Below are 52,696 nucleotides of genomic sequence, written 5' to 3' on the forward strand. Positions count from 1 at the left end.
CGCCGGCCGCGCCGCTTCTGCGCGTTCTGATCGAGGTTGTGGACGGCCGCCTCCTGGAAGACCGTCTGCGCCTGCGCCTGGGTGGTCATCGGACCGTGACCGGGTGGCGGACCGTCGAGGTCGCCGCCGTCTGAGCATGACGCCGTCCCATGTCACTCCTTCGTGTACGTGGTGCCGCTCCGTCGGGGGGGCGGAATCCTAGGTTCGTTGTCGAACCGCTTCGATTTCGAACCGCTTCGATTGAAGATTAGGCGCGAGCACGCCATTCGTCAAATGTCTTCCCGTAACGCCGAGGTAACGATCGCCGGCTCGCCCGGCGCGGCGACCACCGCCTGGAAAGCGCCTACCATGGTCGCAGCGGACGCGCGGGGGCGCTCGCCCCCGGTCAGGCGCCGGGTGAGAGGGACGGAACAGGCGAGATGAAGCGAGTCGGCATCCGCGATGTCGCCGAGCGCGCCGGCGTCTCGATCAGCACCGTCTCGAACGCGCTCAACCGTCCCCACATGGTCAGCGAGCGGCTGATCCATCGCGTCCGGTCGGCGGCCGACCAGCTCGGCTACGTGCCTCTGCAAGCCGCTCAGCAGCTGCGCGCGGGTCGATCGGGCCTCCTCGGCATGACGGTCATCAACATCGCCAACCCGTTCTTCGCCGACATGGTCGCCGGCGCCGAGGACGCCGCCTCGGCCGCCGGACTGCGAGTGCTCGTCGGCAACTCCGGCGACGACGCCGCCAAGGAGCGCGATCACCTCGAGCTGTTCGAGCGCGTGCAGGTCGAGGGCGCCCTGGTGAGCCCGTTCGGTCCGCTCGCGCCGTGGCTGGAGCGACTGCGCGGCCGCGGCATCCCCGTCGTCATGGTCGATGCCGTCGACGACACCGGCGAGTTGCCCTCGGTCTCCTTCGACGACATCGCCGGCGGCCGGCTCGCCGCCCAGCACCTGCTCGACGCCGGCCGCCGCCGGCTCGCCTTCGTGGGCGCCCGCGAAGAGGTTCGCCAGGTGCGCGAGCGCCTGCAGGGTGCGCGGCTCGCCGTGACGGCGCACCCCGGCGCATCGCTCGAGCCGATCTGGACGGCGCGCACCACGTCCGCGGCCGGCCTCGCATACGGCGCGGAGCTCGCGACCCGCTCCCCCGCCGACCGGCCCGACGGGATCGTCACGTCGAACGACCACCTCGCGATCGGCCTCGTGCACGGTCTCATCTCGCACGGCGTGCGGGTACCCGAGGACGTCGCCGTCGTGGGCTACGACGACATCGAGTTCGCCGCGATCGCCGCCGTGCCGCTCACCTCCGTGCGCCAGCCCGCGCGGGAGATGGGCCGCACCGCGGCCGAGATCCTCCTGGCCCGCATCGGCGGCACGGCGGGCGCCGACCTCGGCAACGTGGTCTACCAGCCGGAACTCGTCGTCCGCGCATCGACCGGCGGCTGAGCCGTCAGCTGACGAGCTGCGAGCCCTTGGCCGGCCCATCGCCGTCCCGCCGCTCGATGGCGCGCAGCGATCGGCCCACGTAGGCCGCGATCCGGCGCGCCCCCTCCTCACGGAAGTGCGTGTCGTCGGCGAGCCCGTCCGGCCACAGCGGATGCTCGCCCGGCGCGAAGTGCGACAGCAGAGCAGCGGATGCCTCGGCCCCGAGCTCCTCGTAGAGCCACGTGGTGAACACCGTCAGGTCGATGAGCGGCACGTCGAGGTCGTGCGCCAGGTCTCGGACGGCGTTGGGATAGTCGCCGTGCGTGGGAGTCACCCGGTCGCCGTCGAACCAGCGCCGCTCGACGGACGTGCACAGCACGGCGTTCGCGCCCCGGCTGCGAACGTCGTCGACCATGCCGCGCAGGTTCGCGGTGTAGCCGCCGCGCGAGGCGAGCTCGGGCAGCTTCTGGTCGTTGTGCCCGAACTGGATGACGACGGTGTCGCCGGGCTCGACGCCGTCGAGCAGGCGCGCCCACGAGCCGTCGGCGAGGAAGGACGCGGTGGTCGCCCCGCCGTAGGCGAGGTTCCGCACCGGCGCCTCGACGACGGGTGCGATATACGAGCCCCACCCCGTCATGGGCAGCTCGTCGGGCTTCGCGGGTGCGACCGTCGAGTCGCCTGCCAGGTGGTACGTCATCTTGTGCCCTTCCGGGTGCGGGTCGCGGCATCCTCGATACCATTGCATCATGACGCAGAAAGCGTTTACCGGCGCCATCCGCACGATCTCCATCGCCCAGGGCCCCCGTCCCGGACGATCGGTGCTGCGCCTGCTCGCGCGTCGTCCCGCCCGCATGGCGATCGCGATGCTCGCGTTCGCCTGCAAGGAGATCCCGCTGTGGTTCCTGCCGGTGGTGACGGCGCAGATCATCGACCTCGTCGCGACCGGCGGCGACGTGTCGACGGTGCTGATCTGGTTCAGCGTGGCGGCGGCGCTTCTCGTCCAGAACTACCCCATGCACATCGTCTACACGCGCAACTTCATGACGGTGGTGCGCGACACCGGCGCCGACCTCCGCAACGCCCTCGCCGCGCGGCTGCAGAGCCTGTCGATCGGGTACCACACGCGGGTGAGCTCCTCGATCGTGCAGACCAAGGTCGTGCGCGACGTCGAGAACGTCGAGCTCATGCTGCAGCAGGTGACGCACCCGCTGCTGTCGGCGACCATGGTGCTGATCGGCGCGATCGTCATGACGGCGATCGCCGTGCCGCAGTTCCTGCCCGTCTACGCCCTCGCGGTGCCCATCGCCCTGGGGCTGCGCGCCGCCCTCAGCCGCCGTTCGCGGGCGCGCAACGAGGTGTTCCGCCGCGAGGTCGAGGGCTTCGCGGCGCGCGTCGGTGAGATGGCCTCGCTCATCCCGGTGACCCGTGCGCACGGCCTCGAGCGCACCGCCGTCTCGCGGGTTCAGGCCGGCGCCGACGGCGTCCGCCGCGCAGGCCTCGACCTCGACATGCTCAACGGCCACGTCGCGTCGATCTCGTGGGTCGCGATGCAGCTGCTGGGACTCGGATGCCTCGTGCTCGCGGCGATCTTCGCGCTCACCGGCATCCTCCCGATCACCCCCGGCGAAGTCGTGCTGCTGTCGTCGTACTTCACGCTGCTCACGTCGGGATTGACGGCGCTGCTGATGCTCATCCCGGTCGGCGCGCGCGGGCTCGAGTCGATGCGGTCGATCTCGGAGGTGCTGCAGGAGCCCGACCTCGAGCAGAACGAGGGCAAGAGCGCGGTCGCGCAGGTGGGCGGCCACCTCGAGCTGCGACACGTGTCCCACCGCTACGACGGTGCCGACCGGGATGCCGTCCACGACGTCTCGCTCGACATCCCGCCGGGCGAGACCGTGGCGTTCGTGGGCTCGTCGGGCTCGGGCAAGTCGACGATGCTCAACCTGGTGCTCGGCTTCGTGCGCCCGACGTCCGGCCACATCCTGCTGGACGGCGCCGACATGCAGGACCTCGACCTCCGCACCGTGCGCCAGTCGGTGTCGGTGGTGCCGCAGGAGTCGGTGATGTTCGAGGGCACGATCCGCGAGAACATCGCGTACGGCCTCGACGACGTGTCGGACGAGAGGCTCCGCGCGGCGCTGCGCGACGCCAACGCCGCGGAGTTCGTCGATCGTCTGCCCGAGAACTGGGACACCGTCGTCGGCGAGCGCGGCGCGCGCCTGTCGGGCGGGCAGCGGCAGCGGCTCGCGATCGCCCGGGCACTCGTCCGCGATCCGCGGATCCTCCTCCTCGACGAGGCGACCTCGGCCCTCGACCCCGAGTCGGAGGAGCTCGTCAAAGAGGCGCTCAACCGCCTGATGAGGGGCCGCACGACCCTCGTCGTGGCGCACCGCCTGTCGACGATCCGCCAGGCCGACCGCATCGTCGTGCTCGAGCACGGCGAGGTCGTCGAGATCGGCGCCCACGACGAGCTGCTCGCGGCGCGCGGCCGCTACGCCCACCTCCACGCGACGCAGTCCGGCCTCCCTCGCTGAGTCTCGCCGCCGCGCACCCGAAGACCCACGCGCACAGTCGCCGCCGACCTGCGCGCCGGTCGCCGCCGCCCCACGCGCACGGTCGTCGCCGCCCCGCGTGCCGAGTCGCCGCCGCCCCGCGCGCCGAGATCAGGTGATTTCACCGAGGTAGGACGATCTGACGCGAAACGTCCTACGCTCGCGAAATCACCTGATGCGGCGACGATGTCGCGCGAGGGGTGCGCGTTGCACGCCGGGATAGCGCTTTCCGGCTATACCGCCTACCCTGGAGATACGGATGCCGCGGGCCGCGGCATCCGTTCCCCACCCGTCGAAGGAGCCACTGTGACCGACACCCTCCGCTGCGCCATCGTCGGAACGGGAGCGATCGCACACGCCCACGGTCAGGCAATCGCGGCGTACCCGAACGCGCAGCTCGTCGCGGTCACCGATCTCTCCCGCGATTCCGCGTCGGCATTCGCGGACGAGTTCGGCGGCCCCAAGGTGTACGAGGACCTCGACACCCTGCTCCAGGCTGAGCGTCCCGACGTCGTGCACATCTGCACTCCCCCGGTGGCGCACCGTGACCAGGCGGTCACAGCGTCGACCGCCGGCGCGCACGTCATCGTCGAGAAGCCGCCGGCACCGAGCCTCGAGGAGCTGGACGACATGCGCGCCGCTGCGTCCTCGGCGGGGCGCGAGCTCGTCGTGGTGTTCCAGCAGCGCACCGGCACCGCCGCGGCGCATGTGAAGCGCCTGCTCGACGACGGCGCGTTCGGGCGCCCGCTCATCGCGCAGTGCCAGACGCTGTGGTTCCGCGACCCCGCTTACTTCGCGGTGCCGTGGCGCGGCAAGTGGGAGACGGAGGGCGGAGGCCCGACCCTCGGACATGCGATCCATCAGATCGATCTGCTGGCCTTCCTCCTCGGAGAGTGGGAGAGCGTGCAGGCGCGGCTCTGGCGCCTCGATCGAGAGACGCAGACCGAGGATGCCTCGACCGCGACCGTCGCGTTCGCGAACGGCGCGATCGCCTCGGTCGTCACGAGCGCCGTGTCACCCCGCGAGACCAGCTCGATCCGCATCGACACGCAGCGCGCGACGATCACCGTCGACCACCTGTACGGACACGGGCACGAGAACTGGCGCATCACGCCTGCCCCCGGCTTCGAGGACCAGGCCGGCGACTGGGCACTCCCCGACTCCGAGGAGCCCAGCAGCCACGACGTGCTCATCCGCGACGTCTTCGACGCGCTGCGCAGCGGCGGGCCCCTTCCCGCGGTCGGGGATCAGCCCGCGCGGTCGTTCGAACTCGTGGCGGCGATCTACGCCTCAGCCGCCGGCGACGGCACGGTCGTGACCCCGGACGCGCTCGCCGCTCACCCCACACACCGGCGCGGCTTCGCCAGTCCGGTCGCCGATCGCCGAGGATCGGCACCGACCGGATGACCGCTGCCCGGCGAGGATGACCGCGGCCGGGCAAGGCTGACCGCGGCCGGGCGGCGATCGCCCCACTTACCCGTGGTGGGCGAAGACCGCCACCTGAACCGTGAATCCGCTACGAGCGCTCGGGTAGACGGTCGCCGATCAGGGCGAGGTTCTGGATGGCGGCGAGGCCGTACTGCGCCACGTCGTTGGTGCCGACGCTCGGCGCTTCGTCCACCGGGTTCAGCACCGCAGGACCGTCGATGCGGCTGAGCACGAAATCGCGCCTGTGCACCAGCCACTCTCCGATGCCCTCGAACGCCTGCCAGGCGGCATCCGCCATCTTCTCGTCACCCGTGCTCGCCGCGGCGTAGGCCGTCAGACGGCTGTGCGCCTGCTCGAGATGGATGCCGGTGAGCCGCTCTCCGACGACCGCCACCTGCTCCTCGGGCGAGGCGAGGTAGAGACGGCAGTACTCGAGCCACGCCTCGCGGAATCCCGGGACGTCGACCAGGTCGATGAGCTCGCTGCACACCTCGACGAGGCCGAACACGGCGCTGAGGTGCGACACCGCGACGCGGTCGCGTGTCGTGTCGAAGCGGCCTGTCTCGATGTCGTATAGCGCTTCGCCGGTGAGGAAGCCCTTCGGCAGCGCGCCGATGTCGGCCATCGTGCCCAGCAGGCGGTCGCGCGAGCGTTCGTTGCCGGTGCGCTCCCAGTCGGCGAGCCACGTCGCGGCGAGCGCTCCCCAGTCCGTGCCGAGCCCGACCGCGAGTGCACCGCGATCGGGGCGATAGGTCGCGGCATCCGTGCGCACCTTGCGCGTGGGGTCGGTGTCCACGAAGCGCTCGTCGCTGTCGCGCAGCTCGGTGAGCAGGTCGCCGACCCGCTCGTCGGCGGTGAGGAAGTAGAAGATGCGCCGATAGATCGGGCTCGAGATGCGCAGCTGCTTCGCGCTGCAGCCCCAGTGCTGCACGTTGTGGCGCGAGCCCAGGCCCTGCCAGCGGCCGAGGTGATAGACGTCGACCTCGCCGGTGTGCCGTGTCATCGCCTCCGCGAGGCGGAACACATCGGCACGCCCGGTGCGCAGGTACGAGTACCAGAGCCAGAGATCGGGAGACAGCTCGCTGTTGTCCCACGCGTAGCCGCCGACGTCGTAGCGCCACACATGCCGGTCCAGGTCGTAGGCGTGCATGACGTCACCGAAGTTCCAGAAACCGTACCAGCGGCGCTGGTCGATCTGACCGAGATAGAACTCCAGGAGGAAGTCGATGCTGTCCTCGATCTCAGCGCGCGCACTGGTCGAGCGATCGACCGGCGCCCAGTCCCCGAAGACGCCCACCGCGTGCAGGTGCGCAGGAGTGGGCTGCAGCAGCGGCGGGCGCTGCACCGCTGCGACGGCAGCGGCCGCGTCCTCGATCGCGGGGGTCGCGGCGTACGCGAAGAGCGTCAGCTCGTGGGTGCGGGCCACGCCGTGGGCATCGCCGAAGCCCGGCTCGTAGTCCTCATAGGTGATCTCGAGCCCTTCGAGCTGGGTGGCGAAATCGTCCTGTCCGAGCCCGTCGTGGTAGAACCGCACGTCCATCGGCTGCGCCTCCGGCGCATACAGCCACGCGGTGAGCTCCGCGCGGTCCTCGGTCGCGCGCCGGAGGTCGAGCTGGCCCGGATGCGACTGCCAGAACGAGCGGATGCCGATCCCGAACCCGCCCGTGGGGTCGCTGATCGCGACGTAGCCTTCCGCGCGGGTGCCGGCGCCGGCGTCGATCCACGCGTGCCCGGGCGCGGTGCGCTTGCGGATGCCGAACCCGTCGGCGCTGAGCTGCGTGAGGGTTAGATCGCCCCATGCCGGGATGAGCTCGAGACGCTCGGACACCTGCGGGTTCCACTGCGCGAGCGGCGGGGTGGCCACACCCCGGACCTGCGCGGCGCGCACCTCGGTGCCCGGGTCACGGCGAAGGCCCGTGAGGCCGCGGACGGCCTCGGCGAAGAAGCCGCCGTCCGCGCCGGCGAGCCGCACATGACGATCGTGCAGCGGTGCCCGCAGCGGAACATCCGCGCGTACGCCGAGCCCCGCGAGGAAGTCGTGTTCGGCGTCGCCGTTCCACACGAGGCTGTGGACCAGTCGCACCTCGGCCGCTCCCGCCATGACCACGAAGCGGACCGTGAACGGCAGCCATGCGCGCTCGGCGTCTTCCTGCTGGTGGACGCCCTCGACGCGCACGACAGCGCGCACGGGACCGTCCTGCTCGACCTCGACCGTCGTGACCCGCGATCGGAAGCGGCGCCGGGGGGCCGACCCGCCGTCTTCGCGCACCTCGTCCTGCAGCAGGCTCACGAGGCGGACGTCCTCCGAGACCGTGCGCCCGTCGCGCACGAGCCGCCGCGCGATCGTGTCGACGGGACCGTGCTCGGGCCGCGCGAAGGCGATCTCGATTGTCCCGTTGGCCACGACGACTTCGGCATCGTCGTGGCGGACCGTGACGCGAGGTGCGGACGAGTCCTGCCCGCTCGCCCGCTCGCCGGCCGACAAGGACGCCGCGGCCCCCGAGACGACCTCGTATTCGACCGGCGCCTGCATGGCGCCGATCGCGACGCCCGCCCACTTGACCGAGCCGTCGGGCCACGTCGCGAGCGGCCAGAACTGCGCGGCCACCTCGGCGCCTCGGCCTGAGTCCTCTGCCCCTGCATCCGCCCCGGAGCCTGTCGGGGGCCCTGCGATCTCGCGCAGCCTCAGCCGCGCGACGGAGTCGACCGCGCCCCGAGGCAGCGGCACCCCCCAGGTCGCGCCGCCGGAGAGCCGGTCGGGCGGAGCGTCGTCGAGCCAGCGAAGGGGGACACGGACAGCGGAGCCGGTCACAGCGAGTGAACCTCCAGGTTGCGATAGCGGGCGACGAGGGGAGACATCTGGCGGAAGCCGATCCGTCCCTCGCGGATGCGTGGACCGGTCGACTCGTCGTCGGTCCAGGAGAAGAGCGGCAGCCCGTCGATCGAGAACGCGACGCTCTCGGCGTCCTTGACGACCTCGATGCGGTAGAACGCGTCACGCGCGTCGACCACGGGCGGCAGCGGGTCTGCGCCCTGGCACACCAGATGGAACCCGGGCGATTTCCGCAGGTTGCACGTGTGGAAGGCCCGTTCGTCCTCCCACCGGCGCCGGAAGTACGACACGTGCAGCGTCCGCACGTCGCTCGAGTGGTACTGCGGGTATGCGCCCGAGCGCGCCGCGACGCCTTCGTCGAAGATGCTGCCGCCGTCGACCGCCGTCGCACCGAAGAACAGCATCGCGAGCCCCGGCTCCTCACGGGGCGAGAACTCCCACGTGATGCGGATCCGGTCGCCGAACACCTCCGGGCACCACAGCGTCCAGTGGTCGTCGAAGCCGCCCGAGCTCGACAGGCTCACCCCGCCGTCGTCCGCTCGGACGGCGACCGGTCCCTCTGCCACCCATCCCTGCAGATGGGATGCCGCGGCGAGCGGATTGCGGTAGAGCAGCGTCATCCCTTCACCGATCCGATGAGCATCCCCTTCGCGAAGTGCTTCTGCAGGAAGGGGTAGAAGAGCACGATCGGCAGCGTCGCGACGATGATGACCGCGAACTTGATGCCCTGCGCGGGCGGCAGCTGCGTCGGATCCTGCTCCACGACTGACAGGTCGGTCGCGACGGTCACCTGACGCAGGAACATCTGCAGCGTCCACATCGAGTTGTCGTTGAGGTAGAGCAGCGGCGACATGAAGTCGTTCCAGATCCCGACCGCGTAGAACAGCGCGAACGTCGCGAGGACCGGCTTCGACAGCGGCAGCACGATGTTCCACAGCGTCTGCAGCTCGTTCGCGCCGTCGATCTTCGCGGACTCCTCCAGTTCGGCGGGAAGCTGCTGGAAGAAGTTCTTGATGATGATGAGGCTGAACGGGTTGATCGCCATCGGGAGGATCAGCGCCCAGTAGTTGTTGAGCAGGCCGAGGTCCTTCACCACCAGGAACGTCGGGATCATGCCGCCCCCGAACACCATGGTGAAGACGATGAGTGAGAGGATCACACGGCCGCCCGGCAGGTTGGCCTTGCTCAGCGGATAGGCCATCGTCGCGGTCAGCGCCAACTGGACCGCGGTGCCCACGGCCGTCACCGCGATCGTCGTGATGAGTGCCCGGATGAAGGCGGGGCTCGTGAAGATCGCCTCGTACGCGTCGAGCGAGAACGTCTCCGGCCACAGGAAGAAGGAGCGCGTCGCCAGTTCGGCCTCCGTCGCGAACGACCCTGCGAGGACGTAGACGAAGGGCACGAGCGCGACGATGCCGATCCCGATCAGGAGCACGACGTTGAACACGTCGAACACGCGGCCGGCGGGAGTGTTGAACCGGTACTTCTCGCGAGCCATCAGAAGATCCCTACCTGGTTGAAGCGCTTGGCGACCCAGTTCGCCCCGAAGATGAGCACGACCCCGACGACCGCCTTGAACAGGCCGACGGCGGTGCTGTAGCTGTAGGAGCCCTGCGTGATGCCCATGAAGTAGACGTAGGTGTCGAAGACGTCGGCCACCGAACGGTTGAGCGAGTTGGTCATCAGGTAGATCTGCTCGAACCCGGTGTTGAGGATCTGCCCCATCTGCAGCACGAGCATGACGATGATCGTGGGCATGATCGAGGGGATCGTGATGTGCCATACCCGCTGGAAGCGGCCCGCGCCGTCGATGATCGCGGCCTCGTACTGCGCCTGGTCGACGCCCGCGAGGGCCGCCAGGAAGATGATGGTCCCCCACCCGGTGTTCTTCCAGATGTCCTGCAGGACGATGATCGGCCGGAACCAGGCCGGATCGGCCAGGAAGTTGATGTCGGTGCCGAGAATGCCGTTGACCAGCTGGAACAGCGGGCCGATGTCGAGAGCGAACAGCAGGTAGGTCAATGACGCGACCACGGTCCACGACAGGAAGTGCGGCACGTAGATGAGCGTCTGCGTCGTGCGCTTGAGGATCGTCACGCGCATCTCGTTGAGCAGCAGCGCCACGATGATCGTCAGCGGAAACGCGATCAGCAGCGACAGCAGGGCGAGGATGATCGTGTTCCCGAGCAGACGCGGGAAGTCAGGGCTCGCGAAGAAGTCCTCGAAGTGCGCGAATCCGACCCAGGGGCTGTCGGCGATCCCGAGGAAGGGGACGTAGTCCTTGAAGGCGATGATCGCGCCGTACATCGGCCAGTACCGGAACAGCAGGAAGTAGACGATGCCGGGTAGGAGCAGAAGGTAGAGCCACTTGAACTGCGTGAAGTGCACGCGCACGCCGCGACGGCGCCGGCTCTGCTTCTGGACGGTCAGCGTCTCGGTCGCCGTGACGGCGGTGTCGAGCATTGCCATGGGTGGGGCCTCTCGGTCAGCGCCGGGGATGACGGGCGCGCAGGCGCCCGCCATCCCCGGCCCGGCGATCAGGAGTCGGCGTTGGCCAGCTCGTTGATCTCGGCGATGATGTCGTCGCCGCCGCTGGAGCGCCACAGTTCGATGGCGTCCTCGAGCCCGTCGAGGTCGATCTGACCGGCGATGTACTGGATGCGCGCATCGGCGACGATGGTGTCCAGCTGCGCGCCCTTCGAGACGTATGTCGGCGACACGTACGGCGCTGCCGGGTCGAACTGCGCCGATTCGAGGTCGGACGCCTCGATCTGCTTGCGCTTGTCGTACATCTCCTGCTCGTAGTCCGACGGCTGCTTGGGCAGATACCCCTGGAAGCCGTTGACGTTCATGCCGAGCTGGGCGTAGGCGCCGACGGTGTCCTTCAGCGCCTGCGGCACGTCGTCCACCGCGACGGCGAGATCGCCGTCGAGGGTGTAGGTGACGTCTTCGATGCCGTTGTTGAGGATCGGCCCCGCCTCTGCCGAGTTGAGCTCGTTCAGCACCTCGAGCACGCCCCGCAGCTCCTCCTCGGTGCGCACCTGAGCCTTGGGGACCGCGAGGAAGCCGCTGTAGCCCGAAGTGGGCAGTGCGTACAGCTCGCCGTCAGGCCCGGTCAGGTTGCCCGTGACGTCGACGAAGTTCTCGAAGTTCTCGGGGTCCGACTGCTTGACCAGGCTGATCAGCTGGCCGACACGCGAGTGGACGTCGATGATGATGCCGCCCTTGCCGGTGAGGAACGGCTCGTTCCACTTCGCCGAGTCGAACGTCGCGTAGTCGGGGTTCACGACACCCTCCTCGACCAGCTGCCGCTCGAACTGCACGGCCTCGAGCCACTCGTCGGTCGTGAAGTTCGGCACGAGCTCGTCGTCGCGCTCGGTCCAGCGGGTGCCTGCGCCGTACCAGGTCTCGATCGCATCCCACGGGCTGTTGGTGCCGATGGTGCCGGGCCACTTCGGGATGATGAGACCGTAGGTGTCGTCCGCGCCGTTGCCGTCGGGGTCGTCCTCGGTGAAGGCCTTCGCGATCTCGTAGAGGTCCTCGGTCGTCTCGGGCAGCTCGAGTCCTACGTTCTCGAGCCAGTCCTTGCGGATGATGACGGCTTCGCGCATGACATCGCGCGCGCGGAAGATTCCGTAGACCTTGCCGTTCACGCTCGACGCCCGCTGCACCTCGGGGAAGGTGGTCTTGAGGTTCTCGTAGTCGTCGAGATATTCGGTCAGATCCCAGAACGCGCCCGCCTCCGCGTTGCGGACGAACCCGGGGTCCTTGCCCTGGATCACCATGACCTGAGGAAGATCGTCGCCGGCGAGCGTGATGTTGACCTTGTCGCCGTAGGAGGCGTTCGGCACCCACGTCATGTCCAGGTCGACGCCGATGACATCCTCGAGGGCGGTCTCGATCTCGTTCTCCTCCTCGGGGGCGTTGGTGCTGAGGAACGGCGCCATGATCGACAGGCTCTCGAGCTTCGCGGCATCCGTGCTGGTCGCATCATCGTCGCCGGTGCTGCTTCCGGAGCAGCCGGTGAGGGCGAGGGCGGCGACGACGGCGATGCCGACGCCGACGAGCGGCTTGCTGTGGTTCATTGCAGGAACTCCTTCGTTCGGGGTGGGGGTTTTTCTCTGGGGGAGGTGGGCGGAGAGGATCAGGAAGAGGGGGATGCCGCGACGGCACGGTCGGCGACGGCGCGGTCGTTGGCGGTGAAGAACGAGATGCACAGGACTGTGCTGAGGGTCAGCCACGCCCCCACCGTCAGGAAGGGGACCACGCCGGGAAGGATGCTGGCGACCGCCGCGATCGCGACGACGCCCAGCAGGAGCAGCACCACGTGGAGAAGGTTGCGCATCGCCCAGCGGCTGGCGGTGAGGAGGTAGGCGCCGAGCGGCAGTTCGTAGTGCACGTACAGCGGGACCGAGACAGCCGTGATCACGAAGGCTGCGGCCAGGGCGACGACGGTCGAGATACCGAGCACCGAGCCGAGGGCCCCGGCTGCGAGCTGCCCGGCGACGCCGACCGCCAGCATCCCGGTCACGAGGAATCCGACACCGAGCGCGACGTTCGACTTCCGCAGGTCGCCCCGCCATGCGGCGGCGAAGGTCCGTGCCACCGGGAACACCTCGCCGCGCAGGCGGCGCCGTGTGACGTGGGCGGCGGCGGTGCTCGAGGGCACGATGCCGAACACGATTCCTCCGGCGAAGGCGAACACCCACCACAGTGCGTTGACGTACGCCATCCACCACACCCAGTCGAAGACGGCGTGAGCACGCACGGCCCACGTCGGCACGGCAGGCGCAGACTCCGTCATCACATCTCCATCGTTGTGGGCGAGGGCGCTGGCCATGGAATACGTTTTCCCGGGCCAAGCCACGAGTACCGTAAACCGCCGCCGCGAGCGGAGTCAACTCCATGCACCTCCAGAAGTGAAACGTCTCATGCAAATCTCAGAAACGTTTCGTGGCCTCCGCACCGGCCGGATCCCGTGGCGCAGCTCGGGCGGCGGGCCGGGGACTGGGACCGTGCACGGCCCCGCCGGCAAAGGCCGGGTACGCCGTTACTGAATCGTTCTAATTTCTCGGGATGATGGCTTGCGAAACGTTTTTAGACGAGGTACCGTAGCGGGCAAGCGCTTTCCAGCACCGCATGATCCGCACCCGGATGCGCCCACACCGCACTCACAGACGACGAACGTCTCCCGCGGACAGCGAACGCAGACGTTCACAAGGAGGACAAGGATGTTCAGCAAGAAGCGGGCACTCGCCGTAGCCGCGATCGCGGCCGGCGCAGCCCTGGTGCTGGCCGGCTGCGCCGGCGGCAGCGAAGAAGCCCCCGACGCGGCCCCCACGTTCGACCCGAACGAGGAGGTCACCCTCGACCTCGCGTTCTGGGGCAACGACGTGCGCGCCGACCTCTACAACCAGGCGATCGACGCGTTCAACGAGGAATACCCCAGCATCACGGTCAACGCCACGTTCCTGACCTTCCCCGAGTTCTGGGAGAAGCGGCAGACCGAGGCGGCCGGCGGGAACCTCCCCGACGTGATGCAGTTCGACTACTCGTACCTGCGTCAGTACTCCGAGAACAACCTGCTGCTCGATCTCGACCCCTACCTCGGCAACATCATCGAGACCGACCCGCTGCCGGAGAACATCCTCGACATCGGCGTCGTCAACGACACGACCTACGGCATCACCACCTCCACCAACGCGTGGGGCCTCTTCACCAACCCGGTCCTCCTCGAGAAGGCCGGCGTCGCGGAGTTCGAAGGCGGCAGCTGGGAGGACTACGCCGAGTGGATGGGCGAGGTCACCGACGGCGGCGGCGGCGAGTTCTGGGGTGGTGCCGACTTCACCGGCCGCATCCAGAACTTCGAGCTGCAGCTGCGCTCCGAGGGCGAGAACCTCTTCAACGAGGACGGCACGCCCGGCTTCGACGAGGAGCGCCTGACGGAGTTCTGGGAGTCCGGCCAGGACATCCGGGACGGCATCGGCATCCCGCAGCAGCGTGTCGAGGAGGTCGCCCCGAAGGGCGCCTTCGACAGCGCGCTGACCGCCAGCGAGCTGACGTGGGACAACTTCGGCGCCGGCTACCTCGCGGGCCTCGGCGCGGACTACACCGAGCTCGGCCTGATCGCTCCTCCGGTGACGGAGGAAGGCGCGAAGGACCTCTACCTGAAGCCCTCGATGCTCCACACCATCTCGGCCAGCACGGAGCACCCGGAGGCGGCGGCGACGCTCGTCAACTTCCTCGTGAACTCTCCCGAGTCGGGCGAGATCTTCGGCACCAACCGCGGCCTGCCGGCCTCGGAGACCGCCCTCGACGCCGCGGAGCTCGACCCGCTGAGCCAGCAGGTCAAGGAATACGAGGCCTCGATCGCCGACCGCCTGGGCGACGCCCCGCCGGTGCCGATCGTCGGCTACGGCACCCTGGAGGAGAAGTTCCGCCAGCTGGGCACCGAGCTCAGCTTCGGCACGGTCACGGTGGATGACGCGGTCTCGCAGTTCTTCGCCGAGATGGACGTCGTCCTCAACCAGTGACACCGTTCGGGTCCGGGCGTACGATGCGCCCGGACCCGGAACACCACTCCATGAATCTGTATCGGAGAGTCTCGTGAGCACCACAGCGACCAGAGTCATCGTGACCGGTGAGAAGTCCTCGCGTCGGTCCTTGTTCCGCAGGTCCCGGCCGGAGCGGGTGGATCGTCCGGGCATGCGACAGCGTGCCGTGAAAGAGACGGTCGCCGGTTACGGGTTCCTCGTGCCGTGGCTGGTGGGATTCTTCGGGCTCACGCTGATCCCGATGGCGTACTCGCTGTACCTGTCGTTCACGAGCTACAACATCTTCTCGCCGCCGAAGTGGATCGGCTTCGACAACTACATCCGCATGTTCACGTCGGACCCGGCGTTCATCCAGTCCGCGCAGATCACCCTGATCTACGTGGTCGTCGGCACCCCGATCACCCTCGCCGCGGCTCTCGCCGTTGCGATGCTGCTGAACTACCGCGACAAGGGCGCCGGGTTCTTCCGCTCCGCGTTCTACGCCCCGTCGCTGATCGGCGGATCGGTCAGCGTCGCGATCGTGTGGCGGGCGATGTTCGCCTCCGATGGCCCGGTCGACACCTCGCTGTCGGCGATCGGGATCGACCTGGGCGGCTGGATCGGCAACCCGGCTCTGGTGCTGCCCGCGATGATCCTGCTGGCGATCTGGCAGTTCGGCGCCACGATGGTCATCTTCCTCGCCGGCCTGAAGCAGATCCCTAAAGAGCTCTACGAGGCGGCAGAGATGGACGGCGCCGGGCCCTGGCACCGGTTCCGCGCCGTCACCCTGCCGATGCTCAGCCCCGTGATCTTCTTCAACCTGCTGCTCGGCCTGATCGGCGCCTTCCAGGTGTTCGCATCGGCCTACATCATCTCGAACGGCACCGGCGGCCCCGCCGGCATGACCAACTTCATCACCCTGTACCTCTACAAGCGCGGCTTCAGTGACGGCCAGATGGGCTACGCCGCCGCCATCGCCTGGGTGCTGCTGATCGTCGTCGCCGTCATCGCCTTCATCCTCTTCCGCACCCAGCGCAGCTGGGTCCACTACGCCGGAGACAACCGATGAGCACCACAAGTTTCGGCGAGCCCGCCATCGCGACCCTCGAGAACCAACTCGACGCGACACCCCGCGCCCCCCGCCGCAAAGTCAAGCGCAAGACCTGGCAGACCGCGATCTGGTTCATCGTGCTCATCGCGGTGACCGCGGTCGTGCTCTACCCGCTGGTGTGGCTGCTGTTCTCCACGTTCAAGCCGAACAGCGAGTTCGGCTCGAACATGGGCCTCCTCCCGAACGCGCCCACCATCGACAACTACACGAAGGTGTTCGAAGGCATCGCCGGAGTGCCGATGTGGCGGTTCTTCCTGAACTCGTTCATCATCGCCGCCGGCTCCGTGATCGGCGTGCTGCTGTCCTCGTCGTTGGCCGCCTACGCGTTCGCCCGCATCCAGTTCAAGGGCCTCAGCGTCCTGTTCGCCGCGATGATCGGCACCCTGCTGCTGCCGTTCCACGTCGTGATCATCCCGCAGTACATCATCTTCAACAATCTCGACATGATCGACACGTTCTGGCCGCTGCTGCTGCCGAAGTTCCTCGCCACCGAGGCGTTCTTCGTGTTCCTGCTCGTCCAGTTCATCCGCCAGATGCCCCGCGACATGGACGAGGCGGCCCGCATCGACGGCGCCGGCCATGTCCGCATCTTCTGGTCGATCATCCTGCCGCTGATCAAGCCGGCCCTGATCACGTGCTCGATCTTCGCGTTCATCTGGGCGTGGAACGACTTCCTCGGACCGCTGCTTTACCTCACCAGCCCCGAGAACTATCCGCTTCCCATCGCGCTGCGCCTCTACAACGACCAGACCTCGGTCAGCGATTACGGCGCCACGGTCACCGCGTCCTTCATCGCGCTCATCCCCGTCCTCCTCTTCTTCCTGGTGTTCCAGCGCTTCCTCGTCGACGGCGTCGCCACCCAGGGCCTGAAGGGCTGACGGGCGGCAAGCGCCCACCGCCGTTTCGCACGACTCACCACACGCACGAGAAGGGATGCCGCAGCTCATGGACCGCAAGACACTCCGCGCCGCACGCCGGGCCGACGCGTCCGGCAGCGGGCCCACGCTCGAAGAGCGCGACCCTGCCCGCTACCCGGGTGCGAAGGGGGCCTTCGCGCTGTTCGGCGAGGTGCTGCTCACCGGCCTGCTCGTCACCGTCGCGGGTCTGCTGGTCGTGACCCTGCCTGCGGCACTGGCCGCCGGCATCCGTCATCTGCGTCGCTATGCCGGCGCGGAGCAGTCGCACGTCCGCACGTTCTGGCAGGACTGGCGCAGGGCGCTGCCCGGTGGGGTCGTGGTCGGAGTCGTCGGCGTGGCGCTCGCCGTGCTGCTGCTGCTCGACATCGACCTCGCGAACTCCGGCGCACTCCCCGGCGGCCCCCTCATCGCCGTGATCGGCTGGGCCGGACTGCTGACAGCGGCGGTCTCACTGCTGCTGGCAGCGGGAGCCTGGACCCCCGAACGCGGCTGGCGACCGGCGGTCCGCGGCATCCCGTCGTCGATCGCACGGGACCCGATCGGAGCCACGTATCTCGCCGCCGCGGCGGTGCTGGTCGTCGTCATGACCTGGATGCTCGCCCCGCTCATCGTCGCGGGCCTGGGCTGCGCCGCCTTCGCCGTCATGGCGGTCCCCGCCCGGCGCGGCCGCCGCTGAACCCCACCGACCGAATCACCTGTCACCGAAGCCAGAAGAAGGAGCTCGACGTGCTGTACGGCGCCGACTACAACCCCGACCAGTGGCCGGAGGAGGTGTGGGACGAGGACGTCCGCCTCATGCAGCAGGCCGGCGTCAACATCGTCAGCCTCGGCATCTTCGCGTGGTCGCGCATCCAGCCCTCCGAGGACGTGTGGGACTTCGCCTGGCTCGACACCGTCATCGGCAAGCTGCACGCGGGCGGCATCGCTGTCAACCTCGCGACGGCGACCGCCTCTCCCCCGCCGTGGGTGAGCGCGACGTACCCCGAGACCCTCCCGGCCGACGAGTCGGGCGCCTCCTACTGGCCCGGCAGCCGACAGCACTTCGCGCCGTCGTCGCCCACCTACCGGCGCCTGGCCGGCGAACTGGTGCGCCGCCTCGCCGAGCGCTATGCGGAGCACCCGGCCGTGGTGATGTGGCACGTCGGCAACGAGTTCGGCTGCCACCTCTGGATGGACTTCTCGGATGCCGCGCGCGACGCGTACCGCGGGTGGCTCGAGAAGCGGTACGCCACCATCGACGCACTGAACGATGCGTGGGGCACGAGCTTCTGGTCGCAGCGCTACGGCGGCTTCGACGAGATCTTCCCGCCGCGCCTCGCCCCGTACAGCCACAACCCGTCGTCGATGCTCGACTGGCGCCGCTTCACGAGCGACATGCTGCTCGAGTGCTACCTGATGGAGCGCGAGATCCTGCTGGCGGCCGGCGCGACGCAGCCGATCACGACGAACTTCATGGGTCCGTTCAAGCCCGCCGACTACCGCAAGTGGGCGCCGCACATGGACGTCATCGCCGACGACTGCTACCCCGATCCGGCGAACCCGCATCGCGTGCGCGACGCCGCGTTCCAGCGGGATCTGATCCGCTCGCTCAAGCCCGGCGTGCCGTGGCTGCTCTGGGAGCAGGCGACGGATGCCGTCAACTGGCGTCCCGCGAATGCCGGCAAGCAGCCGGGGGCGCTGATGGCCGAGACGGCGCAGTCCGTGGCACGCGGCGCCGACGGCATCATGTTCTTCCAGTGGCGGCAGTCCCGCGCCGGAAGCGAGAAGTTCCACTCGGCGATGCTTCCGCACGCGGGCACCGAGACCCGGACCTGGAACGCGGTCACCGACCTCGGCGCTCGCCTGGGTGCTCTCCCTGAGCTGCCCGCACCGGGCCGTGACGCCCAGGTCGCCCTGGTGTTCGACTGGGAGAACTGGTGGGCCGTCGAGGAGCGCGACCACCCGACGCAGATCGACTACCTCGCGCTGATCCTGGAGTGGTACGGCGCGTTCCACGCGCGCAACATCCAGGTCGACATCGTGGGACCCGAAGAGGTGGACCGCGCCTACGACCTGGTCGTCGCACCGGCGCTCTACCTGCTGCGCGATGAGGGCGCCGCGGCGCTGACCCGGTTCGTCGAGGACGGCGGCACGCTGCTCACCGGCCCCTTCACCGACATCGTCGACGCGCACGACCAGTTCCGCGACGGCGGGTTCCTGACCCAGCTGGGCCCCGTGCTCGGTCTGCGCTTCGAGGACTTCGGCGCGCTCGCCGGCGCTGCCGTGAGCGCCAGCGGCGTGGGCGGCCTCAAGGCCGAAACCGCCGCGGTACCGGGCGCCGGAGCCGTGGCCGGTGCCGAGGCGACGTTCCGGCTCGGGGGCGCCGCGCAGTCCGGCCGGCTCGTCGCCGAGTCCGTGCACGCGACCGGTGCGTCGGTCGTGGCGGCGTTCGACTCCGGGCTCCAGGCCGGCGCGCCGGCACTGACCCGCCACCGGTTCGGCGCCGGCGAGGCCTGGTACGTCGCGACCCAGCCCGTCGGCAACTCGCCTTCAGCCGCCGGGACCGCCCCCGACGCGCTCGACGCCGTCGTCGCGGCCGTGGTCGAGGCATCCGGTGTCCGCCCCGTCGTCGAGGGCCTGCCCGCCGGCGTCGAGGCCGCTCGTCGCGGCGATCTCGTCACGCTCATCAACCACGGCGACGCCCGCGTCGAGATCGCGATCGAGTGCACGGATGCCGAGACCGGCCGTGCCGTCGAGCGCGTGGCGCTCGACGCCCAAGGCGTCGCCTTCCTCCTCGCACCCGCCGCTGTCCCGCCCGCCCTCGCCACGCCCGCCGCCGAACCCTCGGCGCGCGAGTCCGTGCCGAGCTTCTGACCTCCCCCACTTCCCTTCGAGACTGGAGACCTCCATGCCCGCACCCCGTCTGCTCGCAGCAGCCGCCCTCACCGCGAGCGCCGCGCTCGTCCTCGCCGGCTGCGCCGGCGGCGCGTCCGACGACGCCGCCGACGCGTTCGACCCCGACGAGGAGGTCACGCTCGACTTCGCGTTCTGGGGCAACGACGACCGCGCCACCCGTTACAACGACCTGATCGCGGCGTTCAACGAGGAGTACCCGAACATCACGATCAACACCTCGTTCACCGACTTCCCGAGCTTCTGGGAGAAGCGGCAGACCGAGGCCGCGGGCGGTGGGCTCCCCGACGTCTTCCAGTTCTCCGACAGCTACCTGCGCCAGTACGGCGAGTCCGGCAATCTGCTCGACCTCGCCGAGGTGTCGGACCAGATCGACACGACGACGTTCGAGGAGTCGCTCCTCGGCACCGGTGCGCTCGACGGCGTGCAGTACTCGCTCCCCACCGGTTACAGCCTGTGGGCCAACTTCGTCAACGACGACCTCGTCGCCCAGGCGGGCGTCGAGACGCCCGAGGCCGGCACGAGCTTCGCCGACTTCGACGAGTGGATGGCCTCGGTCACCGACGCCACCGGCGGCACCGTGTACGGCGGCACCGACTACACCCAGCGCATCCAGGTGTTCGAGCTCGTGCTCCGCGCCGACGGCGGCAACCTCTACACCGACGACGGCGAGCTCGGCTTCACCGAGGACGAGCTCCGCGAGTTCTGGGAATCGGGTGCAGAGATCCGCGACGGCGTCACCGTGCCGCAGCAGAAGCTCGAGGAGCTCTCGCCCAAGTCGGGCTTCGGCGCCGCGATCACGGCGAGCGAGATGAGCTGGAGCAACTTCCTGGGCGGCTACCTCGCCGATTCGGGCGCTTCGTCGATCTCGATCGTCGCTCCCCCGACCGCGAAGGAGGGCTCGCAGGACCTCTACCGACAGGCCGGCCTGCAGGTCGCGATCGCGAAGAACACCGAGCACCCCGAGGCCGCTGCCCTGTTCCTCGACTTCGTCGTGAACAGCCCCGAGGCCGGCGAGATCTTCGGCACCACGCTCGGGTTCCCGGCCTCGTCGTCGAAGCTCGAGGGCGCGACCCTCGAAGGCCCCGACAAGCAGGTGGCCGACTACATCGAGTCGGCGGCCGACCGCATCGGCGATGCCCCGCCGGTTCCGGTCGTCGGCTACGGCTCGCTCGAGCAGACCTTCTGGGACCTCGGCAAGTCGATCGGTCTCGGCGCCCTCTCGGTCGACGACGCCGTGACGCAGTTCTTCGCAGAGGCCGACGCCATCCTCGGCTGAGACTCTCGAAGCCTGAGCCTGACCGATTCGACGGATGCCGCGGCACGGCCTCGTGCCGCGGCATCCGTGTCTCCCACCCCCCATCCCGAGAGGATCCCCGTGACCGACGCGTCCGCCCGCCTCGACCCGCACTACGAGATCGCCGACATCGACCGCCGCGTGTTCGGCGGGTTCGTCGAGCACCTGGGCCGTCACATCTACGACGGGATCTTCGAGCCCGGGCATCCGTCGGCCGATGACGAGGGCTTCCGCACCGACGTGATCGACCTCGTGAAGGAGCTCGGCGTCTCGACCATCCGCTACCCCGGCGGCAACTTCGTCTCGGGCTACCGGTGGGAGGACGGCATCGGGCCGAAGGCCGAGCGGCCGCGCCGGCTTGATCTCGCGTGGCACTCGACCGAGACGAACGAGGTCGGGCTCCACGAGTTCCAGGCGTGGCTCGACCGGGTCGGGAGCGACCTGATGCTGGCCGTGAACCTCGGCACGCGCGGCACGCAGGAGGCGCTCGACCTGCTCGAGTACGCCAACGCCGACGCGCAGACCGCGTGGACCGACCGGCGCGCCGCGAACGGACGCGAGACGCCGTTCGGCGTGAAGATGTGGTGCCTCGGCAACGAGATGGACGGACCGTGGCAGCTGGGGCACCGCAACGCCGACGACTACGGCAAGCTCGCGTCGCAGACGGCGAAGGGCATGCGGATGCTCGACCCCGCCGTCGAGCTCGTCGTGTGCGGCTCGTCGGCGCGGGCGATGCCCACCTTCGGCTCGTGGGAGCGCACCGTGCTCGAGCACACCTTCGACGATGTGGACTTCATCTCGTGCCACTCCTACTACCAGGAGCACGACGGCGACGCGCAGGAGTTCCTCGCGTCGGGAGTCGACATGGCGAAGTTCATCGAGGCGGTCGTCGCGATCGCCGACACCGTCGCCGCCACGAAGAAGAGCGAGAAGCGCATCATGATCTCGTTCGACGAGTGGAACATCTGGTACCTGCACGACGACGAGGGCGGCCAGAACGACAAGCCGGAGGAGAAGGGCTGGCCGGTCGCGCCGCGCCTGCTCGAGGACAAGTACAGCGCGCTCGACGCCGTCGTCTTCGGCGACCTCATGATCACGCTGCTGCAGCACGCCGACCGCGTGCGCTCTGCGTCGCTGGCCCAGCTCGTCAACGTCATCGCCCCGATCATGACCGAGCCGGGCGGACCGGCGTGGCGGCAGACGACGTTCTTCCCCTTCTCGATCACATCGCGGCTCGCGCAGGGGCGCGCGGTGCGCGTGCCGGTCGCGTCGAGCACGTTCGCGAGCGAGAAGCTCGGCGAGGTCCCCACCCTGAACGCGGTCGCGACCATCGACGACGACGGCGTGTCGCTCTTCGTCGTGAACCGTTCGGCGACGGATGCCGCGAACCTGCGTGTCGACCTCGCCCCGCTGGTGCGGACCCTCGGGCGCGAGGTCGCCGTCGTCGAGTCGCACCTGCTGCACGAAGACGACGTGTACGCGGCCAATACCCTCGACGATCCCGAGCGCGTCGGCGTGCGCGCGGCCGAGGCATCCGTCGACGGCGAATCGCTCTCGGTGACCCTCCCCGCCGTGTCGTGGGCCGCGGTGCGGCTCGCATGAGCAGCGCTCACGGCACGCGGGCAGTCGCGGGCTCGACCGCGCTCGCCGCGCCGCTGCGGCTCGACGCGACCGGCGACGCTCGCGCCGAGAGGCGCCCGCGCATGGCCAACGCCGAGGATGCGCGCGCCGGGCTCGGCCTGACCAGCCGCGCGCTGATCCGTGACGGACGTCCGTGGCTGCCCGTGTCGGGCGAGCTGCACTACACGCGCGTTCCGCGCGAGCGGTGGACCCCGCGGCTGCGGCTCATGCGGGCGGGAGGCATCTCCGTCGTGTCGACGTACGTGCCGTGGCTCCACCATGAACCGGTCCGGGGCGAGGTGCGCTTCGACGGGCGCTTCGACGTCGCGGCGTTCGTCGACGCGGTGCGCGCGGAAGGGCTCGAGATCGTGCTGCGGATCGGTCCGTGGGCGCACGGCGAGATGCGCAACGGCGGATTCCCCGACTGGGTGCAGCACGCGCCGGTGCAGCACCGCACCGACGACCCGGCGTATCTCGATCTCGTGCGGGAGTGGTTCGGGCACCTCGCCCGCGCCCTCGACGGGCGCTGCCGCCCCGACACGGTGCTCGCGATCCAGCTCGAGAACGAGCTGTACGACCAGCCGGGCCACCTCGTCACGCTCAAGCGGCTCGCGCGCGAGGCAGGACTGTCGGCACCGCTGTGGACCGCGACCGCGTGGGGCGGCGCCGAACTTCCCGATCCCGAGGTGCTGCCGCTGTGGGGCGGCTACGGCGACGGGTTCTGGGTCGACCCCGGCGAGCCGTGGGATCCGACCTTCCGGGCGCACTACTTCTTCTCCGACACGTGGGACGACCCCGGCATCGGCGCCGATGTGCGCGGTGCGGAGGCGACCGGCGGGTCCGCCGAACTGTCGCCGTGGTTCCCGGCCGCCACCTGCGAGCTCGGCGGGGGCATGGCGACGGCATACCACCGGCGGCCTCGGCCCGACGCCCTCGACATCGCCGCCGTCGCGCACGCCAAGCTCGGCAGCGGATCGGCGTGGCAGGGCTTCTACATGTACGCGGGCGGGACGAACCCGGGGCCGGGGCTCGAGGAGACGCAGGCCACGGGGTACCCCAACGACATGACCCGCCTGAGCTACGACTTCCACGCGGCGATCGGCGAGGCCGGCCGCACCGCCCCGAGTCACGCCGCGCTGCGCCTGCAGCACGCGTTCATCGAGGCGTTCGGGGAAAGCCTCGCGCCGATGCCGTCGCACCTTCCCGCGGAGCGCCCGGCCGGCGTCGAGGACGCCGAGACGCTGCGCTGGGCCGTCCGCGCCGACGACGGCGCGGGCTTCGTGTTCATCGGATGGCATCAGCCGCACGTGCCGCTGTCGACGTACCGCGGCGCGCAGTTCCAGATCGAGACAGCGGACGGTGTCGTCACGCTGCCGAGCACGCCCGTCGACGTCCCTCCCGGCACCCTCGCCCGGTGGCCCCTCGGTCTCGAGGTGGGCGGCGTCAGGGTCGAGTGGGCGACCGCGTCGGCGGTCACGGTGCTGCCCGGCATCCCGGCATCCGGCTCCGTTCCGACCCTCGTGCTGATCGAAGACGCGGGCATCCCGGTCGAGATCGCGCACGACGGCCTCGCCCATCGCGTGACACCCGGGCCGTCGCCGCTGCACATCGAGGAGCCCCATGGTGCGGCGCTCGATGTGCTCGTCCTTCCCGCCGACGAGGCGGCGCAGATCTGGGTGGTCGACGCGGCCGCCGGTGGACGACGGCTGTTCGTCGGGTCCGACGAGCTGACGTGGGATGCCGCAGGGACGGTGTCGGTGCGCGCGAGCGGGTCGGCACCCGACATGCGGGAGTACGCCGGAGGCGTCTGGCGCGAGCTCGCGTGGGACCACGCCGGCGGCGCTGCGGTCACCGAGAGCGTCGCGGTCGAGACGGTGCGCTCGGCGTCGATGCCGTCCGGCCGCTACGGGTCGCGCGATGGCCGGCCGTCCGCGCCGGATGACGCGGTGCTCGAGGCGCACGCCGCGGTGTATCGCCTCGACATCCCCGAGTGGGTCGACGAAGACGCCGTGCTGCGGGTGCGCTGGGCGGGCGATCTCGCGCAGCTGCGCGTCGACGGAGTGACGGCGACCGACCGGTTCTGGGACGGCTCCGAGTTCGTCGCGAACCTGCGCGACATCGGCGCTTCGCCCTCCACGCGCGTGGAGCTGCACGTGCTGCCGCTCCGGCGCGACAGCGGCGTGCACCTGCCCGCCGACGCCGCCGCGCGCCTCGCGGCATCGGTCGACGCAGTCTGCACGTTCGACGCCGCCGAGATCGACCAGCGGGCCCTCTGGTACGAGGCGCTTGCATGACGCCCGATCGCGTGTCACACTATTGGAAAGCGTTTACCCACTCCGCACTCCGCGGTGCCGGGTACCCCACAGCCTTCAGAGCAGAAAGCAGGACCCCATGACCGACACGACACTCGCTCCGGCCTCGGCCGAGGCATCCGCTCGTCCGCAGGTGCGCGAGATCGGCATCATCATGAACGGCGTCTCGGGCCGCATGGGCTACCGCCAGCACCTGGTGCGCTCGATCCTCGCGATCCGCGACCAGGGCGGCATCGAGCTGCCCGACGGCACCAAGGTCACCGTCAAGCCGCTGCTCGTCGGACGCAGCGAGGCCAAGCTGGCCGACCTCGCCGCCAAGCATGGCATCGAGGACTACACGACCGACCTCGACGCCGCCCTCGCCGACCCGCGCTGGGAGATCTACGCCGACTTCCTCGTCACGAAGGCGCGCGCCTCTGCACTGCGCAAGGCCATCGCCGCCGGCAAGACGATCTACACCGAGAAGCCCACGGCCGAGACCGTCGACGAGGCGCTCGAGCTCGCGAAGCTCGCGCAGGAGGCCGGCGTCAAGACCGGCGTCGTGCACGACAAGCTCTACCTCCCGGGCCTGCAGAAGCTGAAGCGCCTCATCGACTCCGGCTTCTTCGGCCGCATCCTCTCGGTGCGCGGTGAGTTCGGCTACTGGGTCTTCGAGGGCGACTGGCAGCCCGCCCAGCGCCCGAGCTGGAACTACCGCGCCGAGGACGGCGGCGGCATCATCGTCGACATGTTCCCGCACTGGAACTACGTGCTGGAGAACCTGTTCGGCGAGGTCAAGTCCGTCTACGCCCAGGCCGCCGTGCACATCGCCGACCGCTGGGACGAGAAGGGCGAGCACTACACCGCGACCGCCGAGGACGCCGCCTACGGCATCTTCGAGCTCGAGGGCGACATCGTCGCGCAGATCAATTCGTCGTGGACCGTTCGCGTGAACCGCGACGAGCTCGTCGAGTTCCACGTCGACGGCACGCACGGCTCGGCCGTCGTGGGTCTGTTCGGCGCCAAGATCCAGCACCGCAACGCCACCCCGAAGCCGGTGTGGAACCCCGACCTCGCCGACGACCACGACTACGACGCCGACTGGGCCGAGGTGCCGACGAACGACGTGTTCCAGAACGGCTTCCGCCAGCAGTGGGAGGAGTTCCTCGAGTCGTACGTGCTCGGCACAGAGTACGAGTTCGACCTGCTCTCGGGCGCGCGCGGCGTGCTGCTCGCCGAGGCGGGCCTGCAGTCGAGCCGCGAGGGCCGCAAGGTCGAGCTGCCGACCCTGTCGCTCGACTGACCGGCCCGAACCACCGAACGGAACTGTCGGATGCCGAAACTCACCCTCCTCTCCGACGCCGGGGCTCTCTCGGCGGTCGAGCTGAGCGAGTCGCCGGGCTACACCAAGCCCGCCGACCCGCTCCGCAGCCGGGTCGCCTACGCCGCCGCACACGTCGTGCCTCAGACCTGGGCAGACAACACCCCCGGCCGGCCGGCTGAGGTCGACTGGGACGCCACGCTCGACTTCCGTCGCGCGGTGTACTCCTGGGGTCTCGGCGTCGCCGACGCCATGGACACGGCCCAGCGCAACATGGGCCTGGACGCGGCCGCGACGCGCGAGCTCATCGCCCGGTCGGCGCAGGTCGCCCGCGAGGAGGGCGGCTCGGTCGTCGTCGGTGTCAATACCGACCACGTCGAGGCAGAGCGGATCTCGGTCGACGAGGTCATCGACGCCTACAAGCAGCAGCTCCACTTCACCGAGGAGCAGGGCGCGGGGCCTGTGCTGATGGCATCGCGCCACCTCGCCCGCGCCGCCGAGTCGGCGGACGACTACCGCCGGGTGTACCGCGAGGTGCTCGGCTCGGCGACGACCCCCGTCGTGCTGCACTGGCTCGGCACCGCGTTCGACCCGGTGCTCGAGGGCTACTTCGGCTCTCCCGACTGGCGCGAGGCGTCGGCGGTGCTGCTCGAGATCATCGAGGAGAACGTCGAGAAGGTCGCGGGCGTGAAGATGAGCCTGCTGGATGCCGCGTCCGAGGTGTCGGTGCGCGAGCGCCTCCCCGAGGGTGTGCGCATGTTCACCGGCGACGACTTCAACTACGTCGGACTCATCGGCGGCGCCGACGTGCCCGACGCCCGGCAGCCGGAGCGCGACGCGAACAGCCCGCGCCAGCACTCCGACGCCCTGCTCGGCGCGTTCGCCGCGATCACGCCGGTCGCCTCGGCGGCCATCCAGGCGCTCGACGCCGGCGACCCCGCGCGGTACCTCGAGATCCTCGAGCCGACCGAGGAGCTCAGCCGCCAGGTGTTCGCCGCGCCGACGTTCTACTACAAGACCGGTGTCGCCTTCCTCTCCTGGCTCAACGGCCACCAGCCGGCGTTCCAGATGGTGGGCGGACTGCACTCGGCACGGAGCCTCCCCCACCTGTCGAGCATCGTCGAGCTGGCGAACTCCTCGCTCGCGCTCGAGCGGCCGGAGCTCGCGATGATCCGCTGGCACGGCATGCTGCGCCACAACGGCATCGACGTACCAGGCGTGCTCGCATGACCGCCACCGAGGCATCCGTGTCCCGAAATCTCGCCCTCGTGTCCCGATTTCAGTTGGTCGGCGGCATTGTGAGCGAGCGAAATCGGGACATGAGGGAAGGGAACGCGCGATGACCGCTGTCGATCCGCGCCTGTCGATCAACCAGGCCACCATCAAGCACGCCGATCTCGCGACCGCACTGCGCGTGACGGCTGAGGCGGGTGTCGAGGCGATCGGCCTCTGGCGCGAGCCTGTGCAGGAGGTCGGCCTCGCGACCGCCGCGAAGATGCTCGCCGACTCGGGCCTGCGCTTCACGACGCACTGCCGCTCCGGCTTCTTCACGATGCCCGAGGGCCCGGCGCGCCGCGCGTCGATCGACGACAACCGCGTCGCGATCGAAGAGGCAGCGACCCTCGCCGCTGCGGGCGCCGAGGGGTCGACCGCGATCCTCGTGCTCGTCGCGGGAGGCCTGCCCGAAGGGTCTCGCGACCTGGTCGGCGCTCGTGAGCGGGTGCGCGACGCGATCGGCGAACTGGTTCCGGATGCCGCGGCCGCCGGTGTCACGCTCGCCATCGAGCCGTTGCATCCGATGTACGCGTCCGACCGCTGCGTCGTCTCGACGCTCGGGCAGGCGCTCGACATCGCCGCGGACTTCGACCCGGCCGTCGTCGGCGCCACCGTCGACACCTTCCACATCTGGTGGGACCCCGACGTCCTGGCCTCCATCGAGCGCGCGGGCCGCGAGGGCCGCATCGCGACGTATCAGGTGTGCGACTGGAAGACGCCGCTCGCGGCCGATGTGCTGCTCAGCCGTCACTACCCCGGCGACGGCGTCATCGACTTCGGCTCGCTCACCCGTGCGGTCGAGGCGACGGGCTACGACCGCGACATCGAGGTCGAGATCTTCAACGAGGAGATCTGGGCCACCGACCCGCTCGTCGCCGTGCAGCGCACGGCCGCCGGGTTCGCGGCATCCGTCTCGCCCCACCTCCGCGCCCGCGTCGCGAGCTGAACGCTCGGGCATGAGCACGGGAGCGCTCGCGGGATACGCCGACTGGCCGGCGTACTTCGCGGGCGCTTCGGCGTTCGTGCCGGTCGGTCTCGACGGACGCCGGAACGCCGGCGCCGGCGAGGACGGCACCGCTTCGCCAGGGAACGACGGCGCGACCGGCACGGTCGCCGACGCCCGCCGCGCCCTCGTCGACGTGCTGGGCGTGCGCGCGGCGACCGCCGCCGACCTGAGGGTCGACCGCGAGTGGGTCGCCGACGGCGTGCGCGGCCGCGAGCTGAGCTGGTGGCTCGGCTTCGGCCCGCGGACGCGGGCCTACGTGCTCGAACCCGCCGACCACGACGGCGATCTCCCCGGCGTGCTCGCCCTCCACGCGCACGGCGGCGTGCGTTCGACCGGGGCCGAACAGCTCGTCGACACGGGGCGCGCGCCCAGCCCCTCGGCGGCCCGCATGCGCGCCCGCTGCTACGCGGGACGCACTCCCGCCAACGACCTCGCCCGCGACGGCTTCGTGGTGCTGGTGCCCGACGCGTTCTCGTGGGCCAGTCGCGCGTTCGACCTGTCGTCGCCGCCGGAGGTGCTGGCGCGCCTGGGTGCGGCGCTCGACGCCCTGCACCGCGAACGCCACGAGACGCTCTCTGCCGATGAGCGCTTCGATGAGCTGTCGTCGCTGCACGAGTACGGCATCGCGAAGGCGGCGGGCGCGCTCGGCACGACCTTCGCCGGCGCCGTCGCGACCGACGATCTGGCGGCGCTGGACGTGCTGGCGGACTGGCCGGGCGTCGATGCCGGACGCCTCGGAGCGATGGGATTCTCGGGCGGCGGCGGCCGGGCGCTGTTCGTGGGGGCGCTCGACGGCCGGGTCGCGGCATCCGTCGTCGCGGGCATGATGGCGGCCTCTGCGTCGCTCGTGCCCGACTACCTCGACACCCACTCGTGGCTGCTGCACAGCCCAGGCCTCGCGGCGCGCTTCGACCTGCCCGACGTCGCGGCGCTGGGCCGCCGGGTGCTCGTGCAGTACGGCGAGCGCGACGAGCTCTTCCCTCGGCAGGGGATGACGGATGCCGACACCCGGCTCCGCACCCTGCTCGGTGCCCGCTACACCGGCGCCTGGCACGACGCCGCGCACGAGTTCACCGCCGCGATGCAGGACGAGGCCCGGGCGTTCCTGACGCAGGCGCTCATCCGACCCGCGCACGGCGATACCGCAGCGTGACGATCTCGAAGGGGCGGAGTTCGAACGCGACGGACGAGGGCTCCGACGCTCCGACCGGAGGGTCCAGCGGGCGCTCGAGCAGGTCGGTGCGCTGCACGCCCGCGACGGGGAACGAGGCGCGGACCGTCGCCCGCCGTCGACCCCCGGACGCCTCGTAGAGACGCACGACGACGTCTCCGCTGCGATCATCGGCGAGCTTCACCGCCTCGATGAGCACATGCGGGTCGGTGCAGGTGACGAGCGCCTCGGCCGGCCGGGATGACCGCACCGGACGCAGCGGATGAGCGAGGCGCAGGCCCTCCTCGCACGCGTCGGCGATATTGGCCGTCGGGCGCAGCGAGAACCGCACCCGATGCCTTCCGCGGTCGGCATCGGGATCCGGAAAGCGGGGGCCTCTGATGACCGACATCCCGATCATCGTCGTCGTGCCGCCGTCCGTCCTCGTCCGCCGCTGCACCGAATGCCCGTGCGTGGAGTCATTGGCGATGGCGACGCCGTAACCCGGCTCGCCGACGTGGATCCAGCGCTGTCCGGAGACCTCGAACCGCGCGGCATCCCACGAGGTGTTCGCGTGAGTGGGCCGCGCAAGGTGACCGAACTGGGTTTCGCTCCGGGTCTCCTCGGCATGGACGTCCAGCGGGAACATCAGCTTCAGCAGGCGCCCGCGGTGCTGCCAGTCCACGTCGAGGGCGATGTCGACTGCCGCCCGTCCGGGTGCCAGTGTCAGCTCCTCCGTGACGGAGGAGGACCCGAATCGCCTGACGCATCTCACCACGACCGCGCCGTCCTCCGTGACGACGCCGAGCTGCTCGAGCTCGGTGAGGTCGACGGCGTGACGGAGGTCGTCGCGCTCGATGTCCCAGGCGTCCCACTTGCCAGGCGCATCCCGGTGCAGCCTCAGCAGGGCGGCCGCCTCGCCGGCGGGGATCGCCTCGCGCCCGTCCGGCCCCTGCAGCGACACCAGCAGTCCCCGCCTGTCGACCACCGCCCGGACGATGCCGTTCGTGAGCACCCACCCGTCGGCGGTCTCCTCGAACCGTGCGGCTCCGGCCGGGTCAGCTGGTGCGGCTACCGCGTGCGGGGGCACACCGGCGAGCCACACCGCAGTGGCATTCGCGTACAGCAGCGGCCCGTCCTCACCGGCGACGCGCAGAGCATCGAGGCTCACCGCGACCATGCCCTCGAGCTCTCGCACGATGGCCGTGTGGTCGGCCTCGGCTTCACGATGCACCCACGAGATCGAACTGCCGGGCAGGATGTCGTGGAACTGCAGCATCAGCACCCGCTTCCACAGGCGGTCGAGCGCGTCGTAGGGATAGCCGGTCCCCGCCTGAACGGCGGCGGTGGTCGCCCACAGCTCCGCCTCATGGAGCAGCTCCTCGCATCGGCGGTTGCCCTGCTTCGTGCGCAACTGACTCGTCAGGGTGCCGCGGTGGAGCTCGAGGTACATCTCGCCGCGCCAGACCGGGAGCTCGTCCACCTCCTGAATAGCAGCGGTGTAGAAGTCGCCGGGACTTCCGAGGCGCACGCGGGGAGAGCCCTCCAGGTCCGCCTGCCGGCGGGCAGCCGCGAGCATCTCGCGTGTGGGCCCACCGCCACCGTCGCCCCAGCCGAACGGCGCGAGCGAGACCGTGCCCGCGTCGTGGTCACGATAAGTGCGCTCGGCGTGTGCCAGTTCCGCCGCGGACAGCTCGGCGTTGTAGGTCTCGATCGGCGGGAAGTGCGCGAAGATCCGAGTGCCGTCGATGCCCTCCCAGGCGAGGGTGTGGTGCGGCATGGCGTTGGTCTGGTTCCACGAGATCTTCTGCGTCATGAACCAGTCGACGCCGGCGAGCTTCATGATCTGCGGGAGCGCTGCCGAGTAGCCGAACGTGTCGGGCAGCCATACCTCACGCGTCTCGAGGCCGAACTCCTCGAGGAAGAAGCGCTTGCCGTGCACGAGCTGCCGCACCGTGGCTTCGCTTCCGGGCATGTTCGTGTCGGGCTCGACCCACTGGCTGCCGACAGGCACGAACTGCCCCGACGCCACCTTCTCGCGAATGCGTGCGAACAGCCCCGGGTACGACTCCTTGACCCACGCGAGCTGCTGCGCCGAAGAGCACGCGAAGCGGAAGTCCGGATGCTCGTCCATCAGTGCGAGCGCGTTCGAGAACGTTCTCGCGCATTTGCGGACGGTCTCGCGCACCGGCCACAGCCACGCGGTGTCGATGTGCGCATGACCGGTCGCGAGCACCGTGTGGGCGCTGGCCGCGGCCGGGGCCGCCAGCGCCGGCGCGAGGGCGCGTCGGGCGACGAGCACGGTGCCGCTCACGTCATCCGGATCGATCGCGTCCATCATCCGGTCGAGCGCGCTCCACAGCTGGAGGGCGCGCGGACCGTCCGCCGGCAGCTGCTCCGCGAGCCCGCGGACGACCTCGATGTCCTGCAGAAGCTCCCACACGCCGACGTCGACGAGCGCGATCTCCAGCCGGCGGAGCCGGTACAGCGGCTCGACGCCGGCCGTCGCCCTGTCGCCGAGGCGCGTCGATCGCCAGTGCGATTCCGGCGGGATGCCGGGGTTCCCCGCGAGCTCGAGGAAGTAGTCGATCTCTGCACCCACGACCGGCAGATGCGAGTTCCGGGGGGACACCGCCTTCACGACGGTGCCGTCGGGCCGGAAGGCGAGACCCTCCGCCTGGAACCCCGGCATGAGCCCGTCGAAGCCCAGATCGACGACGACCTCGGGGCGATGCCGGGCGTCCCGTGGCCACTCGCCCGGCAGGGTGCCACGCACGCGCAGCCACAGGGTGCTCCATGGTCGCCCCCACGGCTCCCCGACCGCGAACGGTGCGTACCGCTGACACGCCGCGTCGGCGAACGGGACGGGCTCTCCCGGCGCCTCCCACGCGAGGATCTCGAGCGGCGCGGTCCGCGTGTGGACGGCCGCCGTCAACGACTCGCCGACCAGCCTGTCGAGCCGATCGGCCACGCGGTCCGGCTCCGTCCGCCACCCCCCACGCCTCATCGCGTGACCGCAGCCGGCACGACGACGCGGTGGCCGAACGCGAAGAGCGGATCCACGGTGTCATGCGGCACGTCTTCGCGCGATCGACGCACCGCCTCCATCGAGCGCGGAATCTCGAACGGCAGGCTGCCCCGAGGGTGGATGACGCCGGTGAGCGCCGCGACGAACGCCTCGTCGCCGGTGCCGAAGCTCGCCGTGAGAACGCGTGCGATCCGGGCCAGGGGCTCGAGGATCGCCGGGCGCTCCAGCGACACGTCGATCACCAGGGGCACCTCGGCGGCGATGGCGGCGAGTCGCGCGACCAGTCCCGGGCGGAACTCCAGCGACCCTTGATGGAACAGCGATTCGAACAGCAGATCGTCGCGCGGCTCGTACGGTGCGGCAAGTCGCACCACAGCGATGTCGGCATCCCCCGGATGGTCGACGACGGTTCCGAGCGCCGCCGCCGCCGAGTGCGACAACCCCTCGACATAGACGCGCGCGTCCGCCGAGAGGGGCAGCATCCACCCTTCGTCCTGAAGGACGGCGAGCGATTCGCCCTGCGCCCGGAATCCGAGCGCGCGGAAGTCGGCGTTGCCGACGATCCGCTCGGCCTCGTCTTCGTCCACGAAGGGATCGTCGAACAGCCCGAGGCGGAACTTGAGCTCGAGGATCCGACGGGCAGACTCATCGATGCGCGCCTCCGGCACGCGACCGTCGCGGACGAGCTCGCACAGGATCTCGACGCATTCCTCGCCGCCGAACTGGTCGCATCCGGCATCCAGGATCGCCAGCATCCGCTCGGCCGGGCTGAGATGCTCGACGCCCCACGCCTTCGCGGGCAGCACCTGCCCGTGGGCGACGTTGTCGTTGACCAGCTCCCAGTCGGTCACCACAAGACCGTCGAACCCGAGCTGCTCGCGCAGCAGACCGGTGACGATGCGACGGTTGAAGCCGAAGCCGACCGCCGGCACCGGCCGGCCGTCGAGCTCGAGACCGACCGGCATGCCGTAGTACGGCATCATTCCCGCGGTGCCGCACGCCACGGCCGCGCGGAAGGGCGCGAGGTGCAGGTCGAACGCACCGCCGGGGTAGACCTGCTCCCGTCCGTAGGGGAAGTGCGCGTCCTCGCCGTCCTGCTGGGGGCCCGCTCCGGGAAAGTGCTTGGTCACGCATGCCACAGATGACTCACTGATCTCGGTCCCCTGGAACCCCTCGATGTAGGCGCTGAGCGCCCGCGTGGTCCGTTCCGGATCGGCCCCGAACGTGTGCAGCTGTCGCCCCCAGCGCGGCTCGGTGGCGAGATCAACCTGCGGATGAAGCGCCATCCGGATGCCGACGGCGAGGTACTCCCGGCGTGCGATGTCGGCGAACGCCCGGATGTCGTCGTCGTCGAGTCCGGCGAGACCGAGCGGCTCCGGCCACTGGGAGAAGGCGCCGGCGGTGAAGGACGTGCCGGCATTCTCGACGAACGCGTGACGCGGGTCGGTGCTGATCGTGATCGGGATGCCGTGGGGCGTCTGCTCCGCGAGCCGCTGGAGGGCGTTCGCCCACCGTGCGGCATCCCGGCCCGCTCCCAGGGCGTGGACGTTGAAATGGTTGAGATGCTTCTCAAGCACGACGGTGCGCGTCGAGGACTTGCTCAATGCGCCCGGGGCATCCAGGAGCGTCCCGTTCGGTCCGCTCTCGATGACCGTGTGGAACATCAGTCCCACCTTCTCCTCGATCGAGAGACGGCCGAGGAGGTCGGCCGTCCGTGCGACCGGATCGAGCCGAGGGTCTTCGTACGGATCCAGCACGCCGTTTCCGTTGAGGTCTCGCCAGGGGGTCGCTGCGGGGATCGGGGTGGTCGTGGGGACGGGCGCGGGCACGGGCACGGAGGTCCTTTCTGCGGGTGCGAGGGGCAGCACGGGCCTCAGCCCTTGAGACCGGTGAAGCCGATCCCCCGGACGATGGACCGCTGGAAGATCAGGAAGATGATGATGGGCGGGATGCTGGCGATGAGCAGCCCGGAGATCAGATACGCGGGGTTCGTCGCCTGCGCCAAGCGAGGCAGCGCGACCGCCAAGGGCTGGGTTTCGGGATCCGTCAGGACGATCAGCGGCCAGAGGAACTCCTTCCATGCCGACATGATCGACAACAGCGAGACCACGGCGATGATCGGCCGTGACATCGGCAGGACGATGCGCCAGAAGACGGTGAACCAGCCGGCGCCGTCGATCTGCGCGGCCTCGAAGAGCTCCCGCGGGATCTCCTCGAAGAACTGCTTGACGAGAAGGATCGTGAACGCGTTCGCTCCTGCGGGGAGCCAGACCGCCCAGGGTGTATCGGTGATGCCGAAGCCGAGGAGCGGGAGGTCGAGCACCGTCAGGTACAGCGCGATGAGCGTGACGGTGGCCGGCACGAACAGGGTGACCAGGAAGGCGCCGTAGACGAACCGGCCGTACCAGGGCCGGATCACCGCGAGGGCGAACCCGGCGGTGGTCGACACGACGAGCTGGACGACCCACGAGCCGAGCACGAGCACCACGGTGTTGCCGAGGTACTGGCCGATGTCGAGCAGGTTCCATGCCGTGGGGATGTTCTCCCACAGCGCCGGCTCGGGAATGAGGCTCAGCGGCCGATTCACCAGGTCGCTGGTCGTGGAGATCGCCGCGCGCAGCATCCACACCAGCGGGATCGCCCCGAAGCCGATCAGCCCGGCGAACAAGAGGATGTGCACCAGTCGCCATCCGGTCCCGACTGCGGGGCGGCGCCAGTCATGGGCTGAGAGGATGCCGCGGTCGCTGGGCTCGGCGCGTTGCCGGCGCCGGCGGGCGGTGAGGGTCGGCGCGGTCATCGGGTGCTCCAGGATCGGGTGAGGCGAAGGTAGAGGGCCGACACGAGCACCAGGACGATCGCCAGCAGGACGCTCAATGCGGTCGCGACGCCGTAATTGCCGAACAGGAACGCGTAGCGGTAGATCATGAGCATCACCGTCACGGTGGCGTTCGCCGGTCCGCCGTCGGTCATGACGTAGGGCTCCGTGAACACCTGGATGGCGCCGATGATCTGCAGCAGAAGCAGGATCAGGATGACGCCGCGCATCTGCGGCAGGGTGACGTGCCAGACCCGCCGCCATACCGATGCGCCGTCGAGCTCCGCAGCTTCGTAGAGCTCGGTGCTCACGCCGGTGAGGGCGGCGAGATAGATGAGGATGGCGGTGCCGGCGCCCGACCACGTCGCGACGATGACCAGGCTCGGCATCGCAAGTTCGGCGGATTGCAGCCACGGCAGCGGCCCGAGTCCGACCACCGCGAGGAGGCTGTTGGCGACGCCCGACTCTCCGGGTGCGAAGAACACCTTGAACAACAACACGGCCACGACCGGCGGGATGACGACGGGAAGGTAGGCCAGCACGCGCGCCACCGTGCCGCCACGGCGCAGCTCCGACATGAGCACGGCGCAGAGGAGCGGGATCGGCAGCCCGATCGCCAGCGAGAGCACGGTGAACCACAGGGTGTTCAGCGCAGCCTTGGGCAGAAGAGGGTCGGCGAACAGGGCCTCGAAGTTGCGCCAGCCGACCCACTCGGCGGGGGTGACGAGATTGGTCTGCTGGAATGCCAGCAGCACGCTCTGCGCTATCGGCCACCACGCGAAGTAGGCGAACACGACGAGCGCCGGCAGCAGGAAGATCAGCCCGGCCCAGGCTGCGCGGTGACGCATGGACATCGTGCGGCGCGGTGGCCGGCGCGCCGGGCGGCCCGCCTGGGCGGCACGGTGCGTGACCGTGCCGCCCAGGCGCTCGGGAGCGACCGTCATTGCGCGTGCTGGGCGAGGATCGTCTCGACCCGGCTCTCAGCGTCGGAGAGAAGGGCGTCGATGTCCGCGTTCGGATCCGTGAGGACCGCCTGGACCACCGGGTCGAGCGCCGCGTAGATCTCCTGCGACGCCACCACCGGCTCGGGAACGTACTCGAACTCCGAGAGCGACGCGACGTACGGTGCGAAGTTCTCGACGGGGACATTCACGAACTCATCGATCGCGTCCCGATAGGCCGCATAGGTCTCGTCACTGAAGATCGGCAGCACGGGTACGCCGACGGGCAACCCGTCGGCAGCCGACGCCTCTGCGGTCTCGGCGGCCACATCGAAGTCGTAGTTCGGGCGGAGTGCCCGGAACACGATCCACTTCACAGCGGCCTCCTTCTCAGCCTGGGTCGCGGTGGCGCTCACCATGAGCACCGTGGCACCGGCGAGAGTGGCATCCGCGCCGCCCTGCGGCATGGGCCCGGCTCCGAACGCGTCCGGATCCCCGCCCTGCGCGATGTAGTTGGGGTACACGTCCGGCGGCGCGGACACCCACATGCCGACGTTCCCCGCCGTGAAGTCGGCGACGAGATCCTCCTGCTTGCCCAGGACGTTGTCTCCGAGCGAGTCATCCTGCCACCGCATCTGCTTCCACTGCTCCAGCACGTCGCGTGCGGGATCGTCATCGAAAGACGCCGACCACGTGCCATCCGCGGCCTGCTCGATCATCGAGCCGCCGTTGGTGTACGTGTAGCCAGTCAGGTGCCAGCCCCCGCTGTTGTTGGTGCTGATCTCGCCGAAGCCGGTCTTGCCGGTCTTCTCAGAGATCTGCGCGGCGTACTCGCGCACTTCGTCCCACGTGGTCGGCGGGGAATCCGGGTCCAGTCCCGCCTGCTCGAAGAGATCACGGTTGTAGACGAGGCCGAACGCATAGCTCTTCTCGGGGATGCCGTAGACGGCGCCGTCCCGCTCGAGGAACTGCATCACCCGGGGGTTCAGCTCGTCGAAGCCCTCGATCTCGTCGGTGACGTCTGCCAGATCCGCGACCTGCCCGCGTTCGATGAGCGCGGGGGGCTCGGTGAGGGGCACACGAAGCAGCGTCGGCGCACTGCCGCCCGCGAGCCGTGTGGCGAAGGTCTTCGCATCCCACGGCACATCGGACGCTTCGATGGTGATGTGCGGGTTCGCCTCTTGGAACTCCTCGACCTGGCGCTCGAAGAGCGCGAGCGCCGCGGTGTTCGTCGCCGCCGGCTTGCCCATGATCGTGATCGTCACGTCTTCGGGCTCACCGGCCGTGGTCGGATCGGGGTTGCCGCCCGACGTGCTGCTGCAGGCCGCTGTGCCTGCGAGCAGCGGAACAGTGATGAGCGCGGCGAGGAGCCGGCGCGTTCGCTGGTGCATGTTTCCTCCGATAGGGACAGGTGCGGCGGTGCCGCGGTTTCGCGGACGGCGGGATCAGAGGATCCGGTCACACTCCGTCGTGCGTCGTGGCCAGTATGTGGGCTGACTTTGCGTTACGCAAGCATTTTTTACATTTTCTTAACTCGAACTTTATAACTTGTGAAGTATGGGCCGATTGTGATGTGATCTCGGCATGGCACCGATGTCCCCCAGCCGCCCCGCAGCGCTCGTTGCGATGGGCGCCTCCGCATTCGCGGACCTTTTCGACGCCCCGCGGCTGGCGGCGCTGCGCGAGCTCTCGCGGATCGACGACCCTGTCCGCGTCGACGACCTGACATCGTCGGACGTGCTCGCCCGCCTGCGCGACGTCGAAGTGCTCATCACCGGGTGGGGCGGGCCCCGACTCGGACCGATGCTGCTGGCGACCGCTCCGCACCTCCGCGCGGTCCTGCACGCCGGAGGATCCGTGAAGGGTCAAATCAGCCAGGCCATCTGGGACGCCGGCGTGCTGGTCACCAGCGCTGCGGACGCGAATGCGATACCGGTGGCGGAGTACACGGTGGCGACGATCCTGCTGGAGGCCAAGCGGGTTCCGGCATACATCGACGGCTATGCCCGCACGCGCGATGTCGCGGGTGCGTGGCGACATGACCTTCCACCCGCCCTGGGCTTCGGAGGCACGGTCGGCATCGTGGGGCTCTCGCGCGTGGGACGGCGCGTGGCCGAGCTGCTGCGCCCCTTCGATTTCCGGGTGCTCGCCGCAGACCCCCTGCAAGATGCGCGGGGTGCCGCGCTCGTGGGCGCGCAGCTCATCGGGCTGGACGATCTCATGGCGCAGAGCGACATCGTGACGATCCACGCACCCGAGCTCCCCGAGACGCGGCACCTCATCGATGCACGGCGTCTGGCCCTGCTGCGGCACGACAGCGTCCTCATCAACACGGCGCGCGGCTCCCTCGTCGACGCGGAGGCGCTCATGGCCCGCTGTCGGGAGGGCACGCTGCGTGCCATCCTCGACGTCACCGAGCCGGAGCCGCTCCCTGCCGACTCGCCGCTCTTCACGACCCCCGGCGTCGTGCTCACGCCGCACATCGCGGGCGCCATGCATGCCGAGACCCACCGGCTCGCCGATGCCGTGCTGGAGGAGCTGCGGCGGATCAACGAATCCCAGCCACCGCTTCACCGTGTCGACCGACGGAGCCTCAGCCACATCGCATGATCGATCTTGAGCGATCTCGAGAATCCTGTGAGTTCTCGTGAGGAACGTTAGTCTGAGCGTGGCTATGGCGACGGGAGGGGCGACATGCTCGCAGCGGAACGACGCGCGCGCATCCTCGAGCTCGCGCAACAGGACGGCGCCGTCAGCATCTCGCGGCTGACGGCGGACCTCGGCGTCTCGCACGTGACGGTGCGGCGGGATCTCGACACCCTCGTCGCCGAAAAGGCCCTCGACAAAGTGCGTGGCGGAGCGATGCTCCCGGCCGGACATGCCACACCGCCCCGCACATCGTCGGTGACGATCGGCGTCGTCGTCCCGACGTCGTACTACTACCGCTATGTCGTCGACGGCATCGGCGATGCTCTCGAAGGGGTCGGCGAGTTCAAGCTGGTGATCTCGGAGTACGACCTCGAGGTCGAGTATCGGCTGATCGAGGAACTGGTGGAGGCAGGCGTCGACGGGCTGCTGTGGGTTCCGACGGTGTCGGAGCTCGAGGAAGCTCCGGAGTTCGCCGCCTTCACGTCCGCGCTGAGCGTCCCCGTCGTGTTCGTCGAACGCGAGACTCCGGGCGGCGGGCTCGCGATCGTCTCCTCGGTCCGTTCGGCGCACGAGCGCGGCGTCGTCAGCGCGCTCCGGCACCTGTGCGAACTCGGCCATCGCCGGCTCGTCATGGTCAGCCGCGGCAGTTCGCAGAGCGCCGAGTTCGTGAGACGCGGCTGGCGCGATGCGGTCGAGCGACTGGGGTTCGATCCTGAGAGCGTCATCCTCGGACCGCGGGAGCTGGGAGCCGGCCCGACGTGGGAGCGTGGGAGCGCGGATGTGGTGCTCGACACGGTGGAGAGGCTCGGCGCCACCGCGGTGTTCAGCCACGGCGACGAGAATTCGCTCTTCGGGCTGGTGCAGAATGCCCGCAGCCGCGGACTCTCCGTGCCCGAGAAGCTGTCGATCGTCGCTTACGACGACGACGTGTCGGCGCACGCCGACCCTCCAATCACCGCTGTCGCGCCGGACCGACGCCGGGTGGGGGCACACGCGGTGCGCATGCTGCTGGATCTGATCGACCATGGCACGGCCGAGCCGCCTTTGCAGCTTCAGGTCGATCCCCGGCTGATCGTGCGCGCGTCGACGGCGCCGCCGGCCTGACGCGGCGCCCGCGTGACGGTGCCGGGTTCGCGTCCGCCGTGCTGCCGGACTGACCCCCGGGGAGACGTGGGTGCGGACGCGCTCCGGCCTGCGGTCCGCACCCAGACGGCTCACTCGCCGTCGACCCGGATCACCAGCACCTCGCTGCGCGTCGCACCGGCGGGGTTCGAGAACTCGACGACGTAGCGGTGCTCGCCGGCCGCGCGTCCCTCGAGGGGCACCTCGACACGTTGAGCAGCCGGGCTGGCCGGCACGAGGGACCCGGAGGCGACCTCGACGTCTTTCTCGAACAGGCGCCATGCGCTCGCGTTGGTGCCCCACCACAAGTTCGCGGTGACGGTGAAGGTGCCATCGCCGTCACGGTTGGCGGCCGAGAGACGCGGGACGCCGGGTGCGGCATCCGTCACCTTCACGGTGACCGGCGAGGGACTGGTCACGCCCTGCGAGTTGATCGCTTCGGCGGTGTAGACGTACTCCCCGTTCCCCCGTCCCGCGACGGGCACCACGACGGACTGCGCCGCCGGTCCGGCGGCGGCCAGGTCTGCCGTGTGGATCAGCGCGCCGTTCTCGTAGACCTTGAGCCGAGCCGCGTTCGAGCCCCACCACATGTTCCACCGGAGTTCGAAGTTCCCGTCATGCAGCCCGTGCGCCCATCCGCTCGTCGACGACAGCACGCCGGGAGCCGGCGGAGCCGTCTCGGTGTCGGGCGGGAGCGGGGGTTCCTGGGTCAGGCATTCCTCGTACTCGTCCGGCGTGGGCGACCAGCGGAACCAGTCGAACGCTCCCGTGATCTCCGCGGCGGCGGTCGACCCGCGGAAGGCGAACGGCCCGACGTGCGTGAAGGGCGCATCAGCCACCAGGATCGGACGACCGAACGCCGAGAAGGCTGCGCCGTCGTACGACACCGACGCCGTGATCTGCGTGCCGTCGCTCGTCAGACGCAGCCAGATCTTGGTCGCGCCCGCCACCGCGGGCGGGGAGGAGTCCTGGCGGTTGGATCCGTTGCGGTGGTACACGAACTCGACCGTGCGGCCGGGCGTTGCTCGTCCGAGATCGAACTTGGCGTAGTGGGTGTCGGTCGCGTACAGCAGCAGGCCGGCCTGCTGGAACGGCTGGGTGGGGTCGATCTCGACGGGGGCAGTGAGCTGCCACGGACCTTCCGGAAGCTCCTGCTGGAGCAACGGCGCCGCGGCCACCCCGCCGGCGTACGTCGGGATGACGAGCTTTCCGTCCTCCACCGCGTGACGCGCCGACTGCTCCCTGACGACGCGGTCCCACACATCTCCGATGCCGTCCTTGAACTCATCCGAGCCATCCGCCGCGCACGCCTCGAACACCGGGTTCTCGGGATCGACCGGGAACTCCCCGGGGATCTCCACGACCGGCTCGGCGCCGTCCTTGGCCCACGCGATCGTCGCGCCCAGACGGTCACCCGACTCGTAGAACAAGTACGTCTCGTCCTGATGGGTCACGATCTCGGGCGACGCCACGCGGCCCACATCTGCGCCGAGGCCGCTCGCCTGGTGAAGGATGATCGGCACCTCGCCGACCTCCCGGAGCGTCTTGTCGATCGTGCGCGCGTAGCTCTTGCCGCTCGACGCGTGGTAGACCACGTACAGCTGACCGTTCCACTCCCAGAGATTGCCCGCCGAGACGTTCTGGCCCTCTTCGGCGCCGGGGGCTACGACGTAGTCGGGATCAACGGTCCAGGTGATCCCGTCGACGGACTCGGCGAGGCGGATGCGCCGGATGTTGTCGCGCTCGTTGCCCATGTAGAACATGCCGTACGCGAAGCCCGAGGCGGGGTCGGGGTGCTCGAAGACCCTGGCGTAGCTCGTCTCGGTGACGTTCGGTCCGCCCATGGCATTCGACACCACGATGTCGCCGTACTCGAAATGGATGCCGTCGTCCGACGTCGCGTAGCGGGTGACCGAGTTCTCGCCGTGGAAGTACATGAACATGTTCCCGGCCTCCTCGTTCCAGATCGCGTCCGGACTGGAGGTGTGGCTGACGTCGTAGTGAGGCAGCCACTCGCTCGCGATGATCGGGTTCGACCCGTATTCGATCCACGGGCCCTCGAGGCTGTCGGCGTACATCAGGAGCACACCCGCGGGCGAATCGTGGGGTGCCGTGTACAGGTACCACTCGCCGAGGGGGTTCTCGAAGTGCGCTCCGGCGTGGAAGACGCTCGGGAAGATGTATTCGTTCGTCGGGTTGTAGTCCATCTGGGACTTGTCGGTAATGACGCCCTGGTAGCCGAATGTCGGCCAGCCCTCGGGCGGCGGCGCCAGGGCCGTCGGCGCCACCCCGGTCGCGGCCGCAGGTGCGCTCGGTCCCGCCGGTGCCGCATGCGCGGACGGGGCCACCAGTGCCCCGACCACGAGGGCTGCCGTCGCCGTCGCCAGCGCGGCGACGACGCTCGAGCGGCGTCTCGCGGTTGTTCTCATCCGTATCTCCTTTGATGCGTGTCCCGCTGTCGCCCGTGCCCGCTTTGACACGTCCCTGCGGTCTGTGCGTATACTCGGCGGCATCTGCTAATGCGCATTACCACCGCCGATTCGCTATGCTAATGCGTATAACCCACTTCGGCTAGAGGATTTCTCGCACCGAAGGGCCCAGCAGGTACGGCGAGGACGCCGTCTCACCAGAGGAAGATCGATGACGACACCACCGAGCGCGCATGGGCGCATCACCCAGCGCCGCATCGCCGAGCTCGCCGGCGTCAGCCAGGCGACGGTATCGCTCGTACTGAACGGGAAGGCGGATGCGTCGACGCGCATCCCGGAAGAGACGCGCCGTCGCGTGCTGGACGTCATCAACAGCACGACCTATGTCCCCGATCCCGCCGCCCGGCGGCTGGCCGGCGTAGGGAACAAGATCATCGGAGTGTTCACCTACGAGCCGGCGTTTCCGAGCGCCAGCCTCGACTTCTACGCGGCTCTGCTCACGGGGATCGAGTCCGAGGCCGAGGTGCTCGGCTGCGACCTGCTGCTGTTCACGAGCGCACCGGTCGAGGGTTCCCGGCGTCGCCTGTTCCATGAGAACAACCGTCTGCGACTGGCCGACGGGTGCCTTCTGCTCGGGCAGGAGATGGACACCGAAGAGCTCGAGCGGCTCGTCGCGAGCGGATTCCCCTTCGTGGCCATCGGCCGTCGCGAGGCGGAGGGCGTGCCCTATGTCGCCGCCGACTACGTGACGGGCACAGCGGCGCTCGCCGCTCGTGCCGTCGACCTCGGCCATCGCCGCTTCGCATACGTCCATCCCGACAGCCGAGGCGAGTCGGTGCTCGACCGTCAGCGCGGCTTCCGCGCTGAGCTCGAGCGGAGGGGGATCGCGGCCGACGATGCGACCACGTTCATCGCAAGTGCCGGGGAGGATGCCGCGGCTGACTGGCAGCAGGTGCGCGCCTCGGGTGCGACGGTGCTCTTCGTCGAGAACCCGACGTATGCGATCGGGATGTTTCCGCACATCCTCCGCGACGGCCTCTCGGTTCCCGACGATCTCTCGATCGTCGCGCTGGCCGACCCCTCGCGATCATCCGAGAGCGACCTCGACTTCACGCGACTCAGCCCGCCGCGCACACGACTCGGCTCGGAGGCGCTGGCCCTGCTGTCGCGCATCCTCGATCCGTCCGCCGAGGTCGACGAGTCGGAACTGCGCATCACCCTCGACTGCACAATCACCGACGGAGCCACCCTCGCCCGCCCCCGCACCGCTCAGGAGACCACCCGATGACCGAACTTCGCACCGAGATCCTCGTCGTCGGAGGTGGCCTCGGAGGCGTCGCCGCAGCGCTGGCGGCGCTCGATGCCGGCCGGCAGGTGGTGCTCAGCGAGGAGTACCGGTGGCTCGGCGGACAGCTCACCAGCCAAGCGGTGCCGATGGACGAGCACAGCTGGATCGAGCAGTTCGGAGCCACAGCCCGGTACCGGCGGTTGCGCGACGGCATCCGTGACCACTACCGACGCTGGTATCCCCTGACCGCGCAGGCCCTGGCCGAGCCCACTCTCAACCCCGGGAACGGCATGGTCAGCCGGCTGTGCGCGGAGCCCCGCGCCGGTGTCGCCGTCATCGAGGCGCTGCTTGCCCCGCACCGGGCGGCCGGGCGGCTCACCCTCATCCAGCCCGCGGTCGCCGTCGCCGCCGACGTCGATGACGACCGCGTTCGGGCCGTGACCCTCCGGCGTCTGGACGACGGCTCCGAGGTCGTGGTGGCGGCCGATTACGTCATCGACGCGACAGAGCTCGGCGACCTGCTCCCCCTCACCGGCGCCGAGTATGTCACCGGGTTCGAGGGACGGTCCGATACCGGCGAGCCCAGCGCGCCCGACGAGGCGCAGCCGGGAAACCAGCAGGCCTTCAGCTGGTGCTTCGTCGTCGACCACGTGGACGGGGACCACACCATCGACCGCCCGGCCGAATACGACATGTGGCGCACGCAGCAGCCGTCGTACTGGGGAGCACCGATGCTGTCGCTCACAGGGCCGGACCCCCGCACTCTCGAGACGCTCACGCGCACCTTCACCCCGCACGGAGCCCGACCGGCCGTCCTCGCCGATCAGGGCAAGGACCCGGGCGATCGCGAGCTGTGGACCTTCCGCCGCATCCTCGCGCGCGACAACTTCACGCCGGGCTCGTTCCCCAGCGACCTCGTGCTCGTGAACTGGCCGATGATCGACTACCTCGGCGGCACACTGGTGGACGTCTCGGCCGAGGAGGCAGAACAGCAGAAGTCCAGGGCGCGCCAGCAGTCCCTGTCGATGCTCTACTGGCTGCAGACCGAGGCTCCCCGGCCCGACGGCGGTACGGGGTTCCCCGGACTGCGGCTCCGCGGCGACGTCACCGAGGGTCCTGACGGACTCGCGATGGCCCCGTACATCCGGGAGTCCCGCCGCCTGCTCACGGAGCAGCGCGTGACAGAGCATGACCTCTCGATCGCCCTCCGCGGCCACGGGCGGCCCTTCACGACCCCAGAGTCCATCGGCGTCGGCATGTACCGGATCGATCTTCACCCGACGACCGGCGGAGACAACTACCTCGACGTGGCCAGCGCGCCCTTCGAGATTCCGCTCGGCATCCTGATCCCGCGGCGGCTCGAGAACCTGCTGCCCGCCGGCAAGAACGCCGGCACCACGCACATCACCAACGGCGCGTTCCGGCTCCATCCCGTGGAGTGGAACATCGGCGAAGCCGCCGGGTCGCTCGCCGCCTTCAGCCTGCATCGCACGACCACCCCCCGTGCGGTGCGGAACACTCCTGCGCTCCTGCAGGAGTTCCAGTCCCTGCTCACTGACACCGGCGTCGAGCTCCACTGGCCCGACGTCGCCGGCTACTAGGAGAATCCGAATGAGATCAGCAAAGCCGCTGACCGCCGCCGCCCTGCTCGCGGCGACAGCGTTCGTCGCCACCGCCTGCGCGGGCGGCCCTGCCCCCGATGCAGAACCCGCGGAAGACATCGATCTGCGCATGACCGTGTGGACCTCGAACGAGGATCACCTCTCCCTGTTCGACTCGATCGCCGACGAATACATGGCCGACCACCCGGAGATCGCGTCCATCACCTTCGATCCGCTGCCCTTCGACGACTACACCTCGACGGTCACGACGCAGCTCGCGGGCGGCAACGCACCCGACCTCGCGTGGATCCTCGAGAACTCGGCGCCGGACTTCGTCTCGAGCGGGGCGCTGGTGCCGCTGAACGACGTCCTCGAGTCGACCGAGGGCTACGAGTTCGACGACCTCTCCCCGAGCGCCACCGCGCTGTGGGAGAGCGAGGGCGAGCTGCTCGCCTACCCCTTCAGCACCTCGCCGTTCGTCGTGTTCGCCAACGATGACCTGCTGGCCCAGGCGGGGCAGCAGGCCTCCGCCCAGCTCCTCGCCGACGGCTCGTGGACGTGGGAGGACGTCGATTCCATCGGCGCAGCCGTGCGCGGGGCCACCGGAAAGGCCGGCTTCGTCGTCCGCGACTTCGACTACCTGAACTGGGACTACCTCAGCACCGTCTGGAACGGCTGGGGCGCTGCGCCCTGGACCGAAGACGGTGCGACGTGCACGTTCGCCGACGACGAGATGGTGGAGGCGTTCGAGTTCCTGCACGATGCGGCATTCACGTCGCAGTCCATGCCGGGCCCCGGCACGACGGCGGACTTCTTCGCCGGCGAGGCCGCCTTCACCGTGACGCAGATCTCGCGGGCGAATCTGCTCGAAGAGGGCGGATTCGCCTGGAACCTCCTGCCGCTCCCGGAAGGCCCGGTGGGCGAGTACGCCGTCACCGGCCAGGCGGGTATCGGCGTGATGAGCCAGGGTGAGAACACCCAGGCCGCGGGGGAGTTCCTGGCGTTCTTCACCAACCCCGAGAACGCCGAGAAGCTGGCCGCCTACTTCCCGCCCCCTCGCACGTCGCTGCTGAACGCCGAGACGCTCGCCGCCGCCAACCCCCTCCTGAGCGAGGAGCAGATCGAGTCGGTCGTCGTGCCCGGCATCGAGAACGGCGAGGTGCGCCCCAGCCACACGGACTCGGCCGAGATCGGGCAGCAGGTCCGCGCCTCGCTCGACGACCTGTGGGTGGCGGACGCGGACATTCCCGCCGTCCTCGAGGCGACCTGCTCGGCGATCGATCCCCTCCTGTAGCGGGCGAAGGACGACATGACCGTCACAACGGACGCACTCCCGGGCCGCACCCTGCGGCCCGGGGGTGCCCCCGGCACCGCGCGGCGACCGTGGTTGACATACCAGCGACGCGACGCGCTCACCGGATACCTCTTCATCGCACCGCAGCTCGCCGGCATCGTGCTGTTCGTCCTCGTGCCGCTGGTGCTCGTCTTCTACTACTCGTTCCACGAGTGGAACGTCCTCGCGGGCACCTTCACGTTCGTCGGGCTCGAGAACGTCGAGAAGCTGTTCAGCGATCCCCAGCTCGCGCCGGTGCTGACCGCCACGGGCGTCTTCTCGGTCGGGCTCGTCGTCTTCAATCTGACGCTGGCACTCCTGCTCGCGGTCATGCTCAACCGGCGGTGGCGCGGCATCACCGTCTTCCGCACCATCTTCTTCTCTCCGGTCGTCGTCTCTCTGGTCGCCTGGACGATCGTGTGGGGTTTCCTCCTGCAGGACAACGGCGGCATCAACGGCCTGCTCGCGATGATCGGCATCGACGGACCCAACTGGCTGCGCGAGGGTCCGACGGCGATGCTGAGCGTGATCGTCGTCCAGGTGTTCAAGAACGTCGGCCTCAACATGGTGCTGTTCCTCGCCGCGCTCCAGGGCGTGCCGCGCGAACTGCAGGAGGCTGCACGCGTCGACGGCGCGAACGATCGCCAGATCTTCAGCCGCATCGTGCTTCCTCTCATCTCGCCGACGATCCTGCTCACCCTCATCATCACGATCGTCGGCTCGCTGCAGGTCTACGCGCAGATCGCGGTGCTCACCCAGGGCGGCCCGGGGATCTCCACGACCGTCCTCGTCTACTACCTCGTCCAGCAGGCGTTCGACTTCCACCACTTCGGGTACGGCTCGACGCTCGCGCTCCTGCTGTTCCTGATCGTCGTCGTGCTGACCATCGCCCAGTGGCAGTTGCGCAAGAGATGGGTCTTCTATGAGAACTGACACGGCTCCGACGGCCGAGCCGGCGGCATCCCTCATCCCCAACCTCGATGAACTCGCCGACCGCCCCTCGCGGGCACCCCGGCGGCTGGCGCCGGCCTGGAAGAAGGTGATCTTCTACGGCGCGCTCTGCCTCATCGCCATCCCCTTCGTCTTCCCGACGTGGTGGATGATCACGTCGTCTCTCAAGCCGGTCAACGAGATCTTCGCGTTCCCGCCGTCGCTGTGGCCCGCCGATCCGACCCTCCAGGCCTACGTCGACGCGTTCACCATCCAGCCGTTCGCGAGGCAGTACTTCAACAGCGTCTACATCGCCGTGCTGGTGACGGCCGGCACGATGCTGGTCGCGGCACTCGCCGGCTATGCGTTCGCTCGCATCAAGTTCCCCGGTCAGAACCTGCTGTTCATGGTGGTGCTGGTCGGCCTGCTGATCCCGAGCGAGGTCACGATCGTCCCGCTGTTCCAGATGTTCAACTCGTGGGGCATGGTGAACACCCATTGGCCGCTGCTGCTGGTGACCACGTTCGGCGCACCCAGCGTGCTGGCGACCTTCATCATGCGCCAGTTCTTCCTGACCCTGCCGGTGGAACTGGAAGAAGCAGCCCGCCTGGACGGGCTGGGCCGCTGGTCGATCTGGTGGCGCATCGCGCTCCCCCTCTCGAAGACGGCGCTCGCCGCGGTGGCGATCTTCACCTTCCTGCACGTCTGGAACCTCTACCTCGAGCCCACCGTCTATCTGCTCTCGCCTGAGCTCTTCACCCTTCCGCAGGCGCTCACGCGATACACCGACGCGTACGGCGGCGAGATGTGGAACGTGCAGATGGCTGCCTCGACGATGACGGCGCTCCCGGTGCTCATCGTGTTCGTCTTCGCGCAGAAGCAGTTCGTGGAAGGGCTCGCCCAGACGGGGCTCAAGGGCTGATCACCGCCGCAACCGTGGTGTATCGGCGTCCGCGGCAGACTGCGAACTCCGCATCCCGACGAGCCCCCACCGTCCGCGGCGGGGGCTCGTCGGGCATGCGGTGTCTGCCGGGGCACGAAAGATGGGGACAAGCGCGCCGACTCGTCGGTAAACGCTTGCTCGATAAGCCTGCCGAACCGGACACACAGGGCCTAGACTCTGGCCTGTGAGCGACATCATCGCGCCGACCCGAGGCGCCGCCACCCTGCACGACGTCGCCCGTGAGGCAGGAGTCTCGCTGGCCACGGCGTCGCGCGTCCTCAACGGCTCCACCCGCAAGGTCGCCGAGAGCTACCGGGAGCGCGTAGAGGCCGCGGCCGAGAAGCTCGGCTACTCGGCGAACCTCTCCGCTCAGGCCACGGCGCGCGGCACGTCGGCGATCGTCGCGCTGCTGGTCGCCGACATCGCCGACCCCTACTTCGGCCAGCTCGCCGCGGGCGTCGCACGCGGCGCCGACGAAGCGGGGCTCGTCGTCACGATCGCGATCACCGAGCGCGACCCGCAGCGTGAGGTGAAGCTCGTGCGCGCGCTCCGCGGTCAGCGCCCGCGCGGACTCATCCTGGCCGCCTCCCGTGTCGAAGGACCGGACGCCGTCGGCCTCCAAGGAGAACTCGACGCCTTCGCCAACATGGGCGGCCGCGTCGTCGTGGTCGGGCCGGGCGGCGGCGATGCGCGATCGGTCGCGGTCGACAACCACGGCGGCGCACGTGCACTCGGCGCCGAGCTCGCCGGACTCGGGTACCGCGAGGCGATCGTGGTCGCGGCGTCCGAGGGCATCCGCACCTCCGACGATCGCCTCGCCGGGTTCACGGAGGGCTTCACCGCAGCCGGCGGTGCCATCCGCGACGTGCGACGGTCGGGGTTCACCCGCGATGCGGGCTACCAGGCCGCATCCGACCTCCTCAGCGGCGACGTCCCCGCCGGCACCCTCATCTTCGGCATCAGCGACGTCGTCGCGATCGGCATCACGTCGGCCGTCCGCGATGCCGGACGCCAGGTCGGCGCCGACATCGCCGTCGCCGGCTTCGACGACATCGCCACGGGGCGCGACATCCGTCCCGGCCTCACGACCGTGCGCGTGCCCCTCGAGGATCTCGGATACCGCGCACTGCAGGCGGCGACCGACCCGGAATGGGAGGCCGCCGAGCCGCAGCTGCCGCTCGAGGTCATCGTGCGAGGCAGCACTCCGCCTCGAGACTGACGGCTCCGCCGGTTCACGGGCGAGATCGCCGCGTGCGCCGAACCGCTCAGGAAACGTTCCCCGGTAGGCTGAGCGCGCCGTGCGACCGAAGGAGTCACGGATGCCTCGACCGCCCCGCGCCGACGGAATGACGCGCGTCACGATCGCCGACGTCGCCGCCCGTGCCGGGGTCTCGCTGTCCACGGTCTCTCGCGCGCTGAACGGCAACCCGACCGTGGATCCGGAACTTGCCGAGCGGGTGAAGGATGCCGCGGCCGCCCTGGACTACACCGCGAGCCCTGTCGCCCGCAGCCTCGTGCTCGGCCGCACGCAGACCGTCGCGGTCATCGTGCCCGACCTCGGCAACCCGACGTTCCAGGCGATCCTGCGCGGGCTGAGCCGGGCCGCGGCGGCCGACGACTACCACGTGCTCGTCGCCGACTCCGCCGAGTCGGTCGAGGAGGAGCGCGTGCTCGCCGGCGCGACCCGGCGGCGCACCGACGGGGTCATCCTGTGCTCCCCGCGCCTGCCGCAGGACGAGCTCGACCGGCTCGTCGGCGGGCTGCGACCCGTCGTCCTCATCAACCGCACGTCCGGCGAGGTGCCGTCGGTGCGCGCCGATTACGGCGGCGCCCTGGCCGACGAACTCACCCACCTCCACGGCCTCGGCCACCGGCGCATCGTGTTCCTGGCGGGCGCGCCGCGCAGTGTCGCGAACGCCGCCCGGCTCGAGGCGATCGCCGCGTTCGTCGCTGCTCACCCCGACACCGAGATCTCGGAGATCCCCTGCGGCGTCGACTTCGAAGCCGGTGCCGCTGCCGGCGCCGCCGTGCTCGCATCCGGCGCCACGGCTGCGGTCGCCTTCAACGATCTGGTGGCGATGGGCCTTCTCAGCGCCGTGCAGGCCAGCGGATGCCGCGTCCCCGGCGATCTCTCCATCGTCGGCTTCGACGACATCCCGTTCGCGCAGTACACGACTCCCCCGCTCACCACGGCCGCGGTTCCCGCCGCCGAGCTCGGTGCCCGGGCCTGGGAGCGGATGCGCGAGCTGCTCGAGGGCGCCGAGCCGGGGCATCCGCTCACCGTCCTGCCGAAGCTGACGGTCCGCGGCTCGAGCGGCCCTGCCGGGGCACGCGCCACGTCCGCCGGCGGCTAGGGATCGATCAAGACGGGCTCGTCCGGACACCTGTTCCGGGCACCACGTCGCCGCGGCGTGGTAGTCTGAGAAAACGTTTCCTGAAGGAGTGAGATGAGCCACCGCCGGTACGCCCTCGTCGGTGCGGGACACCGCGCCCAGATGTACGTCGACGCCATCATCGGGCGGTACTCGGACGACGCTGTGCTCGTCGCGATCTGCGAGCCGAACCCGGTCCGCGCGCAGTACTACGTCGACCGCGTCGTCGAGGCGGGCTTCCCGGCGCCGACGGTGTACGGGCCCGACGACCTCGAGGCGATGGTCAGCGCCGAGCGCGTCGACCGCGTGGTGATCTGTGCGCGCGACGACCTGCACGCGCCCCTGATCGTGCGGGCACTGGATGCCGGAGCCGACGTCGTCGTCGAGAAGCCGCTGACCATCGACGGGCCGTCGGCCGCCGCCATCGAGGACGCCATCGACCGCACCGGCCGCGAGGTCGTCATCACCTTCAACTACCGGTATTCGCCGCGCAACTCGGCGCTCCGGCAGGTCATCCAGGACGGCACCATCGGCGACGTCACGAGCGTGGACTTCTCGTGGGTGCTCGACACCAAGCACGGCGCCGACTACTTCCGCCGCTGGCACCGCGAGAAGGAGCACTCGGGCGGCCTGCTGGTGCACAAGGCCAGCCACCACTTCGACCTGGTCAACTGGTGGATCCGCTCGGCACCGCGCCGCGTCTTCGCCTCGGGTGGGCTGCGCTTCTACGGCGCCGGCAACGCCACGGCACGCGGCATCCATGGCCGACCCGCCCGTGGCACCCACGACGGGAGCGATGCCTTCGAACTCGACCTGCGCTCCGACGAGCGCCTCAAGGCGCTGTACCTCGACGCGGAGCAGCACGACGGCTACCTGCGCGACCGCGACGTGTTCGGCGAGGGCATCACGATCGAAGACAACCTCGCCCTCGTCGTCGACTACGCCTCCGGCGCGACCCTGTCGTACTCGCTGAACGCGCACTCGCCCTGGGAGGGCTACCGCGTCGCTGTCAACGGCACGCTCGGGCGCGCCGAGCTCGAGGTGGTCGAGCGCGGCGCCGTGCTCGCCGACGAGGGACTGCACCCGGTGCTCGACCCGTCGGCCGTCGACGCCGGATCGTCGGGGTCGCTGCGCCCCGAGGGCGAGCGACTGATCGTGCAGAAGCACTGGGAGGCCGCCTACGAGGTGCCCATCGTCGCCGCGGGAGAAGGCGGTCACGGCGGCGGCGACGACCTGCTCCTCGCCGATGTGTTCGAAGGCCCCGGCGACGACCCGCTCGCCCGCCCCGCCGACTGGCGTGACGGCGTGCGCTCCATCGCCGTCGGCATCGCCGGCAACCGCTCCCTCGAGACCGGCCTGCCGGTGCAGGTGGCCGAGCTCGGCATCCGCTTCCTCGCCGCCGACGGCGCTCCCGCCGTCGCCGTCCGCGCATGAGCCGCATCGCCGTCACCGGCGGCGCCGGACGCCTCGGTCGCAGCCTCGTCGCCGGACTGGCCGGCGCCGGCCACGAGCTGGTGTCGCTCGACCGGGCCGTCTCCGAGGCCGCCGAGCTGGCGAACGTCGAGCAGGTCGCCGTGGATCTGACGGATCCGGATGCCGCGTCCCGCGCGATC

At 69.7% G+C, this 52,696-nt stretch carries 39 protein-coding genes; 26 read left to right on the forward strand and 13 right to left on the reverse strand.

All coding sequences use genetic code 11. The annotated features are described in order from the left end of the window. The first annotated feature begins 419 nt into the window (after positions 1-419). On the forward strand, positions 420-1,427 hold the full coding sequence (locus B1729_RS08710) for a LacI family DNA-binding transcriptional regulator (RefSeq protein WP_163617695.1): 1,008 nt from the start codon (positions 420-422) through the stop codon (positions 1,425-1,427). A gap of 4 nt (positions 1,428-1,431) precedes the next feature. Here the strand turns inward: B1729_RS08710 and B1729_RS08715 are convergent, their stop codons facing one another. Beyond that, positions 1,432-2,103 (reverse strand): rhamnogalacturonan acetylesterase, encoded by a 672-nt coding sequence (locus B1729_RS08715; protein WP_163632099.1) that lies wholly within the window; start codon positions 2,101-2,103, stop codon positions 1,432-1,434. Between the two features lie 49 nt (positions 2,104-2,152). Here B1729_RS08715 and B1729_RS08720 point away from each other — a divergent pair, with 49 nt between their 5' ends. Then, the gene (locus B1729_RS08720) at positions 2,153-3,940 is read left to right on the forward strand and encodes an ABC transporter ATP-binding protein (protein WP_163632103.1); all 1,788 of its coding nucleotides are present in this window, start codon (positions 2,153-2,155) and stop codon (positions 3,938-3,940) included. 324 nt (positions 3,941-4,264) lie between these two features. Then, positions 4,265-5,365 carry a Gfo/Idh/MocA family oxidoreductase gene (locus tag B1729_RS08725; protein ID WP_163632106.1) on the forward strand — a complete coding sequence of 367 codons (1,101 nt, stop codon included), beginning with the start codon at positions 4,265-4,267 and terminating at the stop codon, positions 5,363-5,365. Between the two features lie 109 nt (positions 5,366-5,474). Here B1729_RS08725 and B1729_RS08730 read toward each other — a convergent pair whose 3' ends face one another. From B1729_RS08730 to B1729_RS08755, 6 genes are all read right to left on the reverse strand, one after another. Then, on the reverse strand, positions 5,475-8,198 hold the full coding sequence (locus B1729_RS08730; protein WP_163632110.1) for a Tat pathway signal sequence domain protein: 2,724 nt from the start codon (positions 8,196-8,198) through the stop codon (positions 5,475-5,477). Further along, positions 8,195-8,839, reverse strand: coding sequence for a DUF1961 family protein (locus B1729_RS08735; protein ID WP_163632113.1), 645 nt, complete (start codon positions 8,837-8,839; stop codon positions 8,195-8,197). The genes B1729_RS08730 and B1729_RS08735 overlap by 4 nt, the downstream gene beginning before the upstream one ends. After that, entirely contained in the window at positions 8,836-9,717 is an 882-nt protein-coding gene (locus B1729_RS08740) for a carbohydrate ABC transporter permease (RefSeq protein WP_163632116.1), read from the reverse strand. Before B1729_RS08740 ends, B1729_RS08735 begins: the two co-directional genes overlap by 4 nt. Then, the gene (locus B1729_RS08745; RefSeq protein WP_204260046.1) at positions 9,717-10,688 is read right to left on the reverse strand and encodes an ABC transporter permease subunit; all 972 of its coding nucleotides are present in this window, start codon (positions 10,686-10,688) and stop codon (positions 9,717-9,719) included. The genes B1729_RS08740 and B1729_RS08745 overlap by 1 nt, the downstream gene beginning before the upstream one ends. Positions 10,689-10,756: 68 nt before the next feature. Continuing rightward, positions 10,757-12,304 carry an extracellular solute-binding protein gene (locus B1729_RS08750; protein WP_163632119.1) on the reverse strand — a complete coding sequence of 516 codons (1,548 nt, stop codon included), beginning with the start codon at positions 12,302-12,304 and terminating at the stop codon, positions 10,757-10,759. Between the two features lie 59 nt (positions 12,305-12,363). After that, positions 12,364-13,023 carry a DUF624 domain-containing protein gene (locus B1729_RS08755; RefSeq protein ID WP_163632122.1) on the reverse strand — a complete coding sequence of 220 codons (660 nt, stop codon included), beginning with the start codon at positions 13,021-13,023 and terminating at the stop codon, positions 12,364-12,366. 427 nt (positions 13,024-13,450) lie between these two features. Between B1729_RS08755 and B1729_RS08760 the strand changes: the two genes are divergently transcribed. The 12 genes from B1729_RS08760 to B1729_RS08815 all read left to right on the forward strand — a co-directional run bounded on the left by B1729_RS08760 (position 13,451) and on the right by B1729_RS08815 (position 29,635). Further along, on the forward strand, positions 13,451-14,752 hold the full coding sequence (locus B1729_RS08760; protein ID WP_163632125.1) for an extracellular solute-binding protein: 1,302 nt from the start codon (positions 13,451-13,453) through the stop codon (positions 14,750-14,752). A 172-nt stretch (positions 14,753-14,924) separates the two neighbouring features. Next, positions 14,925-15,821 carry a sugar ABC transporter permease gene (locus B1729_RS08765; protein ID WP_204260047.1) on the forward strand — a complete coding sequence of 299 codons (897 nt, stop codon included), beginning with the start codon at positions 14,925-14,927 and terminating at the stop codon, positions 15,819-15,821. After that, a complete protein-coding gene (locus B1729_RS08770; protein ID WP_163617706.1) occupies positions 15,818-16,741 on the forward strand; it encodes a carbohydrate ABC transporter permease in 924 nt (307 codons plus the stop codon). Before B1729_RS08765 ends, B1729_RS08770 begins: the two co-directional genes overlap by 4 nt. Before the next feature lie 55 nt (positions 16,742-16,796). Beyond that, on the forward strand, positions 16,797-17,456 hold the full coding sequence (locus B1729_RS08775; protein WP_239539566.1) for a DUF624 domain-containing protein: 660 nt from the start codon (positions 16,797-16,799) through the stop codon (positions 17,454-17,456). A 50-nt stretch (positions 17,457-17,506) separates the two neighbouring features. Continuing rightward, the gene (locus tag B1729_RS08780) at positions 17,507-19,633 is read left to right on the forward strand and encodes a beta-galactosidase (protein WP_163632128.1); all 2,127 of its coding nucleotides are present in this window, start codon (positions 17,507-17,509) and stop codon (positions 19,631-19,633) included. 34 nt (positions 19,634-19,667) lie between these two features. Beyond that, entirely contained in the window at positions 19,668-20,951 is a 1,284-nt protein-coding gene (locus B1729_RS08785) for an extracellular solute-binding protein (protein WP_163617708.1), read from the forward strand. A 99-nt stretch (positions 20,952-21,050) separates the two neighbouring features. After that, a complete protein-coding gene (locus tag B1729_RS08790; protein ID WP_163617709.1) occupies positions 21,051-22,571 on the forward strand; it encodes an alpha-N-arabinofuranosidase in 1,521 nt (506 codons plus the stop codon). Continuing rightward, a complete protein-coding gene (locus B1729_RS08795) occupies positions 22,568-24,883 on the forward strand; it encodes a beta-galactosidase (protein ID WP_204318889.1) in 2,316 nt (771 codons plus the stop codon). The genes B1729_RS08790 and B1729_RS08795 overlap by 4 nt, the downstream gene beginning before the upstream one ends. 97 nt (positions 24,884-24,980) lie before the next feature. Continuing rightward, entirely contained in the window at positions 24,981-26,183 is a 1,203-nt protein-coding gene (locus tag B1729_RS08800; protein WP_204260049.1) for a Gfo/Idh/MocA family oxidoreductase, read from the forward strand. A 30-nt stretch (positions 26,184-26,213) separates the two neighbouring features. Beyond that, entirely contained in the window at positions 26,214-27,431 is a 1,218-nt protein-coding gene (locus B1729_RS08805; protein ID WP_163617710.1) for a dihydrodipicolinate synthase family protein, read from the forward strand. Positions 27,432-27,540: 109 nt separating this feature from the next. Beyond that, positions 27,541-28,422: a sugar phosphate isomerase/epimerase family protein gene (locus B1729_RS08810; RefSeq protein ID WP_163632131.1), complete on the forward strand. Its 882-nt coding sequence runs from the start codon at positions 27,541-27,543 to the stop codon at positions 28,420-28,422. A 10-nt stretch (positions 28,423-28,432) separates the two neighbouring features. After that, complete coding sequence (locus B1729_RS08815) at positions 28,433-29,635, forward strand: dienelactone hydrolase family protein (RefSeq protein ID WP_163632134.1); 1,203 nt, start codon at positions 28,433-28,435, stop codon at positions 29,633-29,635. On the opposite strand, the gene B1729_RS08820 is transcribed toward B1729_RS08815, so the two are convergent. Genes B1729_RS08820 through B1729_RS08840 form a run of 5 tightly spaced genes read right to left on the reverse strand, consistent with a single transcriptional unit; the run spans position 29,601 to position 37,807 of the window. Next, entirely contained in the window at positions 29,601-32,603 is a 3,003-nt protein-coding gene (locus tag B1729_RS08820) for a glycoside hydrolase family 38 C-terminal domain-containing protein (protein WP_345770807.1), read from the reverse strand. The two genes, B1729_RS08815 and B1729_RS08820, sit on opposite strands and share 35 nt — an antisense overlap. Before the next feature lie 32 nt (positions 32,604-32,635). Then, positions 32,636-34,489, reverse strand: a complete 1,854-nt coding sequence (locus B1729_RS08825) for a glycoside hydrolase family 3 N-terminal domain-containing protein (RefSeq protein ID WP_239539571.1) — start codon at positions 34,487-34,489, stop codon at positions 32,636-32,638. Positions 34,490-34,533: 44 nt separating this feature from the next. Beyond that, positions 34,534-35,457 (reverse strand): carbohydrate ABC transporter permease, encoded by a 924-nt coding sequence (locus B1729_RS08830; RefSeq protein WP_163617714.1) that lies wholly within the window; start codon positions 35,455-35,457, stop codon positions 34,534-34,536. After that, positions 35,454-36,419, reverse strand: coding sequence for a sugar ABC transporter permease (locus B1729_RS08835; protein WP_163617715.1), 966 nt, complete (start codon positions 36,417-36,419; stop codon positions 35,454-35,456). Before B1729_RS08835 ends, B1729_RS08830 begins: the two co-directional genes overlap by 4 nt. After that, positions 36,416-37,807 (reverse strand): extracellular solute-binding protein, encoded by a 1,392-nt coding sequence (locus tag B1729_RS08840; protein ID WP_163617716.1) that lies wholly within the window; start codon positions 37,805-37,807, stop codon positions 36,416-36,418. The genes B1729_RS08835 and B1729_RS08840 overlap by 4 nt, the downstream gene beginning before the upstream one ends. A gap of 193 nt (positions 37,808-38,000) precedes the next feature. Here B1729_RS08840 and B1729_RS08845 point away from each other — a divergent pair, with 193 nt between their 5' ends. Next, positions 38,001-39,026 (forward strand): hydroxyacid dehydrogenase, encoded by a 1,026-nt coding sequence (locus B1729_RS08845; protein ID WP_163617717.1) that lies wholly within the window; start codon positions 38,001-38,003, stop codon positions 39,024-39,026. A gap of 84 nt (positions 39,027-39,110) precedes the next feature. Further along, complete coding sequence (locus B1729_RS08850) at positions 39,111-40,169, forward strand: LacI family DNA-binding transcriptional regulator (protein ID WP_163617718.1); 1,059 nt, start codon at positions 39,111-39,113, stop codon at positions 40,167-40,169. A gap of 110 nt (positions 40,170-40,279) precedes the next feature. Here B1729_RS08850 and B1729_RS08855 read toward each other — a convergent pair whose 3' ends face one another. Continuing rightward, positions 40,280-42,616 carry a DUF1349 domain-containing protein gene (locus B1729_RS08855; RefSeq protein WP_163632140.1) on the reverse strand — a complete coding sequence of 779 codons (2,337 nt, stop codon included), beginning with the start codon at positions 42,614-42,616 and terminating at the stop codon, positions 40,280-40,282. A gap of 211 nt (positions 42,617-42,827) precedes the next feature. Here B1729_RS08855 and B1729_RS08860 point away from each other — a divergent pair, with 211 nt between their 5' ends. The 9 genes from B1729_RS08860 to B1729_RS08900 form a co-directional block, all read left to right on the forward strand. Continuing rightward, positions 42,828-43,904, forward strand: a complete 1,077-nt coding sequence (locus tag B1729_RS08860) for a LacI family DNA-binding transcriptional regulator (RefSeq protein ID WP_163617721.1) — start codon at positions 42,828-42,830, stop codon at positions 43,902-43,904. Further along, on the forward strand, positions 43,901-45,505 hold the full coding sequence (locus tag B1729_RS08865) for an FAD-dependent oxidoreductase (RefSeq protein WP_163617722.1): 1,605 nt from the start codon (positions 43,901-43,903) through the stop codon (positions 45,503-45,505). The genes B1729_RS08860 and B1729_RS08865 overlap by 4 nt, the downstream gene beginning before the upstream one ends. Before the next feature lie 10 nt (positions 45,506-45,515). Further along, positions 45,516-46,799, forward strand: coding sequence for an extracellular solute-binding protein (locus B1729_RS08870; protein WP_163632144.1), 1,284 nt, complete (start codon positions 45,516-45,518; stop codon positions 46,797-46,799). Positions 46,800-46,814: 15 nt separating this feature from the next. Beyond that, positions 46,815-47,771, forward strand: coding sequence for a sugar ABC transporter permease (locus B1729_RS08875; protein ID WP_163632147.1), 957 nt, complete (start codon positions 46,815-46,817; stop codon positions 47,769-47,771). Further along, a complete protein-coding gene (locus B1729_RS08880; RefSeq protein WP_163617725.1) occupies positions 47,761-48,690 on the forward strand; it encodes a carbohydrate ABC transporter permease in 930 nt (309 codons plus the stop codon). The genes B1729_RS08875 and B1729_RS08880 overlap by 11 nt, the downstream gene beginning before the upstream one ends. Positions 48,691-48,895: 205 nt before the next feature. Beyond that, entirely contained in the window at positions 48,896-49,930 is a 1,035-nt protein-coding gene (locus B1729_RS08885; RefSeq protein WP_163632151.1) for a LacI family DNA-binding transcriptional regulator, read from the forward strand. 100 nt (positions 49,931-50,030) lie between these two features. Continuing rightward, positions 50,031-51,065 (forward strand): LacI family DNA-binding transcriptional regulator, encoded by a 1,035-nt coding sequence (locus B1729_RS08890; protein WP_239539569.1) that lies wholly within the window; start codon positions 50,031-50,033, stop codon positions 51,063-51,065. 93 nt (positions 51,066-51,158) lie between these two features. Beyond that, positions 51,159-52,517: a Gfo/Idh/MocA family oxidoreductase gene (locus B1729_RS08895; RefSeq protein WP_163617727.1), complete on the forward strand. Its 1,359-nt coding sequence runs from the start codon at positions 51,159-51,161 to the stop codon at positions 52,515-52,517. Continuing rightward, the coding region (locus tag B1729_RS08900; protein WP_163632154.1) for an NAD-dependent epimerase/dehydratase family protein at positions 52,514-52,696 on the forward strand (183 nt) is incomplete at its 3' end. The genes B1729_RS08895 and B1729_RS08900, both read left to right, overlap by 4 nt.

It is taken from the genome of Microbacterium sp. B35-04, from assembly GCF_010634885.1.
GTDB lineage: Bacteria > Actinomycetota > Actinomycetes > Actinomycetales > Microbacteriaceae > Microbacterium.

What these genes read in the sequence shown, in the direction of transcription:
- B1729_RS08710 (WP_163617695.1), top strand. Translation starts at nt 420, where the DNA reads ATGAAGCGAGTCGGCATCCGCGATGTCGCCGAGCGCGCCGGCGTCTCG.
- B1729_RS08715 (WP_163632099.1), bottom strand. Translation starts at nt 2,103, where the DNA reads ATGACGTACCACCTGGCAGGCGACTCGACGGTCGCACCCGCGAAGCCC.
- B1729_RS08720 (WP_163632103.1), top strand. Translation starts at nt 2,153, where the DNA reads ATGACGCAGAAAGCGTTTACCGGCGCCATCCGCACGATCTCCATCGCC.
- B1729_RS08735 (WP_163632113.1), bottom strand. Translation starts at nt 8,839, where the DNA reads ATGACGCTGCTCTACCGCAATCCGCTCGCCGCGGCATCCCATCTGCAG.
- B1729_RS08740 (WP_163632116.1), bottom strand. Translation starts at nt 9,717, where the DNA reads ATGGCTCGCGAGAAGTACCGGTTCAACACTCCCGCCGGCCGCGTGTTC.
- B1729_RS08745 (WP_204260046.1), bottom strand. Translation starts at nt 10,688, where the DNA reads ATGGCAATGCTCGACACCGCCGTCACGGCGACCGAGACGCTGACCGTC.
- B1729_RS08750 (WP_163632119.1), bottom strand. Translation starts at nt 12,304, where the DNA reads ATGAACCACAGCAAGCCGCTCGTCGGCGTCGGCATCGCCGTCGTCGCC.
- B1729_RS08755 (WP_163632122.1), bottom strand. Translation starts at nt 13,023, where the DNA reads ATGACGGAGTCTGCGCCTGCCGTGCCGACGTGGGCCGTGCGTGCTCAC.
- B1729_RS08760 (WP_163632125.1), top strand. Translation starts at nt 13,451, where the DNA reads ATGTTCAGCAAGAAGCGGGCACTCGCCGTAGCCGCGATCGCGGCCGGC.
- B1729_RS08765 (WP_204260047.1), top strand. Translation starts at nt 14,925, where the DNA reads ATGCGACAGCGTGCCGTGAAAGAGACGGTCGCCGGTTACGGGTTCCTC.
- B1729_RS08770 (WP_163617706.1), top strand. Translation starts at nt 15,818, where the DNA reads ATGAGCACCACAAGTTTCGGCGAGCCCGCCATCGCGACCCTCGAGAAC.
- B1729_RS08775 (WP_239539566.1), top strand. Translation starts at nt 16,797, where the DNA reads ATGCCGCAGCTCATGGACCGCAAGACACTCCGCGCCGCACGCCGGGCC.
- B1729_RS08785 (WP_163617708.1), top strand. Translation starts at nt 19,668, where the DNA reads ATGCCCGCACCCCGTCTGCTCGCAGCAGCCGCCCTCACCGCGAGCGCC.
- B1729_RS08795 (WP_204318889.1), top strand. Translation starts at nt 22,568, where the DNA reads ATGAGCAGCGCTCACGGCACGCGGGCAGTCGCGGGCTCGACCGCGCTC.
- B1729_RS08800 (WP_204260049.1), top strand. Translation starts at nt 24,981, where the DNA reads ATGACCGACACGACACTCGCTCCGGCCTCGGCCGAGGCATCCGCTCGT.
- B1729_RS08805 (WP_163617710.1), top strand. Translation starts at nt 26,214, where the DNA reads ATGCCGAAACTCACCCTCCTCTCCGACGCCGGGGCTCTCTCGGCGGTC.
- B1729_RS08810 (WP_163632131.1), top strand. Translation starts at nt 27,541, where the DNA reads ATGACCGCTGTCGATCCGCGCCTGTCGATCAACCAGGCCACCATCAAG.
- B1729_RS08815 (WP_163632134.1), top strand. Translation starts at nt 28,433, where the DNA reads ATGAGCACGGGAGCGCTCGCGGGATACGCCGACTGGCCGGCGTACTTC.
- B1729_RS08830 (WP_163617714.1), bottom strand. Translation starts at nt 35,457, where the DNA reads ATGACCGCGCCGACCCTCACCGCCCGCCGGCGCCGGCAACGCGCCGAG.
- B1729_RS08835 (WP_163617715.1), bottom strand. Translation starts at nt 36,419, where the DNA reads ATGACGGTCGCTCCCGAGCGCCTGGGCGGCACGGTCACGCACCGTGCC.
- B1729_RS08840 (WP_163617716.1), bottom strand. Translation starts at nt 37,807, where the DNA reads ATGCACCAGCGAACGCGCCGGCTCCTCGCCGCGCTCATCACTGTTCCG.
- B1729_RS08845 (WP_163617717.1), top strand. Translation starts at nt 38,001, where the DNA reads ATGGCACCGATGTCCCCCAGCCGCCCCGCAGCGCTCGTTGCGATGGGC.
- B1729_RS08850 (WP_163617718.1), top strand. Translation starts at nt 39,111, where the DNA reads ATGCTCGCAGCGGAACGACGCGCGCGCATCCTCGAGCTCGCGCAACAG.
- B1729_RS08855 (WP_163632140.1), bottom strand. Translation starts at nt 42,616, where the DNA reads ATGAGAACAACCGCGAGACGCCGCTCGAGCGTCGTCGCCGCGCTGGCG.
- B1729_RS08860 (WP_163617721.1), top strand. Translation starts at nt 42,828, where the DNA reads ATGACGACACCACCGAGCGCGCATGGGCGCATCACCCAGCGCCGCATC.
- B1729_RS08865 (WP_163617722.1), top strand. Translation starts at nt 43,901, where the DNA reads ATGACCGAACTTCGCACCGAGATCCTCGTCGTCGGAGGTGGCCTCGGA.
- B1729_RS08870 (WP_163632144.1), top strand. Translation starts at nt 45,516, where the DNA reads ATGAGATCAGCAAAGCCGCTGACCGCCGCCGCCCTGCTCGCGGCGACA.
- B1729_RS08875 (WP_163632147.1), top strand. Translation starts at nt 46,815, where the DNA reads ATGACCGTCACAACGGACGCACTCCCGGGCCGCACCCTGCGGCCCGGG.
- B1729_RS08880 (WP_163617725.1), top strand. Translation starts at nt 47,761, where the DNA reads ATGAGAACTGACACGGCTCCGACGGCCGAGCCGGCGGCATCCCTCATC.
- B1729_RS08890 (WP_239539569.1), top strand. Translation starts at nt 50,031, where the DNA reads ATGCCTCGACCGCCCCGCGCCGACGGAATGACGCGCGTCACGATCGCC.
- B1729_RS08895 (WP_163617727.1), top strand. Translation starts at nt 51,159, where the DNA reads ATGAGCCACCGCCGGTACGCCCTCGTCGGTGCGGGACACCGCGCCCAG.